Annotated in this window: 47 protein-coding genes and 3 pseudogenes (1 of these 50 cut by a window edge); 13 read left to right on the top strand and 37 right to left on the bottom strand. The window is 61.6% G+C overall.

Features of this window, described 5'->3' with window-relative positions:
* Positions 1 to 183, bottom strand: partial view of a GntR family transcriptional regulator gene (locus WBQ96_RS01020; RefSeq protein WP_246245727.1) — the 5' portion only. The gene continues 567 nt to the left of window position 1, outside the view; the window shows 183 of its 750 coding nt (coding positions 1–183); it begins with the start codon at positions 181 to 183; the stop codon falls past the left edge of the window.
* A 125-nt stretch (positions 184 to 308) separates the two neighbouring features.
* Here WBQ96_RS01020 and WBQ96_RS01015 point away from each other — a divergent pair, with 125 nt between their 5' ends.
* The 7 genes from WBQ96_RS01015 (at position 309) to WBQ96_RS00985 (ending at position 7,450) form a co-directional block, all read left to right on the top strand.
* The gene (locus WBQ96_RS01015; RefSeq protein ID WP_336547026.1) at positions 309 to 1,067 is read left to right on the top strand and encodes an SDR family NAD(P)-dependent oxidoreductase; all 759 of its coding nucleotides are present in this window, start codon (positions 309 to 311) and stop codon (positions 1,065 to 1,067) included.
* Positions 1,068 to 1,092: 25 nt separating this feature from the next.
* A complete protein-coding gene (locus WBQ96_RS01010) occupies positions 1,093 to 1,599 on the top strand; it encodes a TRAP transporter small permease subunit (protein ID WP_336547028.1) in 507 nt (168 codons plus the stop codon).
* Between the two features lie 12 nt (positions 1,600 to 1,611).
* On the top strand, positions 1,612 to 2,916 hold the full coding sequence (locus WBQ96_RS01005) for a TRAP transporter large permease (RefSeq protein WP_336547031.1): 1,305 nt from the start codon (positions 1,612 to 1,614) through the stop codon (positions 2,914 to 2,916).
* Between the two features lie 88 nt (positions 2,917 to 3,004).
* Positions 3,005 to 4,123, top strand: coding sequence for a C4-dicarboxylate TRAP transporter substrate-binding protein (locus tag WBQ96_RS01000; protein WP_336547033.1), 1,119 nt, complete (start codon positions 3,005 to 3,007; stop codon positions 4,121 to 4,123).
* A gap of 95 nt (positions 4,124 to 4,218) precedes the next feature.
* Complete coding sequence (locus WBQ96_RS00995; RefSeq protein WP_336547035.1) at positions 4,219 to 4,956, top strand: SDR family NAD(P)-dependent oxidoreductase; 738 nt, start codon at positions 4,219 to 4,221, stop codon at positions 4,954 to 4,956.
* A 12-nt stretch (positions 4,957 to 4,968) separates the two neighbouring features.
* Positions 4,969 to 5,760, top strand: coding sequence for an SDR family NAD(P)-dependent oxidoreductase (locus tag WBQ96_RS00990; protein ID WP_336547037.1), 792 nt, complete (start codon positions 4,969 to 4,971; stop codon positions 5,758 to 5,760).
* Positions 5,702 to 7,450, top strand: a complete 1,749-nt coding sequence (locus tag WBQ96_RS00985) for an FAD-dependent oxidoreductase (RefSeq protein WP_337035852.1) — start codon at positions 5,702 to 5,704, stop codon at positions 7,448 to 7,450. Before WBQ96_RS00990 ends, WBQ96_RS00985 begins: the two co-directional genes overlap by 59 nt.
* Here WBQ96_RS00985 and lhgO read toward each other — a convergent pair.
* From lhgO to WBQ96_RS00955, 6 genes are all read right to left on the bottom strand, one after another.
* Positions 7,417 to 8,649 carry an L-2-hydroxyglutarate oxidase gene (lhgO, locus tag WBQ96_RS00980; RefSeq protein ID WP_336547040.1) on the bottom strand — a complete coding sequence of 411 codons (1,233 nt, stop codon included), beginning with the start codon at positions 8,647 to 8,649 and terminating at the stop codon, positions 7,417 to 7,419. The two genes, WBQ96_RS00985 and lhgO, sit on opposite strands and share 34 nt — an antisense overlap.
* A 317-nt stretch (positions 8,650 to 8,966) precedes the next feature.
* The gene (locus WBQ96_RS00975; protein ID WP_165117469.1) at positions 8,967 to 9,215 is read right to left on the bottom strand and encodes a Zn-ribbon domain-containing OB-fold protein; all 249 of its coding nucleotides are present in this window, start codon (positions 9,213 to 9,215) and stop codon (positions 8,967 to 8,969) included.
* Between the two features lie 309 nt (positions 9,216 to 9,524).
* The gene (locus WBQ96_RS00970) at positions 9,525 to 10,325 is read right to left on the bottom strand and encodes an inositol monophosphatase family protein (protein ID WP_165117471.1); all 801 of its coding nucleotides are present in this window, start codon (positions 10,323 to 10,325) and stop codon (positions 9,525 to 9,527) included.
* A gap of 35 nt (positions 10,326 to 10,360) precedes the next feature.
* The gene (locus tag WBQ96_RS00965; RefSeq protein WP_165117473.1) at positions 10,361 to 11,422 is read right to left on the bottom strand and encodes an ABC transporter ATP-binding protein; all 1,062 of its coding nucleotides are present in this window, start codon (positions 11,420 to 11,422) and stop codon (positions 10,361 to 10,363) included.
* Positions 11,419 to 13,635 carry an ABC transporter permease gene (locus WBQ96_RS00960; protein ID WP_336547044.1) on the bottom strand — a complete coding sequence of 739 codons (2,217 nt, stop codon included), beginning with the start codon at positions 13,633 to 13,635 and terminating at the stop codon, positions 11,419 to 11,421. Before WBQ96_RS00960 ends, WBQ96_RS00965 begins: the two co-directional genes overlap by 4 nt.
* 101 nt (positions 13,636 to 13,736) lie before the next feature.
* Positions 13,737 to 14,765: an ABC transporter substrate-binding protein gene (locus WBQ96_RS00955; RefSeq protein WP_165117477.1), complete on the bottom strand. Its 1,029-nt coding sequence runs from the start codon at positions 14,763 to 14,765 to the stop codon at positions 13,737 to 13,739.
* Between the two features lie 190 nt (positions 14,766 to 14,955).
* Here WBQ96_RS00955 and WBQ96_RS00950 point away from each other — a divergent pair, with 190 nt between their 5' ends.
* A complete protein-coding gene (locus WBQ96_RS00950; protein WP_336547048.1) occupies positions 14,956 to 15,960 on the top strand; it encodes a LacI family DNA-binding transcriptional regulator in 1,005 nt (334 codons plus the stop codon).
* A 78-nt stretch (positions 15,961 to 16,038) separates the two neighbouring features.
* A complete protein-coding gene (locus tag WBQ96_RS00945; protein ID WP_165117481.1) occupies positions 16,039 to 16,545 on the top strand; it encodes a DUF3280 domain-containing protein in 507 nt (168 codons plus the stop codon).
* A 70-nt stretch (positions 16,546 to 16,615) separates the two neighbouring features.
* Here the strand turns inward: WBQ96_RS00945 and WBQ96_RS00940 are convergent, their stop codons facing one another.
* The 4 genes from WBQ96_RS00940 to WBQ96_RS00925 form a co-directional block, all read right to left on the bottom strand.
* A complete protein-coding gene (locus WBQ96_RS00940) occupies positions 16,616 to 16,771 on the bottom strand; it encodes a hypothetical protein (protein WP_165117483.1) in 156 nt (51 codons plus the stop codon).
* An 82-nt stretch (positions 16,772 to 16,853) separates the two neighbouring features.
* Entirely contained in the window at positions 16,854 to 17,243 is a 390-nt protein-coding gene (locus WBQ96_RS00935; protein ID WP_165117485.1) for a hypothetical protein, read from the bottom strand.
* Positions 17,244 to 17,314: 71 nt separating this feature from the next.
* Entirely contained in the window at positions 17,315 to 18,955 is a 1,641-nt protein-coding gene (gene groL / locus WBQ96_RS00930; protein ID WP_165117487.1) for a chaperonin GroEL, read from the bottom strand.
* 49 nt (positions 18,956 to 19,004) lie between these two features.
* Positions 19,005 to 19,319: a co-chaperone GroES gene (locus WBQ96_RS00925; RefSeq protein WP_165117489.1), complete on the bottom strand. Its 315-nt coding sequence runs from the start codon at positions 19,317 to 19,319 to the stop codon at positions 19,005 to 19,007.
* Between the two features lie 213 nt (positions 19,320 to 19,532).
* Between WBQ96_RS00925 and recQ the strand changes: the two genes are divergently transcribed.
* Together recQ and WBQ96_RS00915 are read left to right on the top strand one after the other, a co-directional pair.
* Positions 19,533 to 21,335 (top strand): DNA helicase RecQ, encoded by a 1,803-nt coding sequence (gene recQ / locus WBQ96_RS00920; protein ID WP_336547056.1) that lies wholly within the window; start codon positions 19,533 to 19,535, stop codon positions 21,333 to 21,335.
* 206 nt (positions 21,336 to 21,541) lie between these two features.
* A complete protein-coding gene (locus WBQ96_RS00915; RefSeq protein ID WP_336547058.1) occupies positions 21,542 to 23,719 on the top strand; it encodes a CHASE2 domain-containing protein in 2,178 nt (725 codons plus the stop codon).
* Here the strand turns inward: WBQ96_RS00915 and WBQ96_RS00910 are convergent.
* A complete protein-coding gene (locus tag WBQ96_RS00910) occupies positions 23,716 to 24,783 on the bottom strand; it encodes a FecR family protein (RefSeq protein WP_336547060.1) in 1,068 nt (355 codons plus the stop codon). The two genes, WBQ96_RS00915 and WBQ96_RS00910, sit on opposite strands and share 4 nt — an antisense overlap.
* A 336-nt stretch (positions 24,784 to 25,119) precedes the next feature.
* Here WBQ96_RS00910 and WBQ96_RS00905 point away from each other — a divergent pair, with 336 nt between their 5' ends.
* Positions 25,120 to 25,788 carry a DUF2161 domain-containing phosphodiesterase gene (locus tag WBQ96_RS00905; RefSeq protein WP_165117843.1) on the top strand — a complete coding sequence of 223 codons (669 nt, stop codon included), beginning with the start codon at positions 25,120 to 25,122 and terminating at the stop codon, positions 25,786 to 25,788.
* Between the two features lie 258 nt (positions 25,789 to 26,046).
* Here WBQ96_RS00905 and mnhG read toward each other — a convergent pair whose 3' ends face one another.
* Genes mnhG through WBQ96_RS00875 form a run of 6 tightly spaced genes read right to left on the bottom strand, consistent with a single transcriptional unit; the run spans position 26,047 to position 32,080 of the window.
* Positions 26,047 to 26,460, bottom strand: a complete 414-nt coding sequence (gene mnhG, locus WBQ96_RS00900; protein WP_336547062.1) for a monovalent cation/H(+) antiporter subunit G — start codon at positions 26,458 to 26,460, stop codon at positions 26,047 to 26,049.
* On the bottom strand, positions 26,457 to 26,738 hold the full coding sequence (locus WBQ96_RS00895; RefSeq protein WP_336547064.1) for a K+/H+ antiporter subunit F: 282 nt from the start codon (positions 26,736 to 26,738) through the stop codon (positions 26,457 to 26,459). The genes mnhG and WBQ96_RS00895 overlap by 4 nt, the downstream gene beginning before the upstream one ends.
* Positions 26,735 to 27,220, bottom strand: coding sequence for a Na+/H+ antiporter subunit E (locus WBQ96_RS00890; RefSeq protein WP_336547066.1), 486 nt, complete (start codon positions 27,218 to 27,220; stop codon positions 26,735 to 26,737). The genes WBQ96_RS00895 and WBQ96_RS00890 overlap by 4 nt, the downstream gene beginning before the upstream one ends.
* Complete coding sequence (locus WBQ96_RS00885; RefSeq protein ID WP_336547069.1) at positions 27,217 to 28,824, bottom strand: monovalent cation/H+ antiporter subunit D; 1,608 nt, start codon at positions 28,822 to 28,824, stop codon at positions 27,217 to 27,219. Before WBQ96_RS00885 ends, WBQ96_RS00890 begins: the two co-directional genes overlap by 4 nt.
* Positions 28,824 to 29,165, bottom strand: coding sequence for a Na+/H+ antiporter subunit C (locus WBQ96_RS00880; protein ID WP_336547259.1), 342 nt, complete (start codon positions 29,163 to 29,165; stop codon positions 28,824 to 28,826). Before WBQ96_RS00880 ends, WBQ96_RS00885 begins: the two co-directional genes overlap by 1 nt.
* Entirely contained in the window at positions 29,165 to 32,080 is a 2,916-nt protein-coding gene (locus WBQ96_RS00875; RefSeq protein WP_336547070.1) for a monovalent cation/H+ antiporter subunit A, read from the bottom strand. Before WBQ96_RS00875 ends, WBQ96_RS00880 begins: the two co-directional genes overlap by 1 nt.
* 94 nt (positions 32,081 to 32,174) lie before the next feature.
* Between WBQ96_RS00875 and WBQ96_RS00870 the strand changes: the two are divergent.
* A pseudogene (locus WBQ96_RS00870) lies at positions 32,175 to 32,273 on the top strand (helix-turn-helix domain-containing protein); the annotation flags it as partial.
* A 193-nt stretch (positions 32,274 to 32,466) separates the two neighbouring features.
* Here the strand turns inward: WBQ96_RS00870 and WBQ96_RS00865 are convergent.
* The 19 genes and pseudogenes from WBQ96_RS00865 to WBQ96_RS00775 form a co-directional block, all read right to left on the bottom strand.
* A pseudogene (locus WBQ96_RS00865) lies at positions 32,467 to 33,692 on the bottom strand (MFS transporter).
* A 468-nt stretch (positions 33,693 to 34,160) separates the two neighbouring features.
* Positions 34,161 to 35,407: pseudogene (locus tag WBQ96_RS00860) on the bottom strand (SfnB family sulfur acquisition oxidoreductase).
* Between the two features lie 29 nt (positions 35,408 to 35,436).
* The gene (locus tag WBQ96_RS00855) at positions 35,437 to 36,228 is read right to left on the bottom strand and encodes an ABC transporter ATP-binding protein (protein ID WP_336547074.1); all 792 of its coding nucleotides are present in this window, start codon (positions 36,226 to 36,228) and stop codon (positions 35,437 to 35,439) included.
* 72 nt (positions 36,229 to 36,300) lie between these two features.
* Entirely contained in the window at positions 36,301 to 37,638 is a 1,338-nt protein-coding gene (locus tag WBQ96_RS00850) for an ABC transporter substrate-binding protein (protein WP_336547076.1), read from the bottom strand.
* Positions 37,639 to 37,722: 84 nt separating this feature from the next.
* A complete protein-coding gene (locus tag WBQ96_RS00845) occupies positions 37,723 to 38,769 on the bottom strand; it encodes a branched-chain amino acid ABC transporter permease (protein ID WP_336547078.1) in 1,047 nt (348 codons plus the stop codon).
* Between the two features lie 3 nt (positions 38,770 to 38,772).
* Positions 38,773 to 39,669, bottom strand: a complete 897-nt coding sequence (locus WBQ96_RS00840; protein ID WP_165117847.1) for a branched-chain amino acid ABC transporter permease — start codon at positions 39,667 to 39,669, stop codon at positions 38,773 to 38,775.
* Complete coding sequence (locus WBQ96_RS00835; RefSeq protein WP_165117519.1) at positions 39,669 to 40,589, bottom strand: ABC transporter ATP-binding protein; 921 nt, start codon at positions 40,587 to 40,589, stop codon at positions 39,669 to 39,671. The genes WBQ96_RS00840 and WBQ96_RS00835 overlap by 1 nt, the downstream gene beginning before the upstream one ends.
* A 121-nt stretch (positions 40,590 to 40,710) precedes the next feature.
* Positions 40,711 to 41,805 carry a dimethylsulfone monooxygenase SfnG gene (gene sfnG, locus WBQ96_RS00830; protein ID WP_165117522.1) on the bottom strand — a complete coding sequence of 365 codons (1,095 nt, stop codon included), beginning with the start codon at positions 41,803 to 41,805 and terminating at the stop codon, positions 40,711 to 40,713.
* A gap of 162 nt (positions 41,806 to 41,967) precedes the next feature.
* Positions 41,968 to 43,413 (bottom strand): FAD/NAD(P)-binding protein, encoded by a 1,446-nt coding sequence (locus tag WBQ96_RS00825; protein WP_336547082.1) that lies wholly within the window; start codon positions 43,411 to 43,413, stop codon positions 41,968 to 41,970.
* A complete protein-coding gene (gene ssuD, locus WBQ96_RS00820) occupies positions 43,410 to 44,582 on the bottom strand; it encodes an FMNH2-dependent alkanesulfonate monooxygenase (RefSeq protein ID WP_336547084.1) in 1,173 nt (390 codons plus the stop codon). The genes WBQ96_RS00825 and ssuD overlap by 4 nt, the downstream gene beginning before the upstream one ends.
* Before the next feature lie 23 nt (positions 44,583 to 44,605).
* A complete protein-coding gene (locus WBQ96_RS00815) occupies positions 44,606 to 45,496 on the bottom strand; it encodes an ABC transporter permease subunit (protein ID WP_336547086.1) in 891 nt (296 codons plus the stop codon).
* Positions 45,493 to 46,266: a taurine ABC transporter ATP-binding protein gene (locus tag WBQ96_RS00810; RefSeq protein WP_165117530.1), complete on the bottom strand. Its 774-nt coding sequence runs from the start codon at positions 46,264 to 46,266 to the stop codon at positions 45,493 to 45,495. The genes WBQ96_RS00815 and WBQ96_RS00810 overlap by 4 nt, the downstream gene beginning before the upstream one ends.
* 103 nt (positions 46,267 to 46,369) lie before the next feature.
* On the bottom strand, positions 46,370 to 47,242 hold the full coding sequence (gene tauA / locus WBQ96_RS00805) for a taurine ABC transporter substrate-binding protein (protein WP_336547089.1): 873 nt from the start codon (positions 47,240 to 47,242) through the stop codon (positions 46,370 to 46,372).
* Positions 47,243 to 47,409: 167 nt separating this feature from the next.
* Entirely contained in the window at positions 47,410 to 48,042 is a 633-nt protein-coding gene (locus tag WBQ96_RS00800; RefSeq protein WP_336547090.1) for a hypothetical protein, read from the bottom strand.
* A 129-nt stretch (positions 48,043 to 48,171) separates the two neighbouring features.
* Positions 48,172 to 48,696, bottom strand: coding sequence for a YbjN domain-containing protein (locus WBQ96_RS00795; protein ID WP_336547092.1), 525 nt, complete (start codon positions 48,694 to 48,696; stop codon positions 48,172 to 48,174).
* Between the two features lie 253 nt (positions 48,697 to 48,949).
* Entirely contained in the window at positions 48,950 to 53,776 is a 4,827-nt protein-coding gene (locus tag WBQ96_RS00790) for a beta strand repeat-containing protein (protein ID WP_336547094.1), read from the bottom strand.
* A gap of 151 nt (positions 53,777 to 53,927) precedes the next feature.
* Positions 53,928 to 55,337, bottom strand: a complete 1,410-nt coding sequence (locus WBQ96_RS00785; RefSeq protein WP_336547095.1) for a CsgG/HfaB family protein — start codon at positions 55,335 to 55,337, stop codon at positions 53,928 to 53,930.
* A gap of 11 nt (positions 55,338 to 55,348) precedes the next feature.
* A complete protein-coding gene (locus tag WBQ96_RS00780) occupies positions 55,349 to 55,957 on the bottom strand; it encodes a hypothetical protein (protein WP_336547097.1) in 609 nt (202 codons plus the stop codon).
* A gap of 563 nt (positions 55,958 to 56,520) precedes the next feature.
* Entirely contained in the window at positions 56,521 to 57,435 is a 915-nt protein-coding gene (locus tag WBQ96_RS00775) for a hypothetical protein (protein WP_336547099.1), read from the bottom strand.
* Positions 57,436 to 57,671: the final 236 nt, after the last annotated feature.

Here is a 57,671-nt window from a genome sequence, read left to right as displayed (position 1 = left end):
GTATGAGACAAGCCCGCTTTGCGCGAGCGCGGTAAGCGCCGTCCTGAGTGGTGTACGCGAAATTCCCAGCATCTCGGCAAGCTTGTCCTGATGCAGTTTTTCGCCGGGGCGAAGGTCACCACTGAGGATCGCTTCGCGCATCCGTTCGATGGCCACTTCAGTGCTCGTATGCAGATCCGACAATGGCAGGCCCTCCTTCCGATTTGCACAGAATGTATCCAAAATGGCTCATATCTGCAATTTCTATTTGCAGTTTCCACCGTAATGTGTTCATTGCGTCCACAACGGAGAGGGAGGAACCTCTGAACATGTCGAAAGTTTGTTTGGTCACCGGCGCTGCCGGTGGCATCGGGAAAGCTGTTGTCTCGCGCCTGGCGCAAGACGGTTACGCAGTGCTGGCCGCGGACCTGTCTAAAGCAGCGGCAGAAGCCGCTATCGAAGGTCTCCCCGGTGCCGGTCACCGCGCCATTGTCCTCGACGTGACGAGTGAGCAGGCGGTGATTGCAGCCTACGCCGAGGCCGAAAAGCAAGGCGCCCCTGTCGACAAGGTCGTGGCAGCCGCCGGTATCCTGCTCTTCGCTGCCAATGGCGAGCGGCCGCCCCTCACCGAGATTACGCTCAAGGACTGGGAACTCACGCACGCCGTCAATTCCACAGGCACCTTCCTGCTGCTGCGCGAATTTCTGCGCAGCGCCAGTCGCCGACAGATCGAGAATGGCCGCTTCGTCGGCTTCAGTTCTGTGGCAGCACAGCTCGGCGGCTATCGCTCCAGCTCGGCCTACATCGCTTCGAAGAGCGCCGTCCTTGGGCTCATCAAGGCGGGTGCGCGCGAAGCGGCATCGCTTGGCGTGACCGTGAATGCCATTGCTCCCGGACTGATCGATGCGCCGATGCTGCGGCAGTCGCTGCCGCCGGAAAACGATGCGACGGCGGCGGCGAATATCCCGCTGCAGCGCATCGGCACGCCGCAGGAGGTTGCCGGCGCCGTCTCGTTCCTGCTTGGCCCCAATGCCGACTACATCACCGGCGCCGTCATCGACGTCAACGGCGGCTACAGGATGCAATAGGGCACCAAAAGCAGGGGAGGAAACAATGGTAAAACTAGTCGAAAGGCTTACCCAGCTGCTGGCCTGGCTCGCGGGGCTTGCCGTGCTGCTGATGATGTTCCACGTCATGATCGACGTTTTGGGCAAATATCTCTTCAGCGCTCCCCTGCCAGGTACTGCCGAAGTCGTTGCCGCCTATTACATGATCGGCGCCGTGTTCCTGCCCCTCGCCTGGGTGGAGTTGTCAGGCGGCTCGATCGTCGTCGAGGTGATCTACGAGAAGGTTCCGGAGCGGGCGCAGAAGGTCATGCTGATCCTCGCCGACATCGTCTCGGCGGTCTATTACAGCGTGCTGGCCTGGTTTTCCTGGGGCGTGGCAAAACACGCCTACAAGGTCAATGAATCCGTTGACGGCATTTGGCGCATCACCACCTGGCCCGCCAAATTCCTTCTCCCATTCGGCTTCTGCCTCGTCGTCGTCGTGCTTGTCATGCGCGTGTTCATGGGAGAGCGCAACCGCATGACAACCACCCATTCCGCCGTCGAGATTTGAGGGGAAACCGACATGGAACGTCTTGAGATCGGCTTCGTCGGCATCTTCGCCATCCTCGCGCTGATCGGCATTCGTGTACCGATCGGCGTCGCCATGGGCGCGACCGCCTTCTTCGGCATCTGGGCAATGATGGGCCTCGGCGCCGCCATCGGCATATCGAAGGCGATCCCGTTCAATCTTATCGGCGACTGGAATCTTTCCGCCATTCCGATGTTCCTCTTCATGGGGTTCGTGGCGGTCGAAGCCGGGCTGACGCGTGGCCTGTTCGGCGCGGCGCGCATTTTCCTAGCCCGCATTCCTGGCGGTCTCGCCTCCTCGACGGTCTTTGCCTCCGCGCTCTTCGGCGCAGCAAGCGGCTCGAGCGTGGCGACGTCCGCAGCCTTCTCGCGCATCGCCATCCCGGAGATGCTGAACAGCAAATACAATCCCGGCCTGGCAACCGGTTCCGTGGCAGCAGCCGGAACGCTTGCGGCCCTCATACCACCCTCGGTGCTGATGATCGTCTACTGCCTGCTGGTCGACAGTTCGATCAACACGCTTTTCATAGCGGGCGTAGTGCCGGGCATCCTCACCGCCATAGCCTTTATCGTGATGATCACCGTGCGCTGCATGCTCAACCCCAACCTTGCGCCGCGCTATGTCGACCCGACCTCGGCCGCCGAGAAATGGGCTCTCATCCGCGATGCCTGGCCGCTGCCGGTGGTCACTTTCGTGGTCATGGGCGGCATCTTCACCGGCGCTTTCACCGCAACGGAATCGGGTGCTGTCGGGGCTTTTCTGGCCTGCGTGATCGCGGCGGTCCGCGGCAAGCTGAATGCTCCAATGCTGAAGCGAGCACTCGTCGATACCGCCTCGGGTACGTCGGCCATATTCATGATCGTTCTGGGAGCGGCACTCTTTGCCCGCTTCGTGGCGCTAGCCACCATACCGACCTGGGTGATGGGGTTCTTCGACGGCTACGAGACGATGACCATCGTCATCCTTGTTTGCATCATCCTGGTCGTGATGGGCACGTTCATGGAGGAAATCTCCATCATGCTGCTCACCATGCCGGTGCTGGTGCCGCTGCTTAACAGCCACGGGGTCGACCTTACCTGGTTCGGCATCCTGGTCATCAAGCTGATGACGATCGGGCTGATCAGCCCGCCTGTGGGCATGAATGTATTCGTCATCAAATCGGCGCTCGGCGACAGAGTGACGCTCAACCAGATATTCGCAGGCGTGACCTGGTTCATCGTCGTCGACCTGTTCGTGCTCGCCGCGCTCATTGCCTTCCCGCAGATCAGCCTGTGGCTGCCGGGAATGATGGGTAGGTAGCAGTCACTTTGCAAAAGGGTTTGCGCGGCGATCAGCACCCGCGCGGGCCGTCAACAGCGCGGAAAGCGCAACCATGGGAGAGAGAAAAATGAAACGAGTTCTAATGACCGTCGCGGCAGTGCCGCTGATGGTAACGGCCGCGATGGCTACCGACTATCAGGCGACCAACTGGATGGCGCCTTCGCATATCCTGAACGGCGTAGCCTACGAACCCTTCGTCAAGGAAATTACCGAGGCAACCGGTGGCGATGTAAAGTTCGAGATCTATTCCTCGGGTTCGCTGGTGCCCGCGCCGACAACATTGCAGGCCGTCGGTGACGGCGTTGCGCAACTGGGTATCGTCGCCGCCTCCTACACACCATCGGAACTGCCCTTGTCGGGCCTGATCAACGACCTCGCATTTCTGACCAGGGACGATTACGCCGCTGCTTTCGCGCTGACCGAGATCGGGCTGATGAATCCGGAACTGGTCGCGGAGTACGGCAAGCACAACACCGTGTTCGTGGGCGGCTATTCGACGCCGATCTACAACTTTTTCTGCATGAAGCCGATTTCGGATCCGGCCTCGGTCCGCGGGCTGAAGATCCGCACCGCCGGAACCGCGCAGAACGAATGGATCGCCTTCCTTGGCGCGACCCCTGTCGCCGTGCCAATGACCGATGTCTACACCGGGCTGGAACGCGGCTCGCTCGATTGCACGCTATCGGACCCGACAAACCTCGAATTCGGCTACAAATTCTGGGAAATCGCGAAAGTCGTGAACCGGCTCCCGCAGGGGTCTTCGCTGGGCGCGACCTATGTCTACAACAAGGACTTCTGGGCAGGGCTTGCCCCGAAAGACCGGCGCGCGATCCTCGACCTGACCGGCCTTGCGCTGGCGCGGGCGCAGGTGGCCTATCATCAGGGCGTGGAATCGGCCCTGAAGGGCTCTGCCGAGCGCGGCATCGCGATCATGGATCCCGATCCGGCGATGGAAGCCAAGCTGAAAGAGTTCCAGGACGGAATGCTTGCCGGTCTGGCCAAGCGCACGATGGATGCACGCGGCATTGCTGACCCGAGCCCGATCATCAAGCAGTATATCGATCTGACGACCAAATGGTCGGGGCTGCTTGAAGGGATCGACCGCAACGATCCTCAGGCGCTGGCAAAGCTGGTGAATGAGCAGATCTATTCCAAGCTCGACGAAAATACCTTCGGGCTTAACTGAGCCTTCGGCCGGCGCGGGATCATGCCGCGCCGGCTTTCCCCCTCTTTTTCGGGCCGCGTCCGCGGCACGGCCCGTCTATCAACCAGAGTGATCCAATGTCTTCGCAGTCTCTTCCCACCGCCATCGTTACCGGCGCGGGGTCCGGCATCGGCCGCGCCATCGCCCACCGCCTGGCTTCCGACGGCTATGCCATCGTCGTCGCCGACCGGGCTGCCGCCCCGGCTGACGAAACAGTTCGGCAGTTGCAAGAGAATGGACATAAGGCGCGGGCCGTAGTGCTGGACATCACCGATCCGGTCGCGACCCAGTCGCTGATCGAAGGGGCGGCGGACCTGCAGGTGCTGGTCAACAATGCAGGCATCTTCAACGTCATTCCCTTCGAGACGCTGACGGCGGATGACTTCCGCCGGATGTACGAGGTCAATCTGATCGCCATGTTCACCCTATGCCAGCAAGCGGCGCGCGTGCTGCCCGAGGGGGGACGGATCATCAATCTTGCCTCGCGCGCGGCGTTCGGCGCGCGCCACTATGCCCATTACGTCGCTTCCAAGGCAGGCGTTGCCGGCTTTACCAAGGCGCTGGCTCTGGAACTGGCGGGGCGGCAGATCACCGTCAACGCCATCGCGCCCGGCGTGATCGAAACCGACATGCTGCTGGAACGGCCCGATGGGCTGGCCGAGATGCGCGCCCAGCAACCGACCGGCAAGCTTGGCAAACCCGAGCACATCGCCCATGCGGCCGCCTTTTTCGCAAGCCCGCTGGCCGAATACGTTACCGGGCAGGTTCTCATCGTCGACGGCGGCCGCTCGGTCGGCGGCACTGCCGCATTCTAAGAAGAGGACGCCATGACGCTTCAACCTTCGACCATGGACGGCAAGACCGTCGTCGTAACCGGCGCGGGCCAAGGCATCGGCCTGGCGATTGCCGAGGCCTTCCTCCTCGCCGGCGCTTACGTCGTGGCCGTGGACCGCGAACCCGCAGGCATCGCAGCACTGGCCACCGCCAATGGTCGTGTCATTCCCGTGATTGGCGACGTGACCGACACGGCACTGCCCGATGCGATTTCAGCCGCGATCGACAAGGCCGGGCTTTCACTCGATGTGCTGATCAACAATGCGGGCATAGCGCGCGGTGCCAATGCTCTTGGCACTTCGGATGAGGATTTCGAGCGCTATTTTCAGATCAACGTGCTGGGCCTGTTCCGGCTGTCGCGCTGGGCCGTGGGCATCATGATGAAAAAGGGCAGCGGCGCTATCGTCAACACCGCCTCGATTTTCGGGCAGATCGGTGCCTTCAACAGTTGCGGCTATTCGACTTCAAAAGCCGCCGTTATCGGGCTGACGCGCCAGATGGCAACCGATTTCGGTCCCTCGGGCATCCGAGTCAACGCCGTGGCGCCGGGCCTGATCGAGACGCCGCTTACCGCCGAGCGCATCCGGACCGAAACATGGCGTCGCCATGTGATGATTGATGGCGCACCGCTGCGCCGCGTCGGCACGCCGGAAGATGTGGCGCGTGCCGTGCGCTTCCTGGCTTCCGACGAAGCCAGCTTCATCACCGGGCAGGTGTTGGCCGTCGATGGCGGCTGGGCCATGGGACGCTACCCACGCGAAGAGCCTATCCATGCCAATTCCTGACCTGCCCGCATCGTGTGACCTGTTGGTTGTCGGATCCGGCGCCGCGGGAATGGCCGCCGCGATTTGCGCCAAGCATCACGGACTCAACCCGATGATCATCGAAAAGGCCGATGTCATCGGCGGATCAACCGCCGTGTCGGGCGGCGCCATCTGGGTCCCCTGCAATCCGCTGATGCTGGCTGCCGGGATGCCTGACAGCCCCGAGGCGGCGAGAACCTATATCCGGGGCGAAACAGGCAACCATTTCAATGCCGAGCTGGTCGAGGCTTTTCTCGAAAAGGGGCCGGAAGCGATCGACTTCTTCCATAACAAGACGGCATTGAAGATGTCTCACCGGCCTGTCTCGCCGGACTATCATCCCGATGCGGATGGTGCGACAGAGGGCGGCCGTGTGCTCGACGCGTATGACTATGACGGACGCCGGCTTGGCGAAAACCTCCATCGCATGCGCCCGCCCATTGCCGATTTCACCATTTTGGGAGGGTTGCCGCTCGGCAGGCCGGACATCTATCATTTCCTGCGCCTGACTCGCTCTGCCAAGTCCGCGGCCTATGCGACGAAGACGGTCCTTCGCTACATTCGCGACCGGCTTACCTGGGGTCGCAACACGCGCCTGGTCATGGGTGGAGCGGTAGCCGGACGCCTTGCCGAAACCGTTTTTGAACTCGGCATCCCTCTTTTCACCGGTCATGAGTTGGTAAAGCTTGTCCAGGACGCCAGCGGCCGCATCACCGGCGCTGAAATCGATGGCCCACGCGGCATCGTTCGTGTTTCGGCTACGCGAGGTGTGGTGCTTGCCGCCGGCGGCTTTCCGCATGATACGACGCGGCGCAAGCAGCATTTCGAACATGTCCGCAAGGGCCTGCCCCACTACTCCATGTCACCTTCGGCGGGAACCGGCGGCGCGATTACCACGGCCGAAGCGGTAGGCGCAGCCTTCGTCGAGACAAACACCAATGGCGGCTTCTGGACGCCGGTTTCGCTTCTCCCTAATCCGGACGGATCGAAGCGACCCTTCCCGCACCTCTTCCTCGATCGCGCCAAGCCCGGGGTCATCGCGGTCGGGCATGACGGGCGCCGCTTCGTCAATGAGGCGTCAAGCTATCATGATTTCGTCCAGGGTCTCATTGCCAGGCTTTTGGAGGAAGGCCAGAAATCGGCATGGCTGATTGCCGATCATCGCGCATTGCGTCGGTACGGACTGGGTGCCGTACATGCCTTCCCGTCCACGATCGGGAGGCATCTGAAAAGCGGCTACCTCAAGCGCGGCGCAACTCTTGGACACCTTGCTCGCGAATGCGGCATCGACGCCGCGCAACTAGAGCGGACGATGGCAGCCGTCAACGCCGCTGCGGCAGGCGGCGAGTATCCGCAATTCGGCAAGGGCACGACAAGCTATCAGCGCTATCTCGGCGACGCCGAGAACAAACCGAACCCCTGCGTCAGGCCGCTTGAAGCGCCGTTCTACGCGATCGAGATTTTCCCCGGCGACATTGGCACGACGATGGGCCTGGATATAACCGCCAAGGGTGAGGTCAAGCAGCAGGATGGCCGTGTCATTCCCGGCCTCTATGCCTGTGGCAATGACATAAATTCGATCATGTCAGGCTCTTATCCCGGCCCCGGCATCACGCTCGGCCCCGCGCTGACCTTCGGCTATATCGTCGGCGGGACCGCGGCTGCCGCCTGACTTGCGCCTCTGTGCTCGATACACTTGGAAGCGATCATTCGCCCGATCGGAATGGCCGACGTCGCAGCAGGCGAAGGCGCATTGCCGACATGGAGGCTGCGCGCTGTTTCAGCAAACAGGAAATCGTGCACGGCCTCGCCGGATGACGTAACCGCCTGCGCACGGATACCGGCGGGGTAAGGCATCAGGTCCGCAAGCTCAAGCTCTGGACAATATTTTCTACACTCTTCCAGATAACCGCGCTTCGAAAGTGAATTGGCGAGCTCGTGAATCGCATGGCTTCGATGCCGTGCCACGAGCTTCCAGAAGCCGGGGAAGGTTAGCATCCCAACGGCGTCGCGGGCATTGATGGAAAATTTTGGATAGCCCTCGCGGGACAGGCCGAGCACTGCATTGGGGCCGAGCGTCACCGATCCATCGATCATGCGCGTGAGGTGGATTCCGAGGAATGGCAGATCGGGGTCAGGCACCGGATAGATGAGGTGGTTCACGATCCGGTTGAGCCGGGGCGGCAATTGGAAATATTCGCCGCGAAACGGCACGATCTTGTAGGCGATATCCGCGCCTGCCATGCGTGCCAGCCGGTCCGACTGGAGTCCGGCGCAGCAGACAAGCTGACGCGTCTGCCACGTCTCACCCTTCGAACCGATCTCGACGACGGAGCCGGTCTCCTTGATCCGGTCCACCGCTCTGCCGAAATGGATGGTCGCGCCGGCAGCCTGCAGAAGAGACAGCATTTTCCGGCAAATTTCGCGATAGTCGACGATTGCCGTTTCCGGGCTGAGCAAAGCGCCGACGCCGGCGATATGCGGCTCCAGCTCCTTCAGCTCGCCTTCTCCCACCCGCCGCAGGCTGAGACCGTTCGAGGTTGCCCGTTCATACAGCGCATCGGCGCGGGTCATTTCGAGCGCGTTGGTGGCGACGATCAGCTTGCCGCAGGTGTCGTAGCGTATCGCATGCTCGTCGCAGAACTCCTTGGTCGCGCGCGCGCCCTCGATACAGAGCCGCGCCTTGAGACTGCCGGGCGTATAATAGATGCCGGCATGGATCACGCCGCTATTGTGCCCTGTCTGGTGCTTGCCGACCGTATCTTCCTTCTCGATGAGAAGCAGGCTGGCCTGCGGGCGAAGCGCCAGCAGCTCCCTGGCGGTGGCAAGCCCGACGATGCCGCCGCCGATCACACAGAAATCGTAAATCAAGATAGCCTCCTGACGCGATGATGGAACGCGCCTCCTCGCGCCGCGGCAGGTCGAAGCGCACGGTGCCGATACGGTAATAGAGGTCCGGCAGCACGACGAAATAACCCTGTTTGGCGATCTTGCGCGCCATGTTCCACAGCTCGGGGGCGTATGCCCGGCGCATCCATGTAGAAAATGACGGTCGGCCACTGTCCGTCCTCATGCGGACAAACGACAAAGGCCGGCATTTTGCCGTGATGCGTGCTGATCAGAACTTCCTGCTCGAACATGGTTTCGGCACTCCTGGAGTTGGGCTCCAAATCTACAATTATGGCCACTCAGTCAACGATCCTGGCGGCATGCTGCTTGCGCCCGTCATGATCGACATATTCAAGCGCTACCGACCGTCCGATCCAGCTTCCCTCGGGCTCCGGCCCGGTGAGGTTCGTCACGATCAACGGCCCCTCTTCCAGCCGCACGGTGGTCGCATTGTAGGGTGGTGGAAAATCGTCGAAATATTTCCGGTGGAAGACCACCCATGACACGATCTTGCCCCTGCCCGAAACCGCCTTCCATTCCGCCTCCATCGAAAGGCATTTCGCGCAGATGGGCGCCGGCGGATAGCGGAAAGTGTCGCATCGACGCACCTCGAAACGATAAGCCGCTAAAACCGCAAACTACTCTGCCGATTTCCGGGAAAATGTGTCGTTGTTTACGGGTGGTTCAAGCATGACAACGGCAAGGAAATGCTCATCCCGGCCGTGTCACGGAGCGATGTCGTGGACCGGATTATGTGGCGATCAACCTCTCCAAACGCACCGGCAGCCTCGCGGCCTAATCAATACTCGGCATGGATTTTCGTGTCTGCGCAACAGAATTGCGAGACGTCATGGAAATCAAATCCTTGCCACTCTCTTCAAATCATCGATAGCGCCGGGTGCGGCCGCCAGAACCGGCGCTCCTTTGGTCAGGCCATCACCATCCACAGGGAAAGGCAGGAACCAGCCACCCGCTTCCTTCACCAGGCAATAGCCGGCGAGGCAGTCCCAGGCATGCATGTAGGGTTCATAATATCCGACCAGACGGCCCGCCGCGACATAGGCAAGCATCAGGGCGCCCGACCCGTTGCGGATGAAATTACCACCTTCTTCGAGCAGGTTCTCGACGATCCTGGCCACTTCCGAGGGCTTGACGTGATTGTTGGCGCCGATACCCGTGACGGCGTTGCGGATGGTGCGCGAAGCGTCCAGTGACAGGGTCTTGCCGTTCAGCCGCGCGCCGAGCCCAAGGGCTGCGGCATAGAGCTCGTCGTGGCAAGGCGCTGAAATCACGCCGACCACCGGTTCGCCTTGATGGATCAGGCCGATGGAAACGCACCAGTTCGGCATGCCGTTGACGAAGGGGCTCGTGCCGTCGATCGGGTCGATGGCCCAGGTAAAGCCGGAACGGCCCTTGTCGAGCCCGTATTCCTCGCCCAGCACCCCGTCGTCGGGATAGGCTTCGGCGATGCGGGTGCGGATCAACACTTCCACCTCGCGATCGGCGACCGACACCACATCCTGCGGATCGCGCTTGGTCTCCACCACCAGCGTTTCGCGATTCTTGAAATAGTCCAGCGCCACGGCGCCGGCCTCCCTTGCCATTGTTTCGGCCAGTGCCAGCCGGCCCTCGAGCCCGGATACGACGTGCGACGTCATGGTTCTACCCTCAATTTCATGGATGTTCAGGTGGTTCAGCTGCTGATGATCGCGACGCCACGTTCCTTGAAGCCGATCGCAACCCGGGTTGCCGGCGTCAGCGGCCGCTCCACAGCGGGATCGACCACGAAGAGCGTGCCGGCAGCCGTCTTCACCTCATATTCGACATGGTCGCCGAGATAGGCGGCGTGCGTAATCTGACCGGAGAAGGCGCCTTCGGCAGAAGGTTCGAGCGTGATCGCATTGGGGCGCACTGCTAGCTTTGCCGGCCCCGGCCTTGCATCGCGCCCCGGCACGCTGTGCGTCAGTGCCTCGACGCGAATAGTCGCCGCGCCATTGCCGACATCGATGACATCGCAGGCGACGACGTTTGCCTCTCCCATGAAATCCGCAATGAAGGCGGAAGTCGGCGCCTCATAAAGTTCGCGCGGCGCGCCCTGCTGCGCTATGACGCCGTCCTTCATCACGATGATCCGGTCAGAGACCGCAAGCGCTTCGTCCTGATCGTGGGTGACATAGACTGCGGTGAAGCCGAGACGCTGCTGCAACTCGCGGATTTCCGTGCGCACGCGCCGGCGCAGGCGCGCATCGAGGTTGGAAAGTGGCTCGTCGAGGAGCAGCACCTGCGGTTCGAGAACCAGCGCTCGAGCAACCGCCACGCGCTGCTGCTGCCCGCCCGAAAGCTCGGCCGGAAGCCGCTTGCCCATTCCGCCGAGGCCGACGAGCGTGAGCCCCTCTTCGGCGCGCTCACGCGCTTCCTTGCGCTTCAACCCGGAGGATTCGAGGCCGTAGGCGACATTGTCCAGGGCGGTCATATGCGGAAACAGCGCGTAGGACTGGAAGACCATCGAGACGTCGCGCTCATTGGCCGGCAGCATGGTCACATCCTTGCCGCCGATGAGAATTTTGCCGGCAGTCGGATGCTCCAACCCTGCCAGCATGCGCAGCGTCGTGGTCTTGCCGCAACCCGATGGCCCCAGCAGTGTCACCAGCGTTCCGGGTTCTATGGTCAACGACAGGTCGTGAATGGCGGTGAAGCTACCGAAATCCTTGCGGACGTTGCGGAAGACGACCGAACCAGGGGCCTCGATGCTCATACCGTCTTCTCCTCATGAAGGGATACCGGAAGGGCGATGCGGTTTTCGCGCCGCAATCTCCGCTCGCCGACCAGAAGCTGGAAGCCGGCAATCACGACGAGCATCACCAGGATCAGCATGGTGGAATAGGCGATGGCGACGCCGTATTCGCCGTTTTCAACCAGACCGACGATGTAGGAGGTCGCCATATTGTATTCGGCGCTGACGAGAAAAATGACCGCGCTTATCGAGGTGATCGCGCGCACGAAGGAATAGACCAGTGCGGCGGTGATCGCAGGGCGCAGCAGCGGCAGGATCACCTTGCGGATGGTGCGGAAACTGTCGGCACGCAAGGTCAGCGACGCCTCGTCGAGGCTCTTGTCCAACTGGCTCATCGCCGCAACGCCGCCGCGCACGCCGACCGGCATGTTGCGGAAGACGAAGCAGGCGATCAGTATCATCGCCGTGCCGGTCATCTCGAGCGGCGGCAGGTTGAAGGCCATGATGTAGCTGATGCCGATGACCGTTCCCGGTATCGCGAAACTCATCATCAGGGCGAACTCGAACACCGAGCGCCCGGCAAATTTCTGGCGAACGATCAGATAGGCGGTGAGCAGGCCGACAGCCGCGGTGATCGGCGCTGAAATGAGCGCGATCTCCATCGTGGTCCAGAAGGAGTTCCAGGCGACGCCGGTCCAGGCTATCGAGCCGTCACGCGTGCCGATGGAGAAGGCGCGTTTGTAGTGCTGTAGCGTCAGCGAATTGTCGAGGCCCCAGGTCTTCACGAAGCCGCCGACGAGGATCATCGCGTAGACCACCACTGTGAAGATCGCCCAGGGAATGACCAGCGCATAGACGCCAATGGAAAGGGAGCGTGGCAGCGCGATATGCGCGCCGGAGTCGCCCTTGCCGGTGACGGTCGCGAAGTTCTTGCCAGACAGCCAGAACCGCTGGGCGAGGAAAGCCGAAAGCGTGAAGCAAAGCAGAATGATCGCAAGCACTGCGGCGCGGGACGGATCGTTCTGGGAGCCGACCACGGCAAAGAAGATTTCCGTCGACAGCACGCCGTGACTGCCGCCCAGCACCAGCGGATTGCCGAAATCGGCCATGCTCTCGATGAACCCGATGAGAAAGGCATTCGCCAGACCGGGCTTCATCAGCGGCAGCGACACATGCCAGAAGGTGCGCCAGCGGTCGGCGCGCAGGGTCTGCGAAGCCTCCTCCATCGACGGGCTGACGCCCTCGACCACACCGATCAGCACGAGAAACGAAATGGGCGTGAAGGAAAGAACCTGCGCGATCCAGATACCGGTGAGGCCGTAAAGCCAGCGGCCGGGCTCGATCCCGAAAAGTTCCGATATCGCCTGCGTTGCCACGCCCGAGCGGCCGAACAGTAGGGTCAAAGCCAAGCCGACGACGAAGGGAGGCGTGATGATCGGGAGCACCGTGAGAAGCCGAAGCCCCTTCTTGTAGCGAAAGCCGGTACGCGTCGCGACCAGCGCAAATGCCAGGCCCAGCAAGGTCGAGGCTCCGGCGGTCATGACCGCCAGCCAGAAGGTTCTGAGCGCTACGCCGCACCGGCCGCCACCGGTTAAGCAGCCAATGCTCCAGATCGAGGGATCGGAGATGTTGCGGGTGAAACCGTCCGGATTGAAAGAACCGTCGAAGTCCTGGAAGGCGCCGACCAGCATGCTTCCGACGGGATAGAAGACGAAAACGGCGACTAAGAAAATCAACAGCGCAATCGCGCTGACCACGAACGCGTCGCCCCGCATGACGCCGCGCTCCGCCAAGCCAAAGGAGAATATCAGCGCAAAGGCGAGCGCCAACAGCACCGCGCCGGCGCCCATGGATGGTTGACCGTCCGCCAGTGCGCCGAACAGGGTCTCGCTTATCGCCCAGGTCCAGCCGGAGAACCCGACGGCCAATCCCTGCACCGTCAGAAAGACGACCCCGAGCGCACCGGCCCAGGCAAGGAGAGTACCGCGCCGCATCGGATCGCCGATGAAGCGGGCAGCGAGCGCAAGCCCCAGCAAAAGCGCTGCGATCCCCAGCCATGGACGCCCGTGCATGGTCGTCTGCAGGATTGCGGGAGAGACGGCCGGGTCGCCCGGAAAATTCGCCAGCCAGCTGAAGCCGTAGAAGCCGCCGTCGATCCTGTACCAGGGCAGTATTAAGAACGCGACGGCGCCCAGCAGGAGAACGATATCGAGCCGGCGATTGCGATGTTCCATGGGCAAGACTCAAGGCCCCCGGCCGCCCGGAGCTTTGGATGGAAGGATGAACGCGACCGGCCAGGAAAAATTAGGCCGGGCGCGCTGCAACGAGGGTCACGTCAATTGGCGTTGGCGCCGATTTCCCGATCCCAGCGCTCGAGCAATTCCTTGCGCTTTGCCGGATCGCCATATGTCTTGAAGTCATAGTCGATCAGCTTGATGTCCTCGAACCGCGGCGCCTCCTTCGGCACCTCGGCATTCTTGTTGGACGGAAGCTGGAACGACTTGGCGTCCTTCATGCGGGACTGGACTTCGGCAGTCAGCGCCCAATCGTACCATTTCTTGGCGTTGTCGAGGTTCTTTGCGCCCTTGATGATCGACATGGAGCCGATCTCGTAGCCGGTGCCCTCGCAGGGTGCTACGGATTTCACCGGAAAACCCTCGACGGTCATCGAAACGGCGTCGTGCATGAAGACGATGCCGACCGTCGTCTCGCCGCGCGCTGCGGCCTTGACCGGCGCGGAGCCCGACTTCGTATATTGCGATATGTTGGCGTTGAGCTTCTTCAGATAGTCGTAAGCCTGTTCCTCGCCCATGATCTGGACCAGCGATGCAAGCGCCGTATAGGCCGTTCCCGACGAGTTGGGATTGGCCATCTGGATCTCGCCCTTCCACGCTGGATCGAGCAGATCTGCCCAGCACTTGGGTTCCCTAAGGTTCTTCGTCTTCAGGAGCTCGCTGTTGTAGCCCCAACCGAGCGCGCCGGCGTAGACACCGACAGTTCGATACTCCGCGCTTTCGGCCTGCTTCACGGCCCAATCCTGCAGCTGGTCGAGCATCGGCGACTTGTATTCAAGCGTCAGGCCTTCAGACGCTGCCTGCAGATGCGGATCGCCCGTGCCCGCCCACCAGATATCGGTCTTGGGATTGCGCGCTTCGGCGCGGATCTTGGCGTAGGTTTCGCCGGACGACAGGCGAACCATGTTGACCGAAATGCCGGACTGTTTTTCGAAATCGCCCTTCATCTGTTCGCAGATGACGACGTCCGCCGAGCATATGAGATTGAGGTTGCCTTCGGCCTGCGCAGCAAAGGCAAATAGAGAAGCACCCGCAGCAAGGACTGCTGCGCCCAGTTTAACCGAACCCATGATTTCCTCCCGGTTGTACCGGCGCCTCCACGCCGGCCGCTCTTTGCAAGCGTGTGCAAATGCTGCATGACCGGACTTAGAGTGTCAACAAATTTATAATAAAAACTGGCACAGCAGAGAATACGGCGACTTGCACGCCATTGCAAAGTGGTGCACTTCTCGGTGCAGTTTCGGAGGAATTGAGCTCATCGTGTCGCAAAAGGTTTTCGTCAGCGCTCAGGAGGTTGCGGAGCGCGCGGGCGTTTCCCGTTCAGCGGTTTCGCGCACCTTCACGCATGGTGCCAGCGTCTCGCCGGAGACCCGCCGCAAGGTGCTTGAGGCCTCCGAGGCCCTGGGCTATCACGTCAATCATCTGGCGCGTGGGCTGATGCGCAATGAAAGCGGCATCGTCTGCCTCATCGTCTCGGACATGGGCACGCCCTACCGCTCAAACCTGATCCGCGCCCTGACGCAGCAGTTGCAGGATGCGGGCAAGATCGCGATGCTGGTCAATACGGATCGTTCCGACGGCAGCGTCGATCTCGCGCTCCGGCAGGCGATCCGGTATCGGGCCGATGCCTCCATCATCCTGTCTGGAATGCCGGACAAGTCGATCACCCAGCTTTGCCTCAAGAATGGACAGCGGCTTGTACTCATCAACCGTGACGACGAACAGGAAGGCCCGCTCAGGATCAACCTAGACGATGCCGAGTCCGCCAGCCGGGTTCTGACCGCCTTCGTGCGAGCCGGCTGCCAAAGAATGGCCTTTGCCAATTCGGAAGCCGGAACGCCAAGCCTGATGGCGCGGGAGCGTGGTTTCATCGCGGCGGCCAAGGCGCTCGGCATCGACGTCGTCGTGGATCGTTTCGGGCCTACAGGCTACGAGAGCGGCAAGATATTGGCCCAGCGGCTTCTAACGCGGCGCGAGCGGCCGGACGCGGTGTTCTGCGCGACGGACCTGCTTGCCTGCGGGTTCATGGACACTGCCCGGCACCAGTTTTCGATAAGCGTTCCAGATCAACTCTGCATCGCCGGTTTCGACGATATCGCACAGGCTTCCTGGTCTTCTTATCAGCTAACGACTTTTTCCCAGCCCGTCGAGGCGATCGCGCGCGAGGCGGTGACCTGGTTGGACGAAGCGGACCCGGCAATTGCCCGACAAAGCGTCAGGCTCCATGCCGACCTTATCTGGCGCTCCTCGATCAGGGGCGGTTAGCGGATACCGTCGCAGACGGGTCGTGATTTGAGTGGCCGAGTGGTGTAGGATAGCCGCCACATTGACGGGAGGACTATCATGCGCCTTCGCACAGTGACCGTCGTGACGATGCTGCTTGCAGGTATCTGCTCATTTGCGCACGCTCAACAACCAAAGCCGATGTCCATCGAGGTGTTTCCTTTCGAACTGGAGGACAAGAGCGCCGGAGCGGGGATAATTCCTCCGGATGAACACGACAGGCGCTATCTTTCCGAGTCGGCGCAAGTTGCGAAGGACATGCTCTCCCAGTCCGGACGTTTTACCATAATTGACGTGCCTGCGGCGGAAAAGCAGCCTGCGCCGCAGTATGGTTTGCGCAACTGCGGTGGCTGTGAAAGCCAGATTGCCAAAGGGCACGGCGCGGCCCTGGCCTTGCTGGGTGTCGTGACACGCGTCAACCGAACAGAGCATACGATGTTCATTCGCATCCTCGACGCGGAAACCGGGAAACCTGTTTCGGAGAGCTTTACCGACCTTCGCATGGGTGCGAACTATGGATGGCCTCGCTCCGTGAAATGGCTGATGACAAACAGAATTCTGAAGTAGGCAGCGCAGCCGCGTCGTCGCCGGCCAAGTGAAAACTCACATCGAATGAGTTGCTTTGGAATCAGCCTCGTCAGAGAAGCCGCTTATCCTCAGTCGTCTTGGGTGCGCTGTCGGTATCCGCCTTTCGGCGCTTTTCCGCGGCGGCCTTGCGAACGCGTTCGAAACGGTTTTCCTCGGTTTCTTTGACTTCAGGCGTCGACTTGGTTTTCGGTGTGAAGACGATCATTTCGTGGTCTCCTTGCTTTGACGAAGGGAGATAGACAGCCGGGAGCCAGGCTCCCGGCTGTCATCGAACTTTTATCGTAACCTCAGGTTGCTAGAACGGTCGCACAACCCTGCGCGCCGAGCCTGTCAGGCGATGTCTGTCCCGGCATGGTCGCCCATCCGCCCTCTTCCACGAACTGCCGCTTCTTGTAGGAATCGGTCAGGGCTTTGAAAGCGGTGATGCGCTGTGAAGCATCAGCCCCAGCTCTGAATTTCTCGACGCAAACAGCGGATGCCAGTTCTCCGCGCGCAATGTCGCTTGCGGTGGTTGCAGCACTTCGCGAAGTGCCGCCCGTCACCCAGCCGCCCCAGCTGAATCCGATGATCATCGTAGCGACCGCCGTGGCAACGCAGGCCCACACAAGGATCGACTTTGACGGTTGATAGCTTTCGAAACGCTGCGCGATCGAACTATTGCTGCCCTGTATAGCCATTGAAATTCTCCCTGCCGATTGTTGTTTTCGTTCCGGCGTTCGGCCGCGTCGGCCGAACGGTTCGGGCATACTTAGTATCCCATGCCACCCATGCCGCCGCCGTTGGCAGCCATCGATGGGGCGGAATCCTTCGCAGGAGCGTCGGTGATCATGGCCTCGGCGGTGATCAGCAAGGCTGCGATGGAGCCGGCGTCCTGCAAAGCCGTTCGCACCACCTTGGCCGGGTCGACGATGCCCGCCTTGATCATATCGACATAAGCGTCCGTCTGCGCATTGAACCCTTGATTGGGATCTTTGCTATCCATTAGTTTGCCAACCACGACGGAGCCTTCGACGCCGGCATTCTCGGCGATCTGCCTAATGGGGGCCTCAAGCGCTTTCAGCACGATCGAAATGCCTGCCGTAACGTCCGAGTTCGTGCCGGTAAGCCCGGTCAGCGATGCCTTGGCGCGTAGAAGCGCCACGCCGCCGCCAGCGACGATGCCTTCTTCGACCGCCGCTCGGGTAGCGTTCAGCGCATCGTCGATACGGTCCTTCTTTTCCTTGACCTCGGTCTCGGTTGCACCGCCGACGCGAATGACCGCGACACCACCTGCGAGCTTTGCCAGACGTTCCTGAAGCTTTTCCTTGTCGTAGTCCGAGGTGGTTTCCTCGATCTGCGCCTTGATCTGCTGGACACGGGCGGTAATCGCGGTTTTTTCGCCGGCGCCATCGATTATCGTCGTGGTGTCCTTTTCAATGAGCACGCGCTTGGCCCGACCGAGCATGTCGATCGTGACGTTTTCCAGCTTGATGCCGAGGTCTTCCGAAATCATCTGGCCAGCGGCGAGGATAGCAATGTCCTCCAGCATGGACTTGCGGCGATCGCCGAAGCCCGGAGCCTTGACGGCAGCGACCTTGAGGCCGCCGCGCAGCTTGTTGACCACGAGGGTCGCCAGCGCTTCACCCTCAACGTCCTCGGAGATGATCACAAGCGGCTTTCCGCTCTGCACCACCGCTTCGAGGATCGGCAGCAAAGCCTGCAGATTACCGAGCTTCTTCTCATGAATGAGGATGTAGGCGTCTTCCAGTTCGGCACGCATCTTGTCGGCATTGGTGACGAAATAGGGAGACAGGTAACCACGGTCGAACTGCATGCCTTCGACGACATCGAGTTCGGTCTCGGCGGTCTTGGCTTCCTCGACGGTGATCACGCCTTCATTGCCGACCTTCTTCATCGCCTTGGCGATCATCGCGCCGACCGTTTCGTCGCCATTGGCGGCAATGGTGCCGACCTGGGCGATCTCGTCGGAAGATTTGACCTTCTTGGCCCGTGCCTGGATGTCCTTGACGACGGCGACCACCGCAAGATCGATGCCGCGCTTGAGATCCATCGGGTTCATGCCGGCAGCAACGAGCTTCGCGCCTTCGCGCAGAATGGAGGCAGCAAGCACGGTTGCGGTGGTGGTGCCATCGCCAGCCAGATCATTGGTCTTCGAGGCCACTTCGCGCACCATCTGCGCGCCCATGTTCTCGAACTTGTCGGAAAGCTCGATTTCCTTGGCGACTGTGACACCGTCCTTGGTGATGCGCGGCGCGCCATAGGAGCGGTCGATGATGACGTTACGGCCCTTTGGGCCGAGGGTCACCTTGACGGCGTTGTTGAGGATTTCGACGCCACGCAACATGCGGTCGCGGGCGTCGGTGGAGAATTTGATTTCCTTGGCAGACATGATTTTCGTCCAGTTCAGTCTTGAGATTGCGGGATCGGAAACCGACCGGTCAGGCGGCCTTGCTGACCGCGACAGTCTTCTCGACGATGCCCATGACGTCGGCCTCCTTCATGATCAGGAGATCCTCGCCGTCGATCTTGACCTCGGTGCCCGACCATTTGCCGAACAGGACAGTGTCGCCTGCTTTGACATCGAGTGGAATCAGCTTGCCGCTTTCGTCGCGAGAGCCCGGGCCTACGGCGATCACTTCGCCTTCCTGGGGCTTTTCTTTCGCATTATCGGGAATGATGATCCCGCCTTTGGATTTGATATCGCCTTCCGCACGTCGAATGACGACGCGGTCGTGGAGTGGCCGGAATTTCATTGGAAGTCTTTCTGCGATCGGCGCATAGGGCAACCGCATCAGCTTTATAGGCCCTCTGGCACTCGATTGATAGGAGTGCCAAAACTTTAATTCAACGGAACGGAATTGGTGTAAAACAGGTTTGGCCCATTACAGTCGCCGCGCGTCAACAGGCCAGGCACCTCACAATCTGCTATGAGGTATTGGATTTACTGATTCCCAACGCAGGCCGTTTTGACCGCTGATCCCACACATATCCTGAAAGCCGTTTACGGCTACGACGCCTTTCGAGGACCTCAGGCGGAGATAGTCGACCATGTGATGGCCGGCAACAACGCCTTCGTCTTGATGCCGACCGGCGGCGGAAAATCGCTGTGCTACCAGATTCCGGCCATGGCGCGACCCGGCATGGGCCTCGTCGTCTCGCCGCTAATCGCTCTGATGGCCGATCAGGTGGCTGCCTTGCGCCAGGCTGGGGTCAAGGCAGCGGCACTCAACTCCGACCTGCCAGGCGACGAGCGAAGCGCGCTGTGGCGGGACGTGTCCTCCGGTGCGCTGGACATCCTTTACGTGGCCCCGGAAACACTCCTCCGGCGCGACATCCTCGAGCGTCTCGGCCAAGTGCCCCTGTCGCTGATCGCCATCGACGAAGCGCATTGCCTGTCGCAATGGGGACACGATTTCCGCCCCTCATACCGCCAGCTCGACACGCTGGCCGCGTTGTTCCCCGACACACCGCGAATGGCGCTGACGGCGACCGCTGACGCCCCGACGCGGGCCGAAATCCTGGCACATCTCAAGATCGCGGAAAGTGATGCGTTCATCGCAGGCTTCGACCGCCCTAACATCCGCTATGCCATCCAGGAGAAAGACAATCCGCGGGCGCAATTGAAGCGTTTCCTGAAAGAGCACGAGGGCGAAAGCGGCATCGTCTACTGTCTGTCGAAACGAAAGACGGAGGAGACTGCCGCCTGGCTTTGCACGCAAGGACATGATGCGCTGCCCTATCACGGCGGTATGGACAAGGCTGCGCGCGGGGCCAACCAGGCGCGTTTTCAACACGATGAAGCCGTCATCATGGTTGCCACCATTGCCTTCGGCATGGGCATCGACAAGCCGGATGTACGCTTCGTCGCCCATATCGATCTGCCGGGCAGCATCGAGGCTTATTATCAGGAGACCGGACGCGCCGGACGCGACGGCCTGCCTTCCGACGCCCTGATGCTGCATGGCTATGAAGACATTGCGCTGCGCAGCCGCTTCATCGAGGAATCAGACGCGCCCGAGCAGCGCAAGCGCACGGAACGGCAAAAGCTCGATGCACTCCTTGGGTTGGCCGAGACTGCAGGCTGTCGTCGCCAGGTGCTGCTTTCTTACTTTGGCGACGGTTGCGAGCCCTGCGGCAATTGCGATACCTGTGCCGAGCCGCCACGGCTGTTCGACGGAACGATCGCTGCGCAAAAAGCTCTGTCCTGCGTTCACCGGACCGGAGAGCGCTTTGGCCAGGCCTACATCGTCGATGTACTCTTGGGTGCAGAGGACAAGCGCATCGCCGATTTTGGTCACGACCGCATCTCCACCTACGGTATTGGCAAGGAGCATGACAAACGCACCTGGCGCGCGATCTTGCGTCAGTTGGTGGCCCTGCGGCTGATCGAGGCCGACCTGGCCGGCCATGGAGGGCTGGCGATCTCGGAGACGGGGCGCCAGTTCCTGCGCGAAAAGCCCACGCTTATGCTGCGCGTGCCGCCACCGCCACGCGCCGGGCGGGAAAAGGTTTCCCGCAACCAGACATCGATCGCCCTGCCCGACGCCGACCGCGCTCTGTTTCAGGCATTGCGGGAAAAGCGCATTGAAATCGCCCGGACGCAAAATCTGCCGCCCTACGTGATTTTCCATGACCGAACGCTGATCGAACTCGCCGCCGCCCGCCCCACTTCGCGCGCGGAGATGGCAGGAGTTCCAGGTGTTGGCGAGACCAAGCTGGATCGCTACGGCCCTGCGTTCCTGGCGGTGATTGCCGAACATGCGATTTGAAACGACCGTGCCTCAGTTGATGAAGTAACGCTGCCACTCGAAGTCGATGGTCGCCTGCTGTTGCGAGCAGTCATAAGAGGCGCATGATTGTGCCCTCGCAAGAATGGGGCGTATGGTGCCACTGGTGGGACGGTCGATGGCGACCGCTCCATTCGCCGGACTGGTTTATGGCAAAGCCACTCGCACAAGGGTTCTGACGAGAAGTCATGACACGCGCTCAGCAGCTTGGCGTCGTCATCGGATTGCTTATTGTCGCGGCGCTTACCGTTCTTCGGGCAAGTGACCCACCACAGTTGAAACTGGCTCGCGAGGCGACGTTCGATCAGTATCAGCACTGGGCGCCCCGGTCCTTCGAGCAGATGCCGGTCCGGGTCGTCGACATAGACGAAGCTTCGCTGCGACAGTTCGGGCAATGGCCCTGGCCCCGAAACCGCATGGCAGCACTCGTCGACAGGCTCTCGGAGATGGGCGCGTCGGCTATCGCATTCGATATTCTTTTTGCTGAGCCCGATCGCCTGTCGCCGCGCAATGTTGTGCGCGATATAGCAGGCGTCGACCCTGCTCTTCTGCGTCAACTGCCGGACAATGACGAGTTGTTTGCTCAATCCATTATCAGAAAGCCGGTCGTCCTGGGCTTTGGCCTATCCAACGAAGGAAATTACCGGCCCCAGGTGAAGGCCGGCTTTGCCTTCACCGGCGAAAATCTTATCGACGCGCCGCCTCATATGAAAGCGGCAACGCCTTTTCAGCCGCAGCTCGAGGCAAATGCAGCCGGCATCGGGCATATCAGCCTTAATCCCGGAAACTCGTCGTCGGTCGTGCGTACGGTTCCGCTGTTGTTGAGCGATGGCCAACAGCTCTATCCCAACCTCGCCCTTGAAGCGCTGCGCGTTGCGCAAGGCGCCTCCACCTATCTGCTGATCGGCGCTGCGGACGCACCAAACATCGTCACCTCGATCAAGGTCGGGGATTTCGTGGTCCCGACGACCGCGGCGGGCGAACTGTGGCTCTATGTCAGCCGAGACAATGCGAAAAGATATGTTTCCGCCAGGGACATTCTCGCAGCCAGTGGCGCCACCGCTGACGTGAGAGCCGCGATCGAAGGCAGCATCGTCTTCATCGGAACATCGGCTGCGGGGTTGCAGGACATTCGCACCACAGCCCTGGGAGAGAACGTTCCAGGTGTGTCCGTGCATGCGCAAACCGTCGAGCAGATATTGTCAGGCCAGTTTCTCTCTCGCCCTGATTGGGCGAACGGTCTCGAGATACTGTCCATCGCGGCTCTTGGCAGCCTTCTTGTGGCGCTGACCATCTTTGTCAGTCCGGCAATCGCTCTTGTGGCTGGTCTGCTGGCTACGGCCTGCGCCCTCGTTGCCTCCTGGCTTGCCTTTTCATTTGCCGGGCTTCTCTTCGACCCGCTGGCACCAGTCGCAGCGGGAACGATCACGCATTTTGCCACCACCTCCTTCCGTTTCCTCGTGACAGACCGGGAACGCCGTGAGATTCGCCGGGCATTTGGTCAATATCTTTCGCCATCGCTTCTGTATCGCGTCGAGCATACGCGGGGCGCCCTTCGCCTCGGCGGGGACGACCGTGAACTGACCGTGATGTTCGTCGACGTACGAAACTTCACCGAGATAAGCGAACGGCTGCCACCCACCGCCGTGGTTGGTTTCCTGAACACGCTTCTCGATGCGCTCAGCCGTCATGTCACCGAGAACGAAGGCACGCTGGACAAGTTCATCGGGGATTCCATCATGGCCTTCTGGAATGCCCCGCTGGACGTCAACGATCATTGCGGCAAGGCCGTTCGTGCTGCCCTGGCGATGCGTGAAACCCTGGCCGAGCTCAATGCCAGCGATGCTTTTGGCTTTGGGACGGAGCACAAGGTCGGCATCGGCATCGGCATCCACACGGGAATCGCCTGCGTCGGGAATATGGGCGCAGAGGCTCGGTTCAACTACTCGGCCGTCGGAGATGCCGTAAACGTCGCTTCGCGAATTGAGTCCGCCTGCAAAATGGTGAGCTTCGACATTCTCGTCTCCGAGACCACGGCACAGGCGCTTGCCGGCAGCGCCCTGCTCAACGCGGGAGCGCTGGCGCTGCGCGGCAAACGTGATCGCACCAATGTCTACGCGGTCGTCGGCGATGAGCAGGTTGCTGCCTCGCAGGAATTCGCAGATCTGCAGACGGTGCACGGGCGGCTTGTCCAGGCCCTGCGTTCACGGTCGGCGGGAACTCGCAGGATCGCCATCACCGCGAAAGTGAAGGCGACACGGCTGCCCGCCGGATTGCAGGATTTCTACGACCGGATATCCCGCAGGTCAGATCAATTTCTCATTGATCCTGCAGACAAGAACAAACTACGCCAAGTGACGGACTAATAACCGTCATTGCCGGCATTTCCGCCTCCCGGAGGGGACCCGTCGTGATGGCCGTTGCCCTTCCCATTGTTACCGTGATGTCCCCCATGGCCATGGTGCCCCTTATCAGGCTTGTCAGGCTTACCGGGCTTGTCCGGTTTGCCAGGCTTATCGGGCTTACCCGGCTTGTCAGGCTTACCAGGTTTGTCCGGTTTTCCCGGCTTATCGGGTTTGCCCGGTTTGTCAGGCTTCCCAGGCTTGTCAGGCTTCCCGGGCTTGTCGGGTTTGCCCGGCTTGTCAGGTTTTCCGGGTTTTTCAGGCGTATCCGGCTTGTTGGGCACGTCCGGGCGGTCGGGGTTGGGTGCGGCTGGTTGGCTGACACTTTTGTTTTGGTCCATCTCACGCAGAGATGCCATGGAAAGGCCACAGCCGGTGCTGGACTGAAATCCCCCCGAAAGCTGCTGGTTGCCAGACAGGAACGGCAGTGCCCGCATACTGCCCAGCGTGCCGAGCATTCCTCGATTGACCCGTTTGGGATCGGTTACGCCGCCCGACCGCGTCGCGATGACACAGTCGCATCGCCGTTTCAGTTGCCGACAGCCATTGCTGCCACAGAATTGGGCGGAGCCGCTTAGAAGAACCACCGCAGTGGTGCCGTTCGCTCCGACAAAAAAATCGAACACGGTTCCACGAACCCCGATCGTTCCGGCTGGCGTAACAATCTCATAGGCCGAGGACTTCGAATTTCCGCTGATCCAGCGGAATGTTCCCTTGACCGCCTTGATCGTGAGCTTCTTCACAGATTTGCTGTCATCAAAGACAAACTTGTCGATAACGACGGAAGAGCCCCATCCAACCGCAAGTTTAGTTCCATCCCTGAAGACGAATTGACCAAGCCCGGAGTTCGACGTTCGGATACGCTCATCCCGGTAAACCGGAGCTTTGACCGTTAGCGGACCATTCGCACCCGTTACATCGGTCTTGATCAAGACGGCCTCACCGACCTCCTCGGCGGCTGATGTAGGCATGGTACTGTAGAGTGCGATAGCTACTGCCGCTATTGCGGCGTTGGGCAAGGACGACATTCCACCCTCCTGCTTGCTTATATTAGCATGCGGTAAGGAAAGGAGTCTTACTGCTACGCACCAACCGTTTTAGGTAGGGAGCGCTACTCCTTTTGAATAGGCAAAGCTGAGACCGCTGTCGTTTGCGTCGACCATCCCGCTTTGCCCGAACGCCGATTGCCGGCAGCAACTGGACCGAGCGGAAAACCGCCAAAAGAGCGTTCTCGCAGTCATGCAATCGCAATCTTCCCTTTGTCGACCAACGCTGCGATTGTTTACCCGGTATTCAATGACAGCATTGACGATGGGGTCGGACGGTCGATCTGGCGAGATGATTCGTTACGAAACAGAGGATCCATGCTCGAAACATCACTCTACAGCCCGGTCAAAGGATTCCTCGAAGGCTTGGGATTTGTGGTCAAAGGCGAGATCGGCGGCTGCGACTTGCTGGCGCTGAGCGCTGACTCTCCACCGATCGTCGTTATCTGCGAGCTGAAGTTGCAGTTCAATCTCGAACTTGTGCTCCAGGGCGTCGACCGGATGGCAGCAAGCGACGAGGTCTGGCTTGCCGCGCGCATGTCGATCCGCGGCAAGGGCCGCGAAAGTGACGCGCGGTTCCGCAATCTGTGTCGCCGTCTCGGTTTTGGCCTCCTTGGCGTCTCTGCAAACGGCCAGGTGCAGGTGCTGCTCAGCCCGATAGCAGCTACGCCGCGCCGGGATCCAAAACGCCGTTCAAAACTGATCGACGAACATCGGCGCAGGCAAGGCGATCCGGTCGCCGGTGGTGGTTCGCGTGCCCCAATCATGACAGCCTATCGCCAGGAAGCATTGGCATGCGCCGCTGCCCTGGCCGGAGGTCAAAAACGGCCGCGTGATTTGAAACCCGGCATGCCAAACGCAGCCAAAATCCTGCTTCACAATGTGTATGGCTGGTTCCAACGCACAGAGCGCGGCGTCTACGATCTGACCGAGAGCGGCCGTCAGGCGCTTCTGCGCTGGCCTCAAGCGTCGAGCGGAGCGATGTGATCCAGTGGCAGGCTGCGCGCCCGCCAAGCTGGCGGGTTACATCTCCGTTTCAGGAGTAGCGTTCCTTGCGTCTTCAGAATATGGGCAAATCGGCGGCCGCGTCGATGTCGCCTCCCTCCAACATCGCAATGATCGCGAAATACCGGGCATTTGCCCGATTGCGCGTGGGAAGAGGACCGGATTATCGGGTTGTGGCGACGGCTTCCGCTTGCCCATCGCCCGACAGGATTTGCGCGGTCCCTCGCACAACAAGCAACCTTATTGTCCCTTGGTTTGCTTTTGGTCTGAACTCTTCGGCGAAGCCTCTCCATCCGTACCTTCAGATTCGGCTTCGAAAGCTGGAACGCCGCCATTGTTCTCGGTCCGGTCGCGATAGAGTGCTGCACGGGCCAGCAGCATGAGCGAGACGGGTGTCGTGACGATCACGAAGGCGGCAATCAGAATCTCGTGAAGGGCCGGGCGCGACTGAAGCACGGTGAAGCAGATCATCGAGGCGATGAGTATGCCGCCCGCTCCCCAGGTCGTACCCAATGTCGGCGCGTGCACCCGCTCATAGAAGCTGCCGAACCGCAGCAGCCCGATCGCTCCCAGCAAGGTCAGCCCGGAACCGAGGAGGAGAAAAAATGCCGTGAGCAGCGCGGCCCAGGCGGGCAGATCGGCGGCGTGGGTCATTCGATTACCTCTCCGCGCATGAGGAATTTCGCCAGCGCCACGGTAGACACAAAACCGAGAAGGGAAATGACCAGGGCGGCCTCGAAATAGATCGTGGTTCCCGTGCGGATGCCGAAGGTCAGCAGAAGCAGCATGGCGCAGACATAGAGTGCGTCGAAACCGAGCACGCGATCCTGGGCGCGTGGCCCCAGCACCATGCGCGCGACTGCGCAGGCCATTGCCGCCAGCAGAAACAGTTGCGCGATCGTGACCGACCATATGAGGATGGTAGCGCTCATTCGAAAATCTCCATCAGCGGTCTTTCATAGCGGCCCTTGATGAGGTCGATCCACTCCTGTTCATCGGCAAGGTCCAGCACATGGAGCAGCAATGCGCCGGTTCCGGAGCGGTACTCGACCCAAGCCGTGCCGGGTGTGCTGGTAATGATGCAGGCGAGCACTGCCAGTCCGGTCGGATCGCGCAACTCGAGCGGGATCGTGACGAAGCCGGAGGTTCGCTGCCCTCGCCTGCCACGCAGGACAATGCTGGCTACGGCGATGTTGGAGCGCAGGACATCCGCCATCACGGTGACGAACAGCCCTGGGATCAGACCCCACCGGCGCAGCCGGGGCTTTGCGGGCTCCAAGGCCGTCATGGCCCAGGATGCCGCGATGCCGATTATGGCGCCGAGCACGAGATGGCCGGCGGAAAGCCCGTTGAGCAGAATCCACATGACCAGCAGTGAAGTCGCGAGCAATGGATATGGGAACAAACGGCTCATTGGCTTTCCGCCGCTTTCGGACCCGGAACTTGCGCTGTGGACATCACGGCCCGCACATAGTTCATCGGCGTATGCAGGGATTGAGCGGTGGCGTCCATGTAGCGCATGACCAGGCCGCCTTGCACGGTCAGCACCAGGCACAGCACCAGGAGAAATCCGACCGGCATGATTTCGCTCACCCGGACGCGCGGCACGGTTCCTTCGATCGGGGCCCAGAAGGTACGGATACCGGCGCGGGTCATGGCAATCATGGCCGAAAGGCCGGAAAGAAGCAGCAGCGCGGCCAAAACCCACATGGCAGCGTTTTCATTCCCGCCGATCATGGCGGTCAGCAGCGCGAATTTGGCGATGAAACCAGAGAGCGGCGGCAGGCCGGCAAGCAGCAGGGCGCAACCTACGAAGCACAGGCCGAGAACGGCAAGCGTGCCGGGAATGGCCAGCCCGACCTCTTCCGGCGCCTCTTCCTCGTCCATGTCGTCACCGTAGGCTTCCATCGTGACCGCCAGAACGTTGGCCGCCGGATCCTGTGCCCGCTCGACCAGTTCGATCAGCAGGAAGAAGGCGCTGATCGCCAAGGTGGAACTCACCATGTAATAAAGCGCGCCGGAGGTGACCGAGACACTGGCCATGCCGATGGCGGCCAGCAGCGTGCCGGACGAGACCAAAACGTAGAAGCCGGCGAGCCGTCCCATTGCTTGCGACGCAAGCACGCCGATGGCCCCGAATGCGATCGTCGCCATGCCCCCGAACAGCAGCCATGAACTGCCGAAGCCGGCGGTTGCACCTGCATCGGCGCCGAAAAGCAGCAGCGAAAGCCGCAGGATAACGTAGACGCCGACCTTGCTGAGGATGGCGAAAATCGCGGCGACCGGCGCTGCGGCGGCCGTATAGGCGGTGGGCAGCCAGAACCCCAGGGGCCACATCCCGGCCTTGACCAGAAAAGCTATACCGAGAACCGCGGCACCTGCCTCCAGAAGCATCCGGTCTTCTGCCGGAACCGCAGGAATCCGAAGCGCGAGATCGGCCATATTGAGCGTGCCGGTGACGCCATAGATAAGGCTGACGCCGATAAGGAACAGCGACGAAGCGGCGAGGTTGATCGCTATATAATGCAGACCAGCCCTCACCCGAGGCTGGCCCGAGCCATAAAGGACCAGGCCGTACGAGGCTGCCAGCAGCACCTCGAAGAACACGAACAGGTTGAACAGGTCGCCGGTAAGGAAAGCGCCGTTCAGCCCCATCAGCAGCAACTGGAAAAGCGTATGAAAATGCGGCCCGCTCTTGTGCCAGCGCGCCAGCGAGAAGATCAGGGCCGCGAGCGCCAGCACGCTCGTCAGCACCAGCATAAGGGCCGAAAGGCGGTCAAGCACCAGCACGATGCCGAACGGTGCCGGCCAGTTGCCGAGCGGATAAACACCGGTCATTGCCGTTTCAGCGTTGGCGGAGCGCAGCAGCACGACCGTTATAACCAGAAGCGCCAGCACCGAGGTGAGACTGATCGCAGCCTTGAGCGTGTGACGGCGTTCGTCGAACATCAGGAGCAGCGCGCCGGCCACGAGCGGCAGGACGATCGGCGCGATCAGGAGATGGCTGGTCCAACCCATCAGTTGGGCTCCCTGCCGTCGACATGATCGCTGCCGGTCAAGCCGCGCGACACCAGAAGGACGACCAGAAACAGCGCCGTCGTCGCAAAGCCGATGACGATGGCGGTAAGCACGAGCGCTTGCGGCACGGGGTCGGCATAGTCGGCGGGATTGATGGCGGTGCCGGAGGAAAGCACCGGTGCTGCATTCATGCGCAGCCTGCCCATCGAGAAGATGAACAGGTTTACGCCATAGGCGATGAGCGACAGGCCGATGATGACCTGATAGGTGCGTGGCCGCAGTAGCAGCCAGACGCCGGAGCCGACCAGTACGCCGATGCCGAGGGCGAGCGTCAGTTCCATCATGCGGTCTCCTCCTCGGCCGCCGCGATCCGCGAGGCGCGAAGCCGGCGGACGGACTGGTGGGCAAACGCGATCAGCATCAGCACGGTCGCGCCGAGAACCAGCGAGAAGACGCCGAGATCGAAAAGGATCGCGCTTGCCACGGGGATGGAGCCTATCAGCGGCAATTCCACATATTGCGAATGGGATGTCAGGAACGGATAGCCGAACAGCCAGGAGCCCATGCCGACTAGGGCCGCAAGAAGCAGGCCAAAGCCGATCCAGTTGAGAGGCAAGACCCTCAGCCTGTCTTCCACCCACCGCGTGCCCGCGGCCAGATATTGCAGAATGAAGGCTGCAGCCATGGCCACGCCGGCGGCGAAGCCGCCTCCGGGCAGGTCATGCCCGCGGAAGAACAGATAGGCGGCCAGAACGATGATGACCGGGAACAGCCATTGCATGATAACCGACGGGATCAAGAGATAATCGCTCACCGTTTCGCCGGCAGTGCGGTCTGGTCTTGCCTCGTCGGTGGCGTTTTGTACGCGCTGCTGTTCCGGCGACTCGACGGAATCAGGCGCCGGCCTGAAGCGTCGGAACAGTGAGAACACGGTCAACGCCACGATGCCGAGCACCGTGATTTCGCCAAAAGTGTCGAACCCGCGGAAATCGACGAGGATGACGTTGACCACGTTGCGGCCTCCGCCTTCCGTATAAGCTTTCTCGAGGAAATAGTCGGCGATCGTCGGCGGGGCTGCGCGCGTCATTACGGCGTAGGCGATGAGCGTCATGCCGCCCCCTGCCGCCACAGCGATGGCAAGATCGCGGTATCGGCGCAGTCTCGCAGCCATTCTGATCGCATCGGTTTGAAATTCTTCGGATCGCTTGGGCAGCCAACGCAGGCCAAGCAGAATGAGCACGGTCGTCACGATCTCGACGAGCAGTTGCGTGACGGCAAGGTCGGGCGCAGAAAACCACACGAATGTGGTGCAGGTGACGAGCCCTGCCCCGCCCAGGAAGATAAGGGCGACGAGCCGGTGAAACTTGGCCTGATAGGCTGCCCCGACGGCACAGAAGATGCCGATTGCCCAAAGGCCTGCGAAGACCGCATCGTCGACCTTCCAGCTGAACGCGGCCAGCCCGAAACTCATGTGGTAGAGCGGCCATGCGGCGGCGATGAGCGCCACAGCGACGAGCAGGCGAAGCTGCGGCTGAAGGCGTCGCGTGCCCAGACGGCTCTCGAGAAAACGCGCGCCTCTCCACGACACCGCCACCAGCACGCGTTCGAAGATGCGCTGGCCCTTGAGGCGACGGAAATAGGGCGGCCCCTCTTCGCAATGCGCCAGATAATTCTTCAAAAGCAGATAAAGGAGCGCGCCGCCCAAAAGCGCCAGGAAACTCATCATCAAAGGCACGGTGATGCCATGCCAGATCGCGAGGCTGTATTCAGGCGTGGCGGCCCCGAGAACGGATGTGACCGCGGTATGCAGGAACGGTCCTATGGTCATGCCGGGGACGATGCCGACGACGAGGCATGTCAGCACCAGAAGCTGGATCGGGAACCGCATCAGAAACGGCGGCTCATGTGGTTCGTGCGGCAGGTCGTCCGGCAACTTGCCGAAGAATACGCCGTGGATGAATCGTATCGAATAGGTCACCGCAAATGCGCTCGCGAGCACGGCGACATAAGGTGCGACCGTATCGAGAATGGAGTCGGCGTGGGTTTCGATCGCCTCGGCGAAGAACATCTCCTTCGACAGAAAACCGTTGAGCAACGGCACGCCCGCCATCGCCGCGCTCGCCACCATGGCCAATGTGGCGGTGAATGGCATGAAGCGGAACAGCCCGCCCAGGCGCTGCATGTCCCGCGTGCCGGTCTCATGGTCGATGATGCCGGCTGCCATGAACAGCGATGCCTTGAAGGTGGCATGATTTATCATGTGGAAGATGGCGGCGATCAGGCCCAGGGGGCTGCCGAGGCTGAGCAGCAGCGTGATCAGGCCGAGATGGCTGATGGTCGAATAGGCAAGCAGGCCCTTTATGTCGCGCTGGAAAATCGCGAAATAGGCTCCAAGCAACAGCGACGCCATCCCGGCAAAGCCGACGATCCAGAACCATTCATAGGTGCCCGCCAGCACCGGCCAGAAGCGTGCCATCAGAAACACACCGGCCTTCACCATGGTCGCCGAATGCAGATAGGCGGAAACCGGCGTCGGCGCGGCCATGGCGTTGGGCAGCCAGAAATGGAACGGAAACTGCGCGCTCTTGGTCAGGGCGCCGAGCAGGAAGAGTATGAGGGCGGGCAGATAAAGATCGCTTGAACGGATCAGATCGCCCGAAGCCAGAACAACGTCGAGATCATAGCTGCCGACAATGTGGCCGATCAGCAGAACGCCGGCCAGCAGGCAGAGCCCGCCGATGCCGGTGACGGTCAACGCCATGCGCGCGCCATCGCGGGCGGTGGCATTGTGGTACCAATAGCCGATCAGCAGGAAGGAGAAGATGCTGGTCAGTTCCCAGAAAACGACGAGCAGGATCAGGTTCCCCGACAGCACGATGCCGAGCATCGCCCCCATGAACGCCAGGAAGAAGGCGTAGAACCGAGGGATCGGGTCTTCCGGCGACATGTAGTAGCGGGCGTAGAGCACGACCAGAAAGCCGATGCCACTGACGAGCATGGCGAAGAGCCAGGCAAAGCCATCCATGCGCAGCGTGAAGTTCAGGCCAAGCGTGGGAAGCCACTCGATATGCGCGCGAATGGGTCCTTCCGCGACGATTGCCGGGTAGCACATGGACGCCAGGACAAGCCCGCAGACAGTCACCGCTCCGGCAAGCCATGCTTCGGCGTTTCGGGCATTGGAAGGAAAAAACGCAGCCATCGCGCTGCCGATGAACGGCAGGAAGATCATCAAGATGAGCGATGTCTCTTTCGCCATGCACCTGTCTTCTCTCGTGGAGGAATCAGCAAATCATTTGCCCTATGTCGCCCATTATGGTTGACTTGCACGGCAAACGGCAAGTTTTTATCCCATGCCCCTACTTCCATCGCAATGCCGCGCCGCGCGCGGCCTTCTAAACTGGTCTCAGGAGCAGCTTGCAATGCTGGCCGGGGTATCTCGCAGCACAATCAAGGACTTCGAATGTCACCGCCACACCCTTCATCGCAGTTCGGAAGACCTGCTGGTGAGCGCATTCGAGACGGGTGGCGTCCAGTTTCTGTTCGAGGAGGACGCAGGGCCGGGCGTCCGGCTGAAGTCACGCCGGCAGGAAGGGCGCTAGTTCAGATATTCGCTGTCCCGTCTTAGGCAGCCACCAAAGGCCGCTACGGCGTGCCCTGCTCCGCCGCAGCCAGCCCCCGTTCCTCTTTCACGAATGGCCGGAACGTCATGGCGATCAGCATCGCGGCGATGCCCATCCCCCACGAGCCGATATAGAGCCATGCGTAGCTGTCAAAACGGTCATAGATCAGGCCGCCCAGCAGCGGGCCGGTCGACATGCCGAGGCTGCCGGCCATCGCAGTGCCGCCGATGATGGTGCCCATCATCCTGAGCGGAAAGTTCTCGCGCACGATCACCGCATAAAGCGGCATCACGCCGGCATAGATGAAGCCGACCATCACCGCCACGGCGTAGAATTCGCCGAGCTGGCTGGCGAGAAGACGTAGGCAAGCACGCCGAAGGCCTGCGCCAGCAGTCCCAGCACCAGCACGCGCTGCGCGCCGAACCGATCGCCCATGATGCCGAAGCCGATTCGCCCGAACATGCCGGCCAGCCCCTCGACACTGTAGATCGAGACAGCGGCGATCATTGGAATGCCGCATGTCACCGCATAGCTCACAGTGTGGAAGATCGGGCCGGAATGGGTGGCGCAGCAGAAGAAATTGGCCAGCATCAGCACGATGAACTGCGGCGAGCGCACTGCCTGCTTCACTGTCATGTCCGATTGCGGTTCGTCGGCCATGGCCGCCTCATTGCCCTGCTCCAGTGCGGGCGGGCGGCGCAGCAGTAGCGATGCCGGGATCATCGTCACGGCGGCAATGCCGGCAATTATCAGCATCGAGGTTCGCCAGTCGTAAGCTGTCACCAGCCAGGCTGCCAGCGGCGCCATGGTCATCGGCGCCATGCCCATGCCGGCCGAGACCAGCGAAACGGCGAGGCTGCGCTGCGTGTCGAACCAGCCGGTGACGCAGGCCATCATGGGCGCAACCATCGCAGCGGTCGCAGCGCCTACGAAAACACCGAAGACCAGTTGGAACTGGACCAGCGATCCGGCCTGGCTCGCCAGCGCGAGGCTTGCGGCAAGCGCGACCGATCCCGCCAGCACCACGGGGCGCGGGCCAAACCTGTCGGACAGGCTGCCCCACACCATGCTGGCCAGCGCCATGGCCAGAAAACCGAACGTCATGGCGGTGGAAATGCCGGTCACCGACCAGCCGGTCTCTTTTGCCATAGGCTGCAGGAAAACCGGCAGCGAAAACATCGCGCCGATAGCGACACACCCCAACAGGCCGCCAGCGGCAACGATGACCCAACGATAGGAACCGGTCATGTCAGTCTCTCGCTCTTGCACCGCTCCTGCCGGCCCTTCCGGTCACATTATCGCGGCTATGCTGCAAGGACGTATGGAGGCCGCCAATTTCGACATCGCAATTGCATTTTAATTCTGGTTGCAAAATATCATCAGATACAGACGCATCGCGCGCAATCACCGCGCAATGCCGTGGAACAGCGGGGGAAAGACCGAGACGATGCTGTCGTTCCAGGCATCCTTGCCGAAGCACTAAGACAGCCATGGCGGCCCCTTTCGCCATCGCTCACCTCAGCGCTTCTGGCGATCGTGGTGGAGCGAGCGACCGGGCTGCGCTTCGCCTGCTTGATGGCTAGACGTATACGGCAGCCGGTGCCCGGCATGGTGCCTACATAACCGTGGATACCGGCGGAACGGTACACGGCGCGGGAGGAGCCTGCCTGACGCCTGACTGCGCGGGATTTGGTTGCCAAGGCCTGGCTGGAGATGTCAGCTCCAGGCGTGCAGCGGCGGGTTTTCGCCGTTGAGGAAATACTTGCCGAGAATCGATATTTCCAGCGCACCGGGTCGTGAAGCGTGTGCGTGCGGGCATTTCGCCAGAGACGATCGAGACCGTGCTCGGCAAGCGTAGAACGCGTGCCTGCCAGCTCGAACAGCTTGTTGGTCGCCTCGATCGCGATTTCGGTCGACAGGATCTTTGCCTCGGCAGTTACGATCTGCGCTTCGGCAACGGCTTCGGCTGTCGGACTTGCGACAGCGCGGTCGATGGCCAGGCCGGCCTTTTCAAGCAGGGCCTGGGCCGCGTGCAACCTCAGCGTCAGGCTGCCGATGGCCTGGATCGTGTAGGGATCGTCCCAGGCATTGTCGACACCGCTGTCGACCCAGGCACGGCTCTTCGTCCGTACGAACCGGACCGTCTCGTCGATTGCGGCCTGAGCAATGCCTGTATCGACCGCCACCTGGATGATCTGGAAGATCGCGCCGTCGGCAGTCGGCTTGTCGTAACCCTTGTAGCCCGGCACAAGATGGGTCTTCGGCACCTTGACGCTGTCGATGATGACCGTGCCCGACAGCGTCGTGCGCTGGCCGAAGCTCGACCAATCGTCGATCACGGTGAGGCCCGGCGCCGCGCGGTCGGCAATGGCATACCAAGCGCGGCCCTCGTCATCGAGCGCCACGATCGGAACCAGATGTGCAAGCAATGCGCCGGTCGAATAGAATTTCTGGCCGTTGACGATCACATCGTCGCCGGCGTCGACGAAACGTGTCTCGAAGTCGGCTGCACGCTTGGAGCCGAACTCGGAAAAAGCATTGCCGAAGCGCGTGCCCTTCAGAACTTCCGCGAAAAGCAGCTTCTGCTGTTCGATATCGGAGACGGTGCGGATGGCCGCAACCACGCCCAGGTGGTTCTGCGCCACCTGCCCGATCGACGAGTCGGCTGCCGAGATGATCTCGATCACCTTTGCCAAAGTGGCATAGGACAGTTCCGGGCCGCCAAAGGCTCTCGGCACGTTGATGGACCAGAGGCCGCTCTGCGAAAATGCGTCGAGTTCGGCCTGCGGCCAGATGCGCTCACGGTCGCGTTTGGCGGCATCCACGGCGAAGTCCGATGCGAGTTTCCGCGCAATCGACAGCGCCTCGGCGTCGTCCTTGATGATATGGGCAGGCACGGCCGGTCTCGCGACGGCCGGAACGGCTGCGGAGGCCTTGTCGGTCTTGACGGTTGAAAGTGTCATGGCTGGTTTCCTTGTCTGGGGTGTTTTGATCAGGCGACGGCAGGAATGGGAGTGGCCTCTTCCGCCGGCTGAGGCTTCTGGCCGAGGTAGAAGGCGCGCACGTCCTCGCGCTGCCTGAGCTCAGTCGCCGAGCCGGCAAGAACGGTGACGCCGTTTTCTAGAACCGTGGCCTCGTCGGCATATTTGAGCGCGACTGCCGAGTTCTGTTCGGCCACCAGGATGGTCAGGCCGGCATCGCGGTTGAGTCTGCGCAGCGTCAGGAAAATATCCTGGACCACGAGCGGGGCGAGCCCCATCGAAGGCTCGTCGAGCACGAGCAGGCGCGGACGCGACATCAGCGCACGGCCAATCGCTGTCATCTGTTGCTCACCACCTGACGTTAGGCCGGAAAGCGTGCGCCGCTTCTCTTTCAAGCGTGGAAAATAACCATAGACCTGTTCGAGGTCCGCCTTGATCTCGCCGCCGCTTGCGCTGCGCCCGATACCGCCGGACACGAGATTTTCCTCGACCGTGAGGCTGCGGAAGCAGTGGCGGCCTTCCAGCACCTGGACCAGCCCGGCACGGACGAGATCGCCCGGCCGCCGGCGTGCGACGTCGACACCCTCAAACCGAATCGTGCCCGCGCTGACCTGCCCGCGTTCGGCCGGCAGAAGGTTGGAGACGGCCTTCAGCGTCGTCGTCTTGCCCGCACCGTTTGCCCCAAGCAAGGCAAGTATCTGCCCGCGGCGCAGCTTAAAGCTCACCCCGTGAAGAGCGGTGATGGCGTGGTTATAGGTGGCGTGAACATTGTCCACCGAGAGAAGAATGTCGTCATTGGCCATGGAGATTCTTCCGTTCGCCTGGGGCGATGAGGAAGATGGGCGCCGGAAAAACCCCGGCGTCCATCCTGTCGATCAGTTGGTGGAGACGGCGTCCGCATCTTCGGCGGTACGCAGCTTGATGCCCTTTTCGGCCGCATAGGCTTCCGAAGACTTCTCGATGATCGGCCGCAGCAGCGCCCAGTCGGGGGCGATCCAGTCGGAGACGACGTTCCATTTCGCGCCGTCCCACTGCTGGAAGGTCACGTAGCCCTCGCCCTCATGGTTGTCCCAGCTCACATTGATCGAGTGGAACAGACCCTTGGCGCCGAGCGCCTCGACTTTGGCCGGGTCGAGCTTGAGATGTTCGAAGCCCCAGCGGACTTCGTCGCCGGTCAGCGTGCGCTTGCCGAACTTCTCCTGGGCGATGCGGATCGCCTCGACATTCAGGATGCCGTTGACGATGCCGAGATTGTGGTAGACCGAGCCGATGCGCTTCTTGTCTTCCAGATTGCCCTTGCCGGCGTCGTAGACCGTCTTGACGATCTCCTTGACCACCGGATACTCGGCACCCGAAGCCTGCGTGGTGATGGCGGTGTAGCCCTTGGCAGCGTCGCCGGCGGGGATCACATCCTCTTCCGAGTTCGACCAGACATTGCCGACGATGTGGTCAACCGGGAAGCCGACCTTGGCCGCCGTCTTGAGCGCCACCGGGTTCATCACGCCCCAGCCGCGCAAGACGACGAAATCGGGCTTGGCGCGGCGGATGGTCAGCCACTGCGACTGCTGCTCGTTGCCCGGATGCGGAACCTCGATCTGCTGCAGCTCGAAGCCATATTTTTGGGCAAGCAGTTCGTAGATCGGGATGGTTTCCTTGCCATAGGACGAGCCGTGGTAGAGCACCACGATCTTCTTGCCCTTGAGGCCTTCGAGCCCGCCTTCCTTCGAGGCGATGTAGTTCACGATGCCCGAGGTTTCGCTGTAGGGATTGAGCAGCAGCGGAAAGACATAGGGAAACACACGGCCATCAGTGGAATCGGTGCGGCCGTGGTTGATGGTGATCAGCGGCACCTTGTCCTGCGTGATGCGGTCGATCATGGCGTAGGCGATGCCGACTGACAGCGGGTTCCAGGCAGCGACGCCCGGGTTGCTTTTCAGCCGCTCGTAAACCTCGACCCCCTTCTCGACCTCATACTGCGTCTCGCCTTCCGACCAAGTCAGCTTGACGCCGTTGACGCCGCCGTCGCGCGTGTTGATCAGGTTGAGATAGTCGATGAAGCCGCCGAAGAAGCCGGTTCCACCGGCGGCATAAGGTCCGACGCGATAGCTTTGCAGCGGAAAATACTGCTCGTCGGCATAGGCGGCGGGCAATGCCACCGACAGGGAGAGTGCCGCCGACAGCGCCACCGCCTTGAACTTGCTTATGATGGTCATGGATACACTCCTTGATTGGATCGTCCCGGTTTCGGTCCGATGTTCATTTTCAGGTACAAATTCCGTTCGGAGCGCTTGCTCCGTCTATCTCCGGGTCAGCCGAAGCGCCGACCCGAGGCGTCTTCGTATCCGGTCCCAGAGCGACACGAGGCCATCCGGTTCGAGGATCAGAAACAGGATGATGAGCGCGCCCAGCACGATGCGCTGGCTCATGTCGAGCACGCCTGAATCGAAGATGTCGCCGAGCAGGAAACTCCCGAGCCGGGCGAGGACCAGAGGGAAGACCACGATCAGAGCCGCGCCGAAGAAGGCTCCCCGGATCGAGGCCAACCCGCCGATGATGATGATGAAGAGGATCTGGAACGAGCGGTCGAGGTTGAAGCCGGCGGGCTCCACGGTGCGCAGATAGGCGAAGGCCCAGAGCACGCCGGCGACCCCGATGATGAAGGACGAGATGGCGAAGGCGAGAAGTTTTGTCCGCAGCACCGGCACGCCGATGATGCGTGCCGCCGTCTCATTGTCCCGGACAGCAATGAAGTTGCGCCCCGTCTGGGAAATCACCAGCCTGTAGGCGAGGAAGGTGATGACGGTCACGATCGTTAGCGAGAAAAGATAACGCCCGGCAGCGCCGCTGAAGACGATCCCGCCGATCGACAGTGTCGGCGCGTCGATCACGCCCGACGAGGAGTTGTTGGAAAACCAGCTGAACTTGGTCAGCGCCCATTGCACGAAAAACTGCGCCGCAAGCGTCGAAACCGCCAGGTAGAAGCCTCGCAGACGCAAGCTCGGCAGGCCAAAGACAATACCGATCCCCGCTGCCACAAGGCCAGAGAGAATGATGCTGCCGACGAGCGGCAGGCCCTCGACCCTGAGGTTGAAATTGTAGGCGGCGAATGCCCCGGCGGCCATGAAGGCCGCACTGCCGAGCGACAGCTGGCCGGCATAACCGGTGAGGATGTTGAGCCCGAGCCCGGCAAGGCTCAGCGCCAGGAAGGGCAGCAGTATGGCTTCGAAGAGGTAGCTCGTGCCCACGAAGGGCACGACGCCATAGGCGATTATGAGAACGAGAACCGGAGCCGCCCATTTCGGAAGGGTCAGCGCGACGGTGAATTCGGTTGCAAGTGCCGACATGGCTCAGACCCTCTCCACGAGCTTCTGGCCGAACAGGCCGGCGGGCCGGATAAGCAGGAAGGCGAGCGCTACGACATAGGCAAACCAGGTTTCGATGCCGCCGCCGAAATACCCGCCAATATAGACCTCTGCGAGCTTCTCGCTGGCGCCGATCAGCAGGCCGCCGACAATGGCACCGAGGATCGAATCGAAGCCGCCCAGCACGAGCACAGGCAACGCCTTGAGGACGACGAGGGAGAGCGAAAACTGGACGCCGAGCCGCGCGCCCCAAAGCAATCCGGCGACAAGCGCCACGAGGCCGGCGGCGGCCCAGACCGTCGTCCAGATCAACGGCAGGCGCAGGCCGACGGCGAGCGCCGCGAACTGGTCGTCGGCCACCGCGCGGAAACTGAGGCCTATGCGGGTGTAGCGGAAGAACAGCGAAAGCAAGAGCACCATGCCGGCGGCGACCGCGGCGGCGAAGATGTCGAACTGGCTGATGAAGACGCCGCCTATTTCCAGCGGGAGGTCTTCGATGCCGAGGTCGAGCCCATGAACCTGCGTGCCCCAGATCAGCTGGGCAGCGCCCTCGAGAATATAGGAGAGGCCGAGCGTCGCCATGAAAAGCGTGATCGGTGGCTTGTTGGTCAAGGGCCTCAGCACCGTGCGCTCGATGGCGATGCCGATCGCCACCATCGCCGCGAAGGTGATAGCGAACGCCAGGGCGAAAGGCACGCCGCGCTCGACGAGGCTGACGAAGGTCAGCGCCGCGAAAAGCAGCATGGCTCCCTGCGCGAAATTGAGCACGCCCGAAGTCTTGTAGATCAGCACGAAACCGATCGCGACGAGCGAATACATGACGCCGGACAGGAGCCCGCCGACCAGCACCTCTATGAAGAAGAGGTAATCGAAATCTGCCATCATATGCCGCCACCGTCCTCGTTTTCGGAGACGACGCCGAGATAGGCGTCGATGACACGCTGGTCGCTGCGGATTTCGGCAGGCGTGGCGTCGGCGATCTTGAGCCCGTAGTCGAGGACGGCAATTCGATCCGAGAGTTCCATGACGACGCCAACATCGTGCTCGATGAGCACCACCGTCATGCCGAAGCGGTCGCGCGCAGCGCGGATGAAAGACGCCATCTCGGATTTTTCGGTCGCCGTCATGCCGGCCATCGGCTCGTCGAGCAGAAGGAGACGCGGCTCGGCGACCAGCGCGCGCGCCAGCTCGACGCGCTTCTGCAAGCCATATGGCAGCGTGCCGGCAAGGCGGTCGCGAACGCCGCCGAGATGCAGGAAATCAAGAATTTGGATAGCGCGGTCATACGAGTCACGCCGCTCGCGGCGCGAGAGCGGCGTACCGACAATCTGGCCGGCGAAGCTCGACCGGACCGTGTGGGCGCGGCCGGCAACGACATTGTCGAGTACGCTGAGACCCTTGAACAAGGCAAGATTCTGGAATGTCCGGGCAACACCGAGATGGGCGAGCTTTTGCGTGGGCACCTGGGCGTAGCGCACACCATTCAGCACGACATGCCCGCGTTCCGGACGGTAGACGCCGCTGATGACGTTGATCAGCGAGCTCTTGCCCGCCCCGTTCGGGCCGATGATCGCGCGGATTTCGCCGGCCTTGATGGAGAGGTCCACACCGGCAAGCGCCACGACGCCGCCGAAGGACAGGTTGATGTCTTCGAGTGCCAGACCCGTCGACAGATCGCTTTCGTCGCGGACAGGCGCAGACGCTGCGTCGTCCCGCCGCTCCGCGCTGGAAAGGCCTTCGAGAATTTCCGGCGCATAGGCCGAGGTCTGTGAAACCTCGAATGCGTAGTTTGCCATCGACATTCCAAGCGTCCTTGATCGCGCGGAAACCGCACGTTGCCATTCGCCGTCCGCTTGTGCGGACACGATGCGTCTTTCGGTCGAAATGCGGAGCCGCCCTCGTCCCCAAGGGCGGCAGTCAGGCCTATTCGGCGGCGAGGACCTTTGCCTCTTCGAGCTCGCGGACGAGCGGGATCACGCGCCTGCCGAAATATTCCACCTCTTCCTGGAAGTGCAGGAAGCCGAGCAGGATCAGGTCTGCGCCGGCGTGCTTGAGGGCGACGATGCGTTCAGCGACCTGGAGGGGCGTGCCGATCAGGTTGGAACGGAAGCCGTCATTATACTGAACGAGATCGTCGAAGGACGATTTGGCCCAGTTGCCCTCGCCCTCGGGCGAGGCCTTGCCGGCGTTCTTGACCTCATGGCCGAAGGCGTTCACCGCCTCAGGATTGGCCTTTGAGATGATTTCGGCCAACACCGATCTGGCTTCTTCCTCGGTCTCGCGGACGATGGCGAAAGCGTTGACGCCGACCCGCACGGAATGCCCGTTCGCCCGCGCCTTTTCCTGAATGTCGTCCACCTGCCTGGCGATTTCGGCAGGCGTATTTCCGTTGGTGAAATACCAGTCCGAGACGCGGGAGGCCATGTCGCGTGCGGCACGCGAGGAGCCGCCCTGGAAAATCTCGGGCAGCGGCGTGGCGGGTTTCGGCTTCAGGGAATAGTCGTTGAAGCGGTAGAAATCGCCGCGGAAAGTGAAGCTCGCCTCCGTCCAGATGCCGCGCAGCGCCCGGATGAACTCTTCCGAGCGGCGGTAGCGCTCGTCATGGTCGAGCCAGTGTTCGCCGATGGCATGGAACTCGCCGCGGAACCATCCCGAGACGATGTTCACCGCCACGCGGCCGTTCGTCAGGTAGCTGATCGTCGCGATCTGCTTGGCGGCAAGTGCGGGATTCCATGGCCCGGGAAGGAGTGCGGCGATCACCTTGAGCGTGGTCGTCGCGGCCAACAGGTCGTGGCTGAACGACACGGATTCATGCTGTTCGTCGGCGCCGTAGCCGGCGGTGAAGCGGATCTGGCTGAGCGCGTAATCGAACCCGGCCTTCTCGGCGATCTGCGCCAGTTTTCGGTTGTATTCCGCCGAATGGTTCGTGCGCTGCTCGATGTCGGAAATGACCAGGCCACCCGAAACATTCGGCACCCAATAGGCGAATTTTACTGCGTCGCGTTCGGTATAAGACATTACGAACTCCTGAGTGACCCGCCCGTTGCACGATCCGACGAAAGCCGGGTTTCGAATATTTATTATGTTTGTAGATTTTATATACAAAGGACGATTTGGCGTTTTTCGGATCGGATTGAGAAGCGCATTCCAAAGTCGCACAGCCGCATATCAGGCTGATTTTCAGCCTTGATCAGCCTTCCCGAGGCCGTTGATGCCGGCGGCGTTCCGCCCCAGCATGGTGCCGACTTCGGCGGCGACCGCCTGCGCATGGCGAGCAACTTCCGGCAATCCCATCAGCTCGCCGAACGCCCCTCTTGCAAGCGGACCTGCAACCAGAAGCGTCGCCACCGGCACGCCATCGCTCGAAATTGCCCGGCTTGCACCATTCGTTTCCAGTCCCAGGCCGTAGCGGTCGAGGCGCAGGATGCCGTGATCGGCAAGACCGCGCAGAGCCGGATTCTGCTCCAGAATGGTGCGATGTGCCGGCCCGGTCGTGTTGATCACCGCATCGAAACGAAGCGTCTCGATCTCCCTTTGTCCGCGGCGCCGAAAACTGACGGCAAGCAAATCGCCCTGGCGTCTTGCGGCCACAAGGCTGGCAGCAATGTTGGCGAAGAAGCCTTCCGACAGGCGACGCTCCAGAACGGCCTCGACCTGCGGCGCGATGCGGAACCGATGGACATCCCAGAAGACACGAAGACGCCGTACCAGCCTGTAACGCTCCTCGGGCGAAAGCGCCGACCAAATGACGAGGCCGTCGCTACGCAGCCGGTCCAAGACGGAATGCCAGGAACCGCCTGAGCCGGACGCGGCCCGCACGGTTGCGCGGACGCGCCGAAGCAGTTCGAGCGCCGTTCGAGCCGGATCGGCGGCGAAATCGCCGAATGGCTCGCATCGCTTCGCCGGATGACCGCGCGATCTGAGCCCGTGACGCGAGATCGCGAGGATCCCGCCACGGTGTCCCCTGCGGTCGAGCTCGGCGACCATATCGGCAGAGGTCAGGCCGGAACCAACAATCAGGACTTTGGCGGTCGTGTCGATTTCCGCAAGCGCATCGGACGCATAAGGATTGGCGACGAAGCCGCGCTCCTGCGCGATGCCGGACAGCGCTTCGGGGACCGCCGGCGCCGGGTGCGTGACCGCAAGGACGACGAACGTTGCCGTGAGCCGTTCCCCGCGCTCCGTCGTAACGGTCCAGCTTGCGGCTGTTTTCTCGATCCGGGTTGCAAGCGCCCGGATATGGCGCACGCGGCCCGAGGCAAGATAGGCATGAAGCTGCGCTTCCACATAACGGCCAAAGACGCGGCGGCGCGGATAGGCATCGCCATTCGTCCACAGCGCCTCACGGTCGCGATCGAGCTCTCCGTTTGCCGAAAGCCATCGATCGAAATGATCCGGATCGTCGGAAAACATGCTCATGCGCGTCGCCGGGACATTGACGCGATGAGCCGGCTCCTCACTCGAATAGGCAACGCCTCCACCGAGGAACGAGCGGGGCTCGATGACGGTTATTTCAAGATCGTCGGGACCGTGAGCGTGGGCCAGATGCAAGACGACCGCAGCACCAGAGAATCCGCCGCCGATGATGACGACATGAGGTCGCCCGGAGCGAACGAGAACGTTCACGATGCGCTGGCTACCGGCTTCGGTCTATGGTCGCCGGCGATGGTTTCTCCGAACGGCCCCGTGTTGACGGCAGGATTCGCACTCTTTGTCGCGTGATCGGTCGGAAGCTTCGGAAACACAAGCTCGGCGAAACGATAGGCCTCTTCGAGGTGCGGGTAACCCGACAGTATGAACGTATCGATGCCGAGGCGGCGATACTCGTCGATCCGTTCGGCAATCGTATCGGGATCGCCGACGAGCGCGGTGCCGGCACCGCCGCGCACAAGGCCGACGCCGGCCCAAAGATTGGGCGACACCTCGAGCTTCGCACGCTCTCCGCCATGCAGCGCGCTCATCCGCGACTGACCGACCGAATCCATCCGACTGAAAACCTGCTGGGCAGAAGCGATCGTTGCGTCGTCAAGTCTGCTGATCAGCCTGTCGGCTGCAGCCCAGGCTTCCTCCGTCGTTTCCCGGGCGATAACGTGAAGGCGTATTCCGAAACTGACCTTGCGTCCCGCCTTCTGCGCCTGCTCGCGAACGTCATCCAGCTTGCGTTCTACATCTGCGGGAGGCTCGCCCCAGGTCAGATATTTGTCGATCTCGGCTGCGGCCACAACCGTCGCCGCGTCGGACGATCCGCCGAAATAGAGCGGCGGATAGGGTTGTTGGAGCGGTGGAAACAGAAGCCGCCCGTCCTCGATATGGAAGTGCTTTCCCCGATGCTCGACCGTCTCGCCGGACAGCACCCGCTTGTAGATGTGCAGGAACTCCTGCGTCACCTCATAGCGCTCGGCATGCGACAGGAATATTCCGTCACCCTTGTTTTCGAGGGGGTCGCCGCCTGTGACCACATTGATCAGCAGACGCCCGTTGGAGATCCGGTCGAGCGTCGATGTCATGCGCGCGGCCAAGGTCGGCGACTGGAGACCGGGCCGGACAGCGACGAGGAAGCGCAGCCTTTCGGTCAGCGGCACCAGCGCGGAAGCGATGACCCAGGAATCCTCACAAGATCGCCCGGTCGGCAGGAGCACGCCATAATATCCCAGCGTGTCGGCGGCCTTGGCGATCTGGGTCAGATAGGGCAGATCGACCGCCCTGCCCCCTTCCGTCGAGCCGAGATAGCGGCTGTCGCCATGCGTCGGCAGAAACCACAAGACCTTGATGCGATCGGGGATGTCGATGGTCATGGCTCTTCCTTTACTGGTCGGCGCTAGTCCCGGCCGGCCCACGGTACGAGCGCGGCTTCGAGGCGGCGGATGACGAATTCGAGCACGAAGGCGACACCGGCGATGACGAAGATGCCCATGATGACGACGTCGGTGACGAGGAACTGGGCGGCAGACTGGATCATGAAGCCGAGGCCACGCGTGGCGGCGATCAGTTCGGCGGCGACCAGCGTCGTCCAGCCTGCGCCGAGCGCGATGCGCAATCCGGTCAGGATCGACGGCAGCGAACTTGGCAGGATGACATGGCGGATCACCTGCGCGCGCGAGGCGCCGAGCGCGCGCGCCGCATTGACCCTCTCCTGGCTGACGCCGCGCACACCGCTGGCCGCCGACAGAGCGATCGGCGCGATCATGGCGATCGCGATGACGAGTATCTTCGACGGCTCGCCGATGCCGAACCAGATGATAACGAGCGGCAGATAGGCGAGCGGCGGGATCGGCCGGAGGAATTCGAGGATCGGATCGAAAATGCCCCGGCCAACAACGCTGACACCGATGGCGATCCCGACCGGGATACCAACCGCAAGTGCGACGACGAGCGCTGCAAAGACACGGCCGAGGCTCGCGGCCAGATGCTGCAGGAGCGTCGCGTCGACAAAGCCGTTCTGGGCGACCGAAATCAGCTTGGCAGCCACGGCATATGGCGACGGCAGGAACACCGGCGAGACGAGTTGCAGATGGGCCGCCAGCGACCATGCGAGCAAAAGTGCGGCGACCGTGATGAAGCTGACCGTGCGCGCCGATACCGGCGGCCTCAGCCGCAACTGGTTCGACTGGTCCTGAGTCGGGTCTGCGTCGCCTATCCAGACCGCGACCGGTTCGCCGGTGGGGCGCAGGCCGGTGATCGGCAATTCCCTGCCGGTGGTGAGCGTCATGCAAGCTCTCCCTCAAAAATGGCGTCGGCGAGTTCTGCACGAGCCAGAACGAATACGGCGTCCGCCTTGATCGAGCGCACGGGTTCACCGGCTGCGTAGCGCCGCCCGAAATCGGCTTCGATGCGCTTGACGATGCGCCCCGGACCGGGCGCCATGACGAAGACTGTCGTGGCCAGAAGCAGCGCTTCCTCGATGCCATGCGTAACCATAAGCACCCCGACGCCGCTTGCCGCCCAGATGTCGAGAAGCAGCGTTTGCATGCGTTCGCGCGTCAGCGCGTCGAGCGCGCCGAGCGGCTCGTCCATCAGGAGGAAATCGGGCTCTGCCGCGAGCGCCCGCGCCAGGCCGACGCGCTGGCGCATGCCACCGGAAAGCTCCCATATCCTTCTGTCGCCATACCCCTCGAGCTTGACCTGGGTAAGCACGGCATCGGAACGGTCGCGCCTCTCCGCTTCCGGCACGCCGCGCATGCGCAACGCAAAGGCAACGTTGTCGCGCACGGTCAGCCAGGGAAACAGCGCATCGTTCTGAAACACCACGGCGCGATCGGCGCCGGGTTCTGCAATCGGCAGCCCATTCACGCTCGCCCTGCCCCCGGCGGGCGCAACCAGCCCGGCGGCAACATTGAGCAGCGAGGTCTTGCCGCAGCCCGAACGCCCCGTCAGCACCACGAACTCGCCCGACGCGACGGATAGCGACGTATCTACCACGGCGGGCTGAGGCTGGCCCTCATAGTGCACAGTAACATTGTCCAGCGTCAGTTTTGTCATCTTGGATGAGCAGCCATGTTCAGGCTTTCCTTGCCAGCACCGACGCCTGCCACGACCTATGAAAGGTCGGGACAGGCCGGGCTTCGCCACGTGGGGCGAAGGACTAGTTGGAAGCGAGCGCGTCGGTCACATACTTCGCCGTGACATACTTGCTGTAGTCCGGCAGGACAGCGTCGATCTTGCCCTGCTCCTTGAGGAATTCGGAGGTCGCCGTCACGGCCTTGACCGTCTCGCCGCCGAGGAATTTGTCCGACGCCTGTTCGGCTAGCGTCGGGAAGACATAGCCCTTCAGCAGAACCGGAATGTCCTCAACCTTGGCACCGGTCAGCCTGGCGATCTTACCGGCCTGCTCCGACGATGACGACCAAGCGCCTGGATTGGCCAGGAAGTCGGCATAGGAAGCGCCGGTCACCTTGACGAAATCGCGCACGGCTTCCGGATGCTTCTCGGCAAAATCGGTGCGCACGATCCAGGCGTCGAAGGTCGGTGCGCCCCACGCGGCCACCTGCGCCGAGTCGGTCACCACCTTGCCGCTGGTCTTGATCTGGCCGAGCGCGGGATCCCAGACATAGGCGGCATCGATGTCGCCGCGCTCCCAGGCCGCGGCGATTTCCGGCGGACGCAGGTTGAGGATCTCCACCGACTTCGGATCGACGCCTTCATGCTTCAGCGCAGCCAGCAGGCTGTAATGCGTGGTCGAGACGAAGGGCACGGCAACCTTCTTGCCGGCAAGATCGGCGACCTTCTCGACGCCTGAGCCGTTGCGGGAAACCAACGCCTCGAATTTGCGCCAGTCGATGGCGGCACCGAGGGTCTTTTCATAGACGCCGTCGGCCTGCGGAATCTTCGACGGCTCGACGACCGTCTGATAGGCAATGGTGAGCTTGAGGTCCTCGGCGCTTGCAACGCCGTGGCTGGCAAAGGCGATAAGAGCCGTGGTCGCGGCAAGAAGCGAGCGGCGGGAAATCATCTGCATGGACTGTTCCTGTCACGTTGGACATCAGATTGCCCATGCAGACTGCGAATTTCTACAAGATCTGTAGAGTTAGTTTATTCCAAATATCAGCTCATTCGAGAAATTTCTGCTTTCGCCTGACTCCGCCAAGCCAAAGTCGTTGATGGCACACCGCAGGGTAGCTACCCCTAATAGAGAGTCTGTGTCTTGACTGCAGTGCAGCCGATATCGCCGATGGGCAGCAGAAAAAGATGACTTTCCTGGCCGTTGGTGTAGGCGCGGACACGATCACTGAAAGAAAGAGGCTCATTAAAGCTGGGAAAATACTCCCGGTGCGCGACCTCACACGACACCGCAAATGATGCGACGGCCTGATAGGACGAGTTGCATCCACTCTCTCCGACCGGCGTCGATACGAAGGTGGAGACGGTCTCGATTCCCTGCGGATCGCGTGCTGCGATGGTCGATGTGAATGCTTCTGCATCGACAGCGCCGTCGACCCGTTGCGACAAGGCCGCATAGCTTCGATTTACGGTCAGGAAATCGGATACCAGTGCGATCTGCGGCAGGCACGTCCTCACACCCCATTCCGACGCCTGCCGCGAGATCGTATTGCGGAGATCGACGGACGATGCGGAACGCACGGAATCGTCACCCGGTTGCGCGCCGGCTGCCGCAACAGGCATAGGCGCCGGCCGACCGGTCAGTGTGGAGTAGCCGAAAGCGAGGTCGACCAAGCCGACAATGACCACCAAGGAGGCAATAAGGTAGGCTGGTTTCCTGGACACGAGCAGCGGGTGGATGGGTTCGTTTCGCAGCATCTCGTTTCTTCGTTCCTTGTTCTCTGACTGGGACTGGACTGCCTCACCCAATATCGTTCCGGGGAGTGCTGTCACACCGGAACGAGCAATCACACAACCGGCCGATCGGCCTGAAAACGCAACAGCCTTTCAGGCAGAAAGTGTCCCGACCGGTGTCGAAGCAATCGCCTTCAGTGTGATCGGCGCTGTTCCAGCACTTTCCAGACCCGCCGCCCTCGCGGCGCTCTGGCGGGCCAGCACGGCGTGGTCCGCCTTGAGGTGCCGCAAGAACAGAGTAGTGAGATCATTCCAGACCGCGAACTGATATTTCAGATGATCGCGGCTCACGCCGCCGGCCACGATCACGTCCATCTCGATCAGTAGCTGTTTGTCGGTGCGATAAACCCGGGCAAATCGATTGCGGCGGTTCCAGAAGGCACCGAGAACGGAGGAAATCTCTTCGTCGATGGCAAAGGGAGCTGAGACGGTAAAATCCGTCCAGCCATCTCCATCAGTGCATCTTGTACCGAAATGGATGTTGAAGTTGACGCCGTTGACGGCGCTTGCAATCCGAGGCGCCTCGTCGTTTCCCTCAAGCGTCACCTTCCATCCGCACTCGCCAAGGATTTCGGCGAGAAGTCCGCGGGTTATCCTGGAGACCAATTTGTCGGGCATCGTCCTGTTCTTTCACGAGCGCCACGCGGACGCGTTTTAATGATCAATCGTTTACGGATTTGGTTCTCGGGAGTTGCGGTCTCGATTGCAACGCGGCCATGACCTGGATCGACGATCCATGAAAAACTTCGGAAGAGGAGGAACTCTTTGGGCGGGTGTTCCTCCCCTTCCTCAGTGGCACAGGATAGCCCTGCGCCTGCTTCAGTCCGCCCGGGCGGGGGCGAACCGAATGGTTGTGCCGACTGTGATCGCGTTAGTTGCGACGGATTGCGTTCGACACGCTGTTGCCAACGGCACTGGCGGAGATGGTGTTACCCTTGACGCCGAGCGAGCTGCCGCCAACGGTTCCGGTTCCCAACACGCCGAGTGCTGCCTGCGTGACGGATGCGGTGATCGCCCCGGAATTCGCCTGATAGCTGCTCACCGCTGCCGACGACGTGCCGGTGTTCAGCCCGCTGAGCGACACCTTGTTCACGGCGCTGTTGCCATAGGCCTCGCTGGCGATCTGGTTGCCGGAAACGGAGACGGACCCATTTGCAATGCCGGTCGTCCCGTTGAGCGCGACGGCGTAGACCGTAGCGATGCTCACCGCAGAAACGTTGCCGCTGTTCGTCTGTCCGTTCAGCACGGCGGCATTGGCGCGGGCCTCAAGTCCCCCGGCTCCTACCGAGCTGCCCGCTCCAGCCGTGGATGCACCGTAGCTGCTGCCGGCAACCGCATTCAGGACATTGGTGGCGGCATTTCCGCGGGCCAGTGACGTCGTGCTGTTGCCGTCGACCTTGACGCTGCTGTTGTCGAGAGCGGCCGAAGTGGCATCTCCTGCAAGCGCAACCCCGGCCAGCGTGGCCGACAGGGCCGATACCGCAGCTTCACTGTCCTGCCGGTTCACGATGCCGCCATTAGCCGACAATGTTGAGGCTGCGTCCAGCGTCAGCTTGTTGTCCGCACGGTTGGCGGAAGCTTCCGAGACCGTGCGGTTGCCGCTGACCGTCAGCGAGCTGTTGTTCAGCCCCGATGTTTCGGCAGCAATGCCGTCTTCGTTGTAGATCTGCGTGAGGGCGCTGGCTTCCACCGCCGTGTAGGCGGTCTGGCGATTGCTCAGGACATGATCGCCCGTCGCACTCCACAGGCCCGTGGCAAGATCGCCCGTCAGCACCCCCTCCCCTGCCGTACCGACCGAAGCGATATTGGTTCCGGTCACGGCCAGCGTATTGGTGGCGTCGTTGATTACGCCCAGCGCCGTGTTGATGTTGCCCGAAATCTCGACCGTCGACCCGCTGACGGCGGCGGGAGCGAAGATTTCGAGGTTCGAGAACGCTTCGACAATGGCATCGCCCCACTGGTCGGAGGCAAGCGCCGAACCGGCCGAGATGTTGGTGCCGTCCAGGCTCAGCACGTTCCCTGCGGTATTCGCGACCGCCGTCGCGCTCTGGGTGTTGTCCGAGATCGTCAGCGAAGAGCCGGCGATTGTCGCACCCTCTGCTGTGTCGATTGTGAATGCACCATGGACGCGGGAAGCGATGTAGGCGGCCCCTTCCTCCCCAGCGACCTCCTGCACATTCGAGAGCGCATGATCGGCCACCGCACCTATGACATCAGCCGAAAGCGAGCCCGCCGTCGATGCCACCAGGTCGCTGCCGGTCGAAATGTCGGTCGCTGCGATTTTCAGCGCATTCGACGCAGCATTGCCGGTCACCGAGCCTGCGGTGACATTGTCGGACACCGAGATTGACGAGCCTCCAATGTCGGCTCCTGCCGCCACCGTCACGCCACCCTGGTTGGGAGTGCCTGCCGTCGCCGACACTGCCGGGATAGTATAGGAGAGGTTTGCGGTGCCGCCGCCCTGCAGCGTTGCGTAGTCACCGACCGAGATCGTGCCGAGCAAGCTTGCCGGACCGCTGATATTGCCACCGGAGATTGTCCAGCCATTGGCGGTCAGATAATCGACCTGTCCGGAACTGAGGCTCGATACGGGGAAGAGCAGCGTGCCTCCCTGGAGTGTCACGAGGCTTCCCGAGATAGTGCCGTCGAGATCCTCCGGATTGTCGGCAGTGACCGCGATTCCGAACGTGTCTTCCGGCGTGCCCGGCGTGGGCGGCGTCCCCGGTAGCCCGATCAGCGCCGTGACATCCGCGCCGGCGGTCTGGAAGCTCTGCACGCCGCTGGTGGTCGCGAGCCTGTTGACATCGATCGACAGAGCGTTGGCGGCGCTGTTGGCGGTTGCCGAGGCGAGCGAGCGATTGCCGTCAGCCGCAACCGACGAGCCGGAAATGTCGCCCAGCGCCGAAACGAGAATTCCCGCCGCGTTGGTTGGGCTGTCGGCATCGTCGAGCTGCGAGGACGCAACCGATCCCTGCGCCGACTGTGCGTTCTGCACGCTGAACGAAGCGTTCGCGGCAAGTGCACCGCTATCGGTGTCGAAGGTGACTCCGCCCCGGCCATCGCCGGCAGCCTCGATATTCGTGCCGGTCACCGTCACGCTGTTGTCCGTTGCCCTATTGCCGTAGGCGAGAGCCTGGATGAGGTTCTGTGACGCTGAGAGCGAGGCGCCGGTGACGTCGCCTGCCACGGAGGCCAGGATCACGTTTCCACCGCTGGCGGTCGCCGAAATGTCGGCGGCCACTGCCTGCGTGTTGGTTACGTTGGCGACCGCGGCGCCCTCGCCTTCTTCGACGAGGTCGAGGGCAAGATCGCCCACATCGATAGTTATCGCGCTTGCGGCGTCATTGCCATAGGCGGCTGCAACGACACCGTTGAGGTCGTTGCGAGCAGAGCTCTGCGTCAGATCGCCTGCGACGGCGAGGCCGATGCGGCCCGCATCGGCGTTTGCAGTTACATCCGCCCGGCTCGACTGATCGTTGAGGATGCCATAGGCCGCATCCACCACCGGCTGGCTGCCGACCGTATCGCTGAACGGAAGCGCGCTGCCTTGAGCGACGTTGACGACCGAAGCAAGATTGTCGCCAGATGCCTTCGCTTCACCGATGGTGACAGCGTTTGCAGAGACGGATAGGGCATTGGACGCCGACGAGCCGTATCCGACTGCGCGCTGCGTATTTCCGGTTACCGAGAGCGTGCTTCCCTCGACATCGGTGCCTGCCGTCAGCTCCGTCCCGGCGTCGACGAGAGCGGCCGATACGGCTGAGTTCGCATTGAGGACCTGGACGCTGGCGATACCCGCGCCGGAACCGACCGTCGTGCCTTCAAGCGAAAGCGCATTGCCCGCCGCATTGCCGAGCGCAACGGCTTCCTGCGTATTGGCACCAACCGCGAGCGTGCTGCCGAGGACGGTGCTTCCGTCTGCCCCTGCTCCTTGCGAGTCTGCGTCCAGCTGAATCGACGAACCTGAGTTCGTAACAGTGAGATTGTTGGCGTAACCGCTCTGAAGATTGCTGATGGTGACATTTCCCGAAGCCGAGACATTGCCCTGTGAGGCGGTGCCGCCCGTCAACGCCACATTGCCGGCACCGGCCAACAATGCCGTCGCATCGAGATCGACCGCCTGGCTGACGTCGTTGCCGTAGCCGGTCGCGGCGATGCGGTTGCCGGTCACTCCGACTGAGCTGTTATGGGTCACACCGCCCGCGCTACCCGTAGCGGCGGCGATCGTCGCTCCCGTATTGGCCGCGGAAAGATCGGTGTTGTGGTTGGATTGCTGGTTGGCAAGTGCGACCGTGCCCTCGAACGAGGCCGCATTCTGTCCGTTCGCCAGCGCGCTGGACGCCGCATTTCCAGCAGCCGCTACCGTCACCCGGTTGGCCGACTGTGCGACCGATCCGTTGTCGATCGACTGTACCGTAGCGAGAACCTGTCCACCCGCCGTCGTCGCCGAGAAGCTCTGCCGCTCAGTTGCCGACACGCCCTGATTGCCCTGGCTGTTGTGGATGATGAGATCGGCTGCAACAGCGCTTTCGACGCCGCCGCTGGTATAGGACGTGGTTGACCCGGCTCCATCACCCCCCGCGCCGGCGAACGACAGACCGTCGCCGAGCAGGATGCGGTTACCCGCGGCGCCGGTGGTAGCGCCAAGTGCTTCGTTGCCGGTGATGCTGCTTGAGATGCGGTTGCCGCTGACCGAAAGCCCGCCTTCGAGTTCGTAAAGAGCATCCGCCGCATCGCCAGTGATGATGGCTGCAATTTGAGAGCCCAGATTCTCCGCGGCCGAGTCATCCGACAAGCCCGGCGTGTTCAACTGGAGATTCGTGACGGCGGCGGAACCCTTGAAGCTCGGTGCGTCTGCCGATCCGATATCGATCGTGCTGCCGGCAGCGTTACCCTTGAGCGTGGCGCTGATCGTGTTGTCATCGAGCACCGGGCTGCCGCTGAGCGTGTAGTCGTCCGTGGAAGCCAGCAACAACGCGATTGCATTGCCGGTGACCGCTGCGCTGTGGCCGCCCTCGAGGTTCTGCTGGATCGAACCAGCGACCAGCGATCCCGTCGAGGCGAACAGGTTGCCATCCACATCGCCGCCCGGGAATGCCAGGTTCGAAGAGCCAGCCGTCGTCGAAGCAAATGCGGTTGGAATGTTACCGGCAATGCTGGTGCTTCCGTCATTGACCGCCGTGACGGCGGAGATCGTGTTGCCGATTGCCGATACGGACCCGCTTAGGAAGTCCAGGTCGTCTACGAAGAAGAAGCTGCCCTGTACAAGGCTCGTCACAGTGGCGACGCCGCCCTCGGGAACGGCGGATTGGTTGCGCGCGACACCGAGCGAAGCCGCGCCGTCATTGACGCCGTTTTCGACCAGGGAGAGGTCGATGGAGTTGCTGAAGCTGTTGCCGGTCGCGCTGGCATTGATGCGGTTGCCGGACACGGTTTCCGTTACACCGGTCTGTGTTCCGTCCCGCGAGATGCCCGCCGAAACGCCGGAGATCGTAGCACCAACCGCTCCGCTGTTTGCGTTGATCGGGTTGACGAGGTCGAGCGTGCCGGTGATCGTCTGGCTGCCGCGGACATTGACGGCGAGCGTGTCGTCGATGGTGATGCCGCCGGCATGAGCGCCACTGGAGATCATGGTTGCGAGCACAGTCGTTCCGACGCTGCCGAGCAGCCTGGATTTCGTTTTCATCTTGTTTGACATGGTCGTTTCCTGAGATTGAATTGAACGTTTACGAGTTTGATCGTGGTCAGCTACGCGGGATGAACCCGCCCTGATCTTCTGGTGGCAGATGTACTTCGGACGAACTGGTTTTCCGGAGCCCAAACCCGGCGTTCCTGCGAACCGGGGCTTGTCACCCGATCCTGATCCTTGCGATTTCCTGCACCCCGCCGGCTGCCGATGCGAGAACCGGCGTTTGCGATGCACGCCACAAGACACGGGCATCACCCCTGGACACGCCGTGACGCATCAGCGCGATGACGACAGCCTTCATCCGAGCCTCGTGAAGTTGCGTTCGCCGGTCGGCGGTCAGTTCGGATGCATCGCGTCCGCTGACCGTGAGGTTGACGCTGCGCCCGCTCTTCACGAGCGAGGCGACCTGCTCCATCGTGGCGGAAGACGTATCGTCGAGTTTGTCCTGGCCACTGGCAAAGATGACTGCATATTCCCCACCGCTTGGTGAAGCGCTGCGGTCGGAAATACTGGCCGTCTTAAGATCCTGGATTTCCTCGACCTTCGCCGCGACGGCCTTGTTTCCCTTTTCCTCCTCGGCATAGCCGAGCTTCGGCACGGCGGGCTGCGCTGGCGGAGGCAGTGGCTGCGCGAGCTCCTGTCTGGCGGCGGCATGAACAGCGGCGGCGTTCGCACCATCCCACTTGGCAGGCCCAAGCTCAGGCGGGAAGCAGGGTGTGGGATTTACACCGGCGACTGACGCGACCAGTTGCATCACGCCCGCCTCTATGGCCGTGCGGACGCCGAGCTGGAGCGGTTCCTGGCTCTTGGTTCCGACATTGATGTCGAAGAGGTTGCTGCCGAAGAAGCGGAAGACACCGACACCCACTTCATAGCCGGTCAGCTGCTTCTCGACGCTGACGGTGTCGTAGACCATCAGGGTCTGCGTCCCGACAATCCGCAGGTCCACAGCGATGTTCATCGTGTAGCGCCGCGCCTTCGGGCCGACATTGCTGACGGCGAGTTCGGCGCCACCCGACTGAATATTGTAGTTTAGCTCGGTCACGCCACCGACGATGAAATAGTCGGACTGCCTTATGGTCCCTCCAAAATAGGGCTTCCATGGTACGCTGGATCGACCGCCCGTGTTCGGGTCGTCGACGGAATGACTTTGGCCGTCGCCGAGCTGGCGCTGGTTCATGTAGACCAGTTCGGCTTCGGCGATGCGCGTGTCGAAGCGCTCGTGAACGCGAACGGCCGGTCCCATCTTGCCGAGCGCCGAATACGCCATCAGCGCACCGCCCTGGGTGATTGCGAACCCCTCGTCCTGGCCCTGCTTGCCGGTGTAGTCCTTGACGTCGCCGATGGCGATGCCGAGGGGTTTCCTGCCTGCCGCTTTCATCTTGTCGCCGAAACAGGCGAGCGACTTGCTGAGAGGCGTTGCGCTGTTGCGCACCGGCGAGGTGTAGATCACCGCTGCTTCCTTGGGGTGGTTCCGGACACTGCCGATATCGGCAACCTCGGTGACACAGCCGGCCAGAGCAAGAGACGCGACGAGAGGAGCCGTGAAGCTCAGTAATTTTGATACCATCTTTACGACCCTCAATTCAGCGGACCGCTGATGGCGGAATTGACGTTTCCGTTGACGGTGCTTCCCGTCATGTCGCAGGCAGTGCTACCGTTGATGCTGGCCTGCTGGGTGCCGGAATTCGTCTGCGTATTGTTCAGTCCCTGCGTGCTTGGCCCGCCATTAATCGGGCCGGCAGCCGAGGAACTCGTCGAGCCCGTCACGCCCGAGGATACGGTTCCGGAATTCTCCTGACCGTTGCTGACACCCGGCTCATCGCCTCCGGCAGTGCCTCCGCCTGAATTGTTGGCCTCGTTGCCAGTGGCCGAAGAGTTCACGCCCGACGTGTTGGTGACGGTCGGGGAATTGGCAACCTGGCTGTTGGCCGCCTCATTGCCGGTTGCGCTGGCAACGTTGTTGCAGTTTATCTGCGTGCCGACATTGGTGTTGTTGTAGTTGTTCACCGTGGTCGAGAAGCCGTCATAGTAGCCGCCCTTCTTGCGCTCGATCATGTCGACCACGGCCGCCTTGTTGGCCTTGTCGGCAGAGGTATCGAACTGCCACGGGCGGCTTTCGTACCAGCCGTTGGCAAGGGCTTCGCCGATCGGCTGAACGCTGCAGGCCACGGCTACCAAGCCGGCCACCAAAAGTTTCTCCATGCGTCCGGTCACTCTCAACCGTCGCGATTGCCGTCCCAAAAGGCGGAGCCCGCTGTCTCCGCCAAACTTGCTCATCTGCATTCCACCCACCCAATGTACCTTGGTACGACTGCAGTCACCCACCAGTCGTCGACAAAGAAATTCCCTCCACCGGGAGAGTGTCCCAGTAGTTATTCAGCATCATCGATGTCTTGATCCTTCAGCCGTCCCGTCTTTACTTGCTGCCTTGGACAGGGCGGAACCTAATGGCCAGATCATCTGACCGTCAACATGGGGAAAGTCCGGATTCGCGACCATTATTGGGAGGTTTTCGCACCATTTCTGGGAGCATCCCGGATTCGCGTCAGCTCAGGGCATAACGCAAGGCGGATCGCGCGACGCGATCGCAGTTGGGAGCGGGAGCGTGCCTGGCAGCAGCTCAGATCAAAGATGGCAGCTTCACGCTAGAGTGAGATGACGTTTCCTTGAATCGTCATCTCACTCCAGGATATAGATTTTGAAGCATGATCTTGTCCGAAAAGTCTGCAACTTTTCGGGATCATGCTCTATCAAGCGTCGGGGCCGAAACATTTTTCATAGGCCGCATCGACGATGGCGAGCTTGACGGCCTGGGCGGTCATGTACTCGTTGAGGAAATCCTTTGATATCCACATCATTGAGCGGCCCCTGCGCCCCTTCCAACCAAGGCTGCCCAGCCGCTCGGCCTCTCGAAACTTACGATCGAGATGTGTCCTTGAGAGCTTCAGGAACTCCGCGAAATCGCCGATCGACAATACCCCTGTCGGAATGCGGTCAGCAGTAGCGTCAGCGGGATCAATTCCCCCGAACAGCCAATCCATCACCACCCCGCCATTGTTCAGCCAGGTGAAAAGAGAGAATGTCTGTTCCGGTTGCCGCACCTCAGGTGCGGACAGGAGGTTGTCGGCGATCAGAGGCTGGATGCATGAAAGCCCGTCCAGGTCGCTCCAGTAGGTCACACACCGCTGGCCGCCGTCCAGCCCGTCTAATGTCTTCAGATGAGTCACGATCCAGTTGTTGAGGACGACCAGCGCAGACTCTGACGGCATCACCGGACGTACGCGCTTGTCGCCGCTGTCGGGAGCAGGAACGATGATCTTGTAGTGCAGCAACTCCTTCAGGAACGTATCAGCAGTGTTGCGACTGGCGACGCCGTATTTCTCCACCAACTCGAAGATTCGCGCCGCGGTCGTCTCGGCGCGATGTTCCGGGCCCTCCCTTCTAAAGGCCAGCGAAAGGCCCGCATGGGCCATCAGCCACCGCTGCTGGGTTGCGAAGACAGAGCCCAGGCGTGGGTCTGTCTTGTAGCTTGCCAGCATAGTCTGCGCTTGCCGGCGTATGACCCCATGCAGCGCCGGATTAGCCAAAATCTGTTCTGCTGAAAGCCCGCTTCGCCTCGAAATCGATGCGTTCCCAAAACTCGCCAATTCTGTTCCGCTATCCATGCAACCACCTGACTGCAGCCCAGGCTTGGTGAACGTGGCACTGCAAAGATTCTGGAAGATCAGCCGCGAGATTAAAAATCCGCGGCGTGGGCGCGACGGGTAGCCGACACACCCAAAGAAAGTGAGATTGCTGCAATGGCGCCAGCGTGGCGCACAACCGACAAACGATATCGGCCCTACGCGCCGGGTTCCGCGCAAACACCATTAAACTCAACGTGGATTATCCCCGCGCTACC

This window comes from Mesorhizobium sp. CCNWLY176 (assembly GCF_037153935.1).
Taxonomy (GTDB): Bacteria; Pseudomonadota; Alphaproteobacteria; order Rhizobiales; family Rhizobiaceae; genus Mesorhizobium_M; species Mesorhizobium_M zhangyense.
Note: the sequence above shows the minus strand (reverse complement) of the source record. Positions and strands in the feature narration are given on the sequence as shown.

Bases quoted from the DNA above. Each gene is read 5' to 3' on its own strand.
- WBQ96_RS00985 (WP_337035852.1), top strand. From the start codon at position 5,702: ATGGCGGCTGGGCCATGGGACGCTACCCACGCGAAGAGCCTATCCATG.
- WBQ96_RS00810 (WP_165117530.1), bottom strand. From the start codon at position 46,266: ATGACAAAACTGACGCTGGACAATGTTACTGTGCACTATGAGGGCCAG.
- WBQ96_RS00790 (WP_336547094.1), bottom strand. From the start codon at position 53,776: ATGTCAAACAAGATGAAAACGAAATCCAGGCTGCTCGGCAGCGTCGGA.
- WBQ96_RS00775 (WP_336547099.1), bottom strand. From the start codon at position 57,435: ATGGATAGCGGAACAGAATTGGCGAGTTTTGGGAACGCATCGATTTCG.
- WBQ96_RS00875 (WP_336547070.1), bottom strand. From the start codon at position 32,080: ATGGCGAAAGAGACATCGCTCATCTTGATGATCTTCCTGCCGTTCATC.
- WBQ96_RS00785 (WP_336547095.1), bottom strand. From the start codon at position 55,337: ATGGTATCAAAATTACTGAGCTTCACGGCTCCTCTCGTCGCGTCTCTT.
- WBQ96_RS00835 (WP_165117519.1), bottom strand. From the start codon at position 40,589: ATGTCGATGGCAAACTACGCATTCGAGGTTTCACAGACCTCGGCCTAT.
- WBQ96_RS01000 (WP_336547033.1), top strand. From the start codon at position 3,005: ATGAAACGAGTTCTAATGACCGTCGCGGCAGTGCCGCTGATGGTAACG.
- WBQ96_RS00890 (WP_336547066.1), bottom strand. From the start codon at position 27,220: ATGAGCCGTTTGTTCCCATATCCATTGCTCGCGACTTCACTGCTGGTC.
- WBQ96_RS00995 (WP_336547035.1), top strand. From the start codon at position 4,219: ATGTCTTCGCAGTCTCTTCCCACCGCCATCGTTACCGGCGCGGGGTCC.
- WBQ96_RS01015 (WP_336547026.1), top strand. From the start codon at position 309: ATGTCGAAAGTTTGTTTGGTCACCGGCGCTGCCGGTGGCATCGGGAAA.
- WBQ96_RS00855 (WP_336547074.1), bottom strand. From the start codon at position 36,228: ATGGCCAATGACGACATTCTTCTCTCGGTGGACAATGTTCACGCCACC.
- WBQ96_RS00800 (WP_336547090.1), bottom strand. From the start codon at position 48,042: ATGCTGCGAAACGAACCCATCCACCCGCTGCTCGTGTCCAGGAAACCA.
- WBQ96_RS00990 (WP_336547037.1), top strand. From the start codon at position 4,969: ATGACGCTTCAACCTTCGACCATGGACGGCAAGACCGTCGTCGTAACC.
- WBQ96_RS00905 (WP_165117843.1), top strand. From the start codon at position 25,120: ATGCTCGAAACATCACTCTACAGCCCGGTCAAAGGATTCCTCGAAGGC.
- WBQ96_RS00975 (WP_165117469.1), bottom strand. From the start codon at position 9,215: ATGGAGGCGGAATGGAAGGCGGTTTCGGGCAGGGGCAAGATCGTGTCA.
- WBQ96_RS00955 (WP_165117477.1), bottom strand. From the start codon at position 14,765: ATGGGTTCGGTTAAACTGGGCGCAGCAGTCCTTGCTGCGGGTGCTTCT.
- WBQ96_RS00815 (WP_336547086.1), bottom strand. From the start codon at position 45,496: ATGACGCTCACCACCGGCAGGGAATTGCCGATCACCGGCCTGCGCCCC.
- sfnG (WP_165117522.1), bottom strand. From the start codon at position 41,805: ATGTCTTATACCGAACGCGACGCAGTAAAATTCGCCTATTGGGTGCCG.
- WBQ96_RS00795 (WP_336547092.1), bottom strand. From the start codon at position 48,696: ATGCCCGACAAATTGGTCTCCAGGATAACCCGCGGACTTCTCGCCGAA.
- WBQ96_RS01010 (WP_336547028.1), top strand. From the start codon at position 1,093: ATGGTAAAACTAGTCGAAAGGCTTACCCAGCTGCTGGCCTGGCTCGCG.
- WBQ96_RS00935 (WP_165117485.1), bottom strand. From the start codon at position 17,243: ATGGCTATACAGGGCAGCAATAGTTCGATCGCGCAGCGTTTCGAAAGC.
- WBQ96_RS00895 (WP_336547064.1), bottom strand. From the start codon at position 26,738: ATGAGCGCTACCATCCTCATATGGTCGGTCACGATCGCGCAACTGTTT.
- mnhG (WP_336547062.1), bottom strand. From the start codon at position 26,460: ATGACCCACGCCGCCGATCTGCCCGCCTGGGCCGCGCTGCTCACGGCA.
- WBQ96_RS00850 (WP_336547076.1), bottom strand. From the start codon at position 37,638: ATGACCATCATAAGCAAGTTCAAGGCGGTGGCGCTGTCGGCGGCACTC.
- groL (WP_165117487.1), bottom strand. From the start codon at position 18,955: ATGTCTGCCAAGGAAATCAAATTCTCCACCGACGCCCGCGACCGCATG.
- WBQ96_RS00940 (WP_165117483.1), bottom strand. From the start codon at position 16,771: ATGATCGTCTTCACACCGAAAACCAAGTCGACGCCTGAAGTCAAAGAA.
- WBQ96_RS00965 (WP_165117473.1), bottom strand. From the start codon at position 11,422: ATGAGCATCGAGGCCCCTGGTTCGGTCGTCTTCCGCAACGTCCGCAAG.
- tauA (WP_336547089.1), bottom strand. From the start codon at position 47,242: ATGCAGATGATTTCCCGCCGCTCGCTTCTTGCCGCGACCACGGCTCTT.
- WBQ96_RS00840 (WP_165117847.1), bottom strand. From the start codon at position 39,669: ATGGCAGATTTCGATTACCTCTTCTTCATAGAGGTGCTGGTCGGCGGG.
- WBQ96_RS00915 (WP_336547058.1), top strand. From the start codon at position 21,542: ATGACACGCGCTCAGCAGCTTGGCGTCGTCATCGGATTGCTTATTGTC.
- WBQ96_RS00970 (WP_165117471.1), bottom strand. From the start codon at position 10,325: ATGACGTCGCACGTCGTATCCGGGCTCGAGGGCCGGCTGGCACTGGCC.
- ssuD (WP_336547084.1), bottom strand. From the start codon at position 44,582: ATGACCATCGACATCCCCGATCGCATCAAGGTCTTGTGGTTTCTGCCG.
- WBQ96_RS00960 (WP_336547044.1), bottom strand. From the start codon at position 13,635: ATGGAACATCGCAATCGCCGGCTCGATATCGTTCTCCTGCTGGGCGCC.
- WBQ96_RS01005 (WP_336547031.1), top strand. From the start codon at position 1,612: ATGGAACGTCTTGAGATCGGCTTCGTCGGCATCTTCGCCATCCTCGCG.
- WBQ96_RS00945 (WP_165117481.1), top strand. From the start codon at position 16,039: ATGCGCCTTCGCACAGTGACCGTCGTGACGATGCTGCTTGCAGGTATC.
- WBQ96_RS00885 (WP_336547069.1), bottom strand. From the start codon at position 28,824: ATGGGTTGGACCAGCCATCTCCTGATCGCGCCGATCGTCCTGCCGCTC.
- WBQ96_RS00925 (WP_165117489.1), bottom strand. From the start codon at position 19,319: ATGAAATTCCGGCCACTCCACGACCGCGTCGTCATTCGACGTGCGGAA.
- WBQ96_RS00880 (WP_336547259.1), bottom strand. From the start codon at position 29,165: ATGGAACTGACGCTCGCCCTCGGCATCGGCGTACTGGTCGGCTCCGGC.
- WBQ96_RS00845 (WP_336547078.1), bottom strand. From the start codon at position 38,769: ATGTCGGCACTTGCAACCGAATTCACCGTCGCGCTGACCCTTCCGAAA.
- WBQ96_RS00910 (WP_336547060.1), bottom strand. From the start codon at position 24,783: ATGTCGTCCTTGCCCAACGCCGCAATAGCGGCAGTAGCTATCGCACTC.